44 protein-coding genes and 2 pseudogenes (1 of these 46 running past the window's edge) are annotated in these 57,671 nt (G+C 53.9%); 31 read left to right on the plus strand and 15 right to left on the minus strand.

Translation table 11 applies throughout. The annotated features are described in order from the left end of the window. Positions 1-148, minus strand: a pseudogene (locus tag PSSD_RS26180) (lipoprotein); the annotation flags it as partial. Positions 149-300: 152 nt separating this feature from the next. On the opposite strand from PSSD_RS26180, the gene PSSD_RS02615 reads away from it, so the two are divergent. Together PSSD_RS02615 and PSSD_RS02620 are read left to right on the plus strand one after the other, a co-directional pair. After that, positions 301-621 (plus strand): heavy metal-binding domain-containing protein, encoded by a 321-nt coding sequence (locus tag PSSD_RS02615; RefSeq protein WP_038647859.1) that lies wholly within the window; start codon positions 301-303, stop codon positions 619-621. After that, complete coding sequence (locus tag PSSD_RS02620) at positions 621-1,445, plus strand: N-acetylmuramoyl-L-alanine amidase (RefSeq protein ID WP_058969271.1); 825 nt, start codon at positions 621-623, stop codon at positions 1,443-1,445. The genes PSSD_RS02615 and PSSD_RS02620 overlap by 1 nt, the downstream gene beginning before the upstream one ends. A 13-nt stretch (positions 1,446-1,458) precedes the next feature. Here PSSD_RS02620 and ltaE read toward each other — a convergent pair whose 3' ends face one another. From ltaE to PSSD_RS02635, 3 genes are all read right to left on the minus strand, one after another. Beyond that, positions 1,459-2,460, minus strand: a complete 1,002-nt coding sequence (gene ltaE / locus PSSD_RS02625) for a low-specificity L-threonine aldolase (protein WP_058969273.1) — start codon at positions 2,458-2,460, stop codon at positions 1,459-1,461. Between the two features lie 86 nt (positions 2,461-2,546). Next, positions 2,547-4,268: a ubiquinone-dependent pyruvate dehydrogenase gene (poxB, locus tag PSSD_RS02630; protein ID WP_058969275.1), complete on the minus strand. Its 1,722-nt coding sequence runs from the start codon at positions 4,266-4,268 to the stop codon at positions 2,547-2,549. Between the two features lie 110 nt (positions 4,269-4,378). Beyond that, positions 4,379-5,275, minus strand: coding sequence for a LysO family transporter (locus tag PSSD_RS02635; protein ID WP_058969277.1), 897 nt, complete (start codon positions 5,273-5,275; stop codon positions 4,379-4,381). 135 nt (positions 5,276-5,410) lie between these two features. Here PSSD_RS02635 and PSSD_RS02640 point away from each other — a divergent pair, with 135 nt between their 5' ends. Next, positions 5,411-7,051 (plus strand): ATP-dependent nuclease, encoded by a 1,641-nt coding sequence (locus PSSD_RS02640; RefSeq protein ID WP_058969279.1) that lies wholly within the window; start codon positions 5,411-5,413, stop codon positions 7,049-7,051. Positions 7,052-7,133: 82 nt separating this feature from the next. Here the strand turns inward: PSSD_RS02640 and cspD are convergent, their stop codons facing one another. Continuing rightward, positions 7,134-7,355: a cold shock-like protein CspD gene (gene cspD / locus PSSD_RS02645; protein WP_058969281.1), complete on the minus strand. Its 222-nt coding sequence runs from the start codon at positions 7,353-7,355 to the stop codon at positions 7,134-7,136. A 322-nt stretch (positions 7,356-7,677) separates the two neighbouring features. Here cspD and clpS point away from each other — a divergent pair, with 322 nt between their 5' ends. Beyond that, on the plus strand, positions 7,678-7,998 hold the full coding sequence (gene clpS, locus PSSD_RS02650; protein ID WP_039332380.1) for an ATP-dependent Clp protease adapter ClpS: 321 nt from the start codon (positions 7,678-7,680) through the stop codon (positions 7,996-7,998). A gap of 55 nt (positions 7,999-8,053) precedes the next feature. Continuing rightward, on the plus strand, positions 8,054-10,333 hold the full coding sequence (gene clpA / locus PSSD_RS02655) for an ATP-dependent Clp protease ATP-binding subunit ClpA (protein ID WP_039332382.1): 2,280 nt from the start codon (positions 8,054-8,056) through the stop codon (positions 10,331-10,333). Positions 10,334-10,428: 95 nt separating this feature from the next. Here clpA and infA read toward each other — a convergent pair whose 3' ends face one another. From infA to trxB, 5 genes are all read right to left on the minus strand, one after another. Then, positions 10,429-10,647 carry a translation initiation factor IF-1 gene (gene infA, locus PSSD_RS02660; RefSeq protein ID WP_002211347.1) on the minus strand — a complete coding sequence of 73 codons (219 nt, stop codon included), beginning with the start codon at positions 10,645-10,647 and terminating at the stop codon, positions 10,429-10,431. A 346-nt stretch (positions 10,648-10,993) separates the two neighbouring features. Further along, positions 10,994-11,686: a leucyl/phenylalanyl-tRNA--protein transferase gene (aat, locus tag PSSD_RS02665; RefSeq protein WP_058969283.1), complete on the minus strand. Its 693-nt coding sequence runs from the start codon at positions 11,684-11,686 to the stop codon at positions 10,994-10,996. 33 nt (positions 11,687-11,719) lie between these two features. Then, positions 11,720-13,450, minus strand: coding sequence for a heme ABC transporter ATP-binding protein/permease CydC (cydC, locus tag PSSD_RS02670; RefSeq protein ID WP_058969285.1), 1,731 nt, complete (start codon positions 13,448-13,450; stop codon positions 11,720-11,722). Next, entirely contained in the window at positions 13,450-15,219 is a 1,770-nt protein-coding gene (cydD, locus tag PSSD_RS02675; RefSeq protein WP_058969287.1) for a heme ABC transporter permease/ATP-binding protein CydD, read from the minus strand. Before cydD ends, cydC begins: the two co-directional genes overlap by 1 nt. A gap of 147 nt (positions 15,220-15,366) precedes the next feature. Next, a complete protein-coding gene (gene trxB, locus PSSD_RS02680) occupies positions 15,367-16,332 on the minus strand; it encodes a thioredoxin-disulfide reductase (RefSeq protein WP_039332392.1) in 966 nt (321 codons plus the stop codon). Between the two features lie 521 nt (positions 16,333-16,853). Here trxB and lrp point away from each other — a divergent pair. The 6 genes from lrp to PSSD_RS02710 all read left to right on the plus strand — a co-directional run bounded on the left by lrp (position 16,854) and on the right by PSSD_RS02710 (position 25,858). Beyond that, on the plus strand, positions 16,854-17,348 hold the full coding sequence (lrp, locus tag PSSD_RS02685) for a leucine-responsive transcriptional regulator Lrp (RefSeq protein ID WP_006118610.1): 495 nt from the start codon (positions 16,854-16,856) through the stop codon (positions 17,346-17,348). Positions 17,349-17,467: 119 nt separating this feature from the next. Then, complete coding sequence (locus PSSD_RS02690; protein WP_058969289.1) at positions 17,468-20,866, plus strand: DNA translocase FtsK 4TM domain-containing protein; 3,399 nt, start codon at positions 17,468-17,470, stop codon at positions 20,864-20,866. A 175-nt stretch (positions 20,867-21,041) separates the two neighbouring features. Next, a complete protein-coding gene (lolA, locus tag PSSD_RS02695; protein ID WP_039332399.1) occupies positions 21,042-21,653 on the plus strand; it encodes an outer membrane lipoprotein periplasmic chaperone LolA in 612 nt (203 codons plus the stop codon). Positions 21,654-21,660: 7 nt separating this feature from the next. After that, a complete protein-coding gene (locus PSSD_RS02700; RefSeq protein ID WP_058969295.1) occupies positions 21,661-23,007 on the plus strand; it encodes a replication-associated recombination protein A in 1,347 nt (448 codons plus the stop codon). 96 nt (positions 23,008-23,103) lie between these two features. Beyond that, positions 23,104-24,396 (plus strand): serine--tRNA ligase, encoded by a 1,293-nt coding sequence (gene serS, locus PSSD_RS02705; RefSeq protein WP_058969297.1) that lies wholly within the window; start codon positions 23,104-23,106, stop codon positions 24,394-24,396. Positions 24,397-24,706: 310 nt separating this feature from the next. Further along, the gene (locus PSSD_RS02710) at positions 24,707-25,858 is read left to right on the plus strand and encodes an MFS transporter (RefSeq protein WP_058969399.1); all 1,152 of its coding nucleotides are present in this window, start codon (positions 24,707-24,709) and stop codon (positions 25,856-25,858) included. 39 nt (positions 25,859-25,897) lie between these two features. Here PSSD_RS02710 and pflA read toward each other — a convergent pair whose 3' ends face one another. The 4 genes from pflA to ycaO form a co-directional block, all read right to left on the minus strand. Further along, positions 25,898-26,638, minus strand: coding sequence for a pyruvate formate lyase 1-activating protein (pflA, locus tag PSSD_RS02715; RefSeq protein ID WP_058969299.1), 741 nt, complete (start codon positions 26,636-26,638; stop codon positions 25,898-25,900). A 160-nt stretch (positions 26,639-26,798) separates the two neighbouring features. Beyond that, entirely contained in the window at positions 26,799-29,081 is a 2,283-nt protein-coding gene (gene pflB / locus PSSD_RS02720; protein ID WP_058969301.1) for a formate C-acetyltransferase, read from the minus strand. Between the two features lie 68 nt (positions 29,082-29,149). Continuing rightward, the gene (gene focA, locus PSSD_RS02725; RefSeq protein WP_039332409.1) at positions 29,150-30,010 is read right to left on the minus strand and encodes a formate transporter FocA; all 861 of its coding nucleotides are present in this window, start codon (positions 30,008-30,010) and stop codon (positions 29,150-29,152) included. 335 nt (positions 30,011-30,345) lie between these two features. Beyond that, positions 30,346-32,109 (minus strand): 30S ribosomal protein S12 methylthiotransferase accessory factor YcaO, encoded by a 1,764-nt coding sequence (gene ycaO / locus PSSD_RS02730; protein ID WP_058969302.1) that lies wholly within the window; start codon positions 32,107-32,109, stop codon positions 30,346-30,348. Here ycaO and PSSD_RS02735 point away from each other — a divergent pair. From PSSD_RS02735 to PSSD_RS02795, 13 genes and pseudogenes are all read left to right on the plus strand, one after another. Beyond that, positions 32,108-32,371, plus strand: a complete 264-nt coding sequence (locus PSSD_RS02735; protein ID WP_058969304.1) for a hypothetical protein — start codon at positions 32,108-32,110, stop codon at positions 32,369-32,371. The genes ycaO and PSSD_RS02735 overlap by 2 nt on opposite strands. A gap of 51 nt (positions 32,372-32,422) precedes the next feature. Next, on the plus strand, positions 32,423-33,508 hold the full coding sequence (gene serC / locus PSSD_RS02740; RefSeq protein ID WP_039332415.1) for a 3-phosphoserine/phosphohydroxythreonine transaminase: 1,086 nt from the start codon (positions 32,423-32,425) through the stop codon (positions 33,506-33,508). 81 nt (positions 33,509-33,589) lie between these two features. After that, positions 33,590-34,876, plus strand: a complete 1,287-nt coding sequence (aroA, locus tag PSSD_RS02745) for a 3-phosphoshikimate 1-carboxyvinyltransferase (RefSeq protein ID WP_039332417.1) — start codon at positions 33,590-33,592, stop codon at positions 34,874-34,876. Between the two features lie 197 nt (positions 34,877-35,073). Further along, the gene (gene cmk, locus PSSD_RS02750; protein ID WP_039332421.1) at positions 35,074-35,754 is read left to right on the plus strand and encodes a (d)CMP kinase; all 681 of its coding nucleotides are present in this window, start codon (positions 35,074-35,076) and stop codon (positions 35,752-35,754) included. A 122-nt stretch (positions 35,755-35,876) separates the two neighbouring features. Further along, a complete protein-coding gene (gene rpsA, locus PSSD_RS02755; RefSeq protein WP_039332423.1) occupies positions 35,877-37,550 on the plus strand; it encodes a 30S ribosomal protein S1 in 1,674 nt (557 codons plus the stop codon). An 86-nt stretch (positions 37,551-37,636) separates the two neighbouring features. Next, positions 37,637-37,921 (plus strand): integration host factor subunit beta, encoded by a 285-nt coding sequence (gene ihfB, locus PSSD_RS02760; protein WP_039332425.1) that lies wholly within the window; start codon positions 37,637-37,639, stop codon positions 37,919-37,921. 203 nt (positions 37,922-38,124) lie between these two features. Next, positions 38,125-40,382 (plus strand): annotated as a pseudogene (locus tag PSSD_RS02765) (DNA internalization-related competence protein ComEC/Rec2). Positions 40,383-40,416: 34 nt separating this feature from the next. Next, positions 40,417-42,165, plus strand: a complete 1,749-nt coding sequence (gene msbA / locus PSSD_RS02770) for a lipid A ABC transporter ATP-binding protein/permease MsbA (protein ID WP_058969305.1) — start codon at positions 40,417-40,419, stop codon at positions 42,163-42,165. Beyond that, on the plus strand, positions 42,162-43,166 hold the full coding sequence (gene lpxK / locus PSSD_RS02775) for a tetraacyldisaccharide 4'-kinase (RefSeq protein WP_058969307.1): 1,005 nt from the start codon (positions 42,162-42,164) through the stop codon (positions 43,164-43,166). The genes msbA and lpxK overlap by 4 nt, the downstream gene beginning before the upstream one ends. Before the next feature lie 19 nt (positions 43,167-43,185). Beyond that, a complete protein-coding gene (locus PSSD_RS02780) occupies positions 43,186-44,403 on the plus strand; it encodes a winged helix-turn-helix domain-containing protein (protein ID WP_058969309.1) in 1,218 nt (405 codons plus the stop codon). A 92-nt stretch (positions 44,404-44,495) separates the two neighbouring features. Further along, positions 44,496-44,678 (plus strand): Trm112 family protein, encoded by a 183-nt coding sequence (locus PSSD_RS02785; RefSeq protein WP_039332435.1) that lies wholly within the window; start codon positions 44,496-44,498, stop codon positions 44,676-44,678. Further along, the gene (gene kdsB, locus PSSD_RS02790; RefSeq protein ID WP_058969313.1) at positions 44,675-45,424 is read left to right on the plus strand and encodes a 3-deoxy-manno-octulosonate cytidylyltransferase; all 750 of its coding nucleotides are present in this window, start codon (positions 44,675-44,677) and stop codon (positions 45,422-45,424) included. The genes PSSD_RS02785 and kdsB overlap by 4 nt, the downstream gene beginning before the upstream one ends. A 110-nt stretch (positions 45,425-45,534) precedes the next feature. Continuing rightward, the gene (locus PSSD_RS02795; protein WP_058969315.1) at positions 45,535-46,428 is read left to right on the plus strand and encodes a YcbJ family phosphotransferase; all 894 of its coding nucleotides are present in this window, start codon (positions 45,535-45,537) and stop codon (positions 46,426-46,428) included. On the opposite strand, the gene elyC is transcribed toward PSSD_RS02795, so the two are convergent. Then, the gene (gene elyC, locus PSSD_RS02800; protein WP_058969317.1) at positions 46,408-47,193 is read right to left on the minus strand and encodes an envelope biogenesis factor ElyC; all 786 of its coding nucleotides are present in this window, start codon (positions 47,191-47,193) and stop codon (positions 46,408-46,410) included. The genes PSSD_RS02795 and elyC overlap by 21 nt on opposite strands. A 124-nt stretch (positions 47,194-47,317) precedes the next feature. Here elyC and cmoM point away from each other — a divergent pair, with 124 nt between their 5' ends. The 7 genes from cmoM to PSSD_RS02835 form a co-directional block, all read left to right on the plus strand. Then, positions 47,318-48,091, plus strand: a complete 774-nt coding sequence (gene cmoM / locus PSSD_RS02805) for a tRNA uridine 5-oxyacetic acid(34) methyltransferase CmoM (RefSeq protein ID WP_058969401.1) — start codon at positions 47,318-47,320, stop codon at positions 48,089-48,091. 11 nt (positions 48,092-48,102) lie between these two features. Then, on the plus strand, positions 48,103-49,425 hold the full coding sequence (gene mukF, locus PSSD_RS02810) for a chromosome partition protein MukF (protein ID WP_039332444.1): 1,323 nt from the start codon (positions 48,103-48,105) through the stop codon (positions 49,423-49,425). Next, the gene (gene mukE, locus PSSD_RS02815) at positions 49,406-50,140 is read left to right on the plus strand and encodes a chromosome partition protein MukE (protein ID WP_058969319.1); all 735 of its coding nucleotides are present in this window, start codon (positions 49,406-49,408) and stop codon (positions 50,138-50,140) included. Before mukF ends, mukE begins: the two co-directional genes overlap by 20 nt. Next, complete coding sequence (gene mukB / locus PSSD_RS02820) at positions 50,137-54,603, plus strand: chromosome partition protein MukB (RefSeq protein ID WP_058969320.1); 4,467 nt, start codon at positions 50,137-50,139, stop codon at positions 54,601-54,603. The genes mukE and mukB overlap by 4 nt, the downstream gene beginning before the upstream one ends. A gap of 155 nt (positions 54,604-54,758) precedes the next feature. Then, positions 54,759-56,570, plus strand: a complete 1,812-nt coding sequence (ldtD, locus tag PSSD_RS02825) for a L,D-transpeptidase (RefSeq protein WP_058969322.1) — start codon at positions 54,759-54,761, stop codon at positions 56,568-56,570. Positions 56,571-56,758: 188 nt separating this feature from the next. Then, positions 56,759-57,310, plus strand: a complete 552-nt coding sequence (gene mepK / locus PSSD_RS02830) for a peptidoglycan L,D-endopeptidase MepK (protein ID WP_039328994.1) — start codon at positions 56,759-56,761, stop codon at positions 57,308-57,310. Between the two features lie 36 nt (positions 57,311-57,346). Continuing rightward, positions 57,347-57,671: the 5' portion of an MBL fold metallo-hydrolase gene (locus tag PSSD_RS02835; RefSeq protein WP_058969324.1), read on the plus strand. The gene runs 305 nt beyond the window's last position; the window shows 325 of its 630 coding nt (coding positions 1-325); its start codon is at positions 57,347-57,349; the stop codon falls past the right edge of the window.

The raw sequence follows: 57,671 nt of genomic DNA on the forward strand, positions 1-57,671 counted from the left end.
CGTAAAACTGCTGCGCAACGCTATCCGGACCACCGTCGATACAGCTGGCGGTACGCGGTCCATTATCCTTGGTCACCGGTTCGACGGTGGTACAAGCACTGAGCAGTAACGCAGCGGGAACAAGCAGCGCAAAGGCATTGTTTCTCATCTCGATTTCCTTATAGTTCACTGGCAAAGCGCCATTTTTATCATAGAGTATAGTTTCGCTTTTACGCCGTACGAGCTGTTCCCGTCATACTTCAGGATGCAGATACGTTGGCTAAACGCATTCGCCCGAATCACTCAAACAAGGAGACCGCGATGAAATTTTCCACCACGCCCACGCTGGAAGGGCACAGCATCAGCGAATATTGCGGTGTCGTCACCGGTGAAGCGATTCTGGGGGCCAACATCTTCCGCGACTTCTTTGCCGGCATTCGTGACATCGTCGGCGGCCGTTCTGGTGCCTATGAGAAAGAGCTGCGAAAAGCGCGCCAGATTGCGTTTGAAGAACTCGAAGAGCAGGCCAAAGCGCTGGGTGCGAACGCGGTAGTAGGTATTGATATTGATTACGAAACGGTGGGCAAAGACAGCAGCATGCTGATGGTCAGCGTGACCGGCACTGCCGTGATCATTCGCTGATGCGATTGATTGCTCTGCTGGCAGCGGCGTTGCTGCTCAGTGCCTGCCAGTCCTCGATTGAGCCGCGTCACGGTTACTGGGTGGATACCGCCCATCCGGCGCAGGGTGCGCGCCCGAGAGTGAAAGTGGTGGTGATCCACTACACCGCTGAAGACTTCCCCTCTTCACTGGCCACACTCACCGATCGTGAGGTCAGCGCCCATTATTTGATCCCACAGCAGCCAGAACAGAAACGCGGGCAGGGTGTGATATGGCAACTGGTGCCGGAAAGTGAACTGGCGTGGCACGCCGGGCCGAGTTTCTGGCGAGGAGCCACTCGTATCAATGACACGTCGATTGGCATTGAGATTGTGAATCGTGGCTACACGCGAACCTTAACGGGCGTGGAGTGGCAGCCCTTCACGCCGGCACAAATCAGCGTGCTGGTGGCACTGGTGAAAGACATCACCCAGCGCTATGCCATCACGCCCGAGAATCTGGTGGGCCACAGTGATATCGCGCCGCAGCGTAAACAAGATCCCGGCCCGCTCTTTCCCTGGCAGCAACTGGCTGCGCAGGGTTTAGGGGCGTGGCCCGATCAGGCCACAGTGCAGCGTTATTTACACGGTCAGGCGGTCGATGCACCCGTTGATCAGTCAGAACTGCTGGATGCGTTGCAGCGCTACGGCTATGACGTGGCATCGGCCACGACACCACAGATGCAGCGCAAGCTGATTGCGGCGTTTCAGATGCATTTCCGCTCGCGGGATTATCGTGGGATAGCGGATGCAGAAACGCTGGCGATTGCCCGTGCGCTGCTGGCGAAATACGGTGCGGCGCAGTAACGCGCCGCCACAGTTACTGCTGTTGGAACGCTTGCCAGTGCGCAACCAGGCGTTGCAAATCCTGACGGGTGACATCGATGTGCGTCACGATACGTGTCACCGGGCCTACACTGATCAACACATCGCCTGAATGCATCCAGCTTTTCAGTGCTTCAACCTGCTCCGCGGGCACCTTCACAAACAGCATGTTGGTGTGTTGATTCATCACCTCCACACCAATGGCGCTGAGTTGTTCTCCGAGCCACGCCGCATTGTCGTGATCCTCTTTCAGGCGTGACACGTTGTGTTTGAGGGCATATAAGCCAGCCGCCGCGAGAATTCCGGACTGGCGCATGCCACCGCCGGTCATTTTACGCCAGCGGCGCGCCTGCTCAATGTAGGCTTCGTCACCACACAGCAGCGAACCGACCGGCGTGCCCAGTCCTTTTGACAGGCAAATGGTCAGGGTGTCGCAATAACGTGCGATATCCTTCAGCTCAAGATTTTGTGCCACGACCGCGTTAAAAATGCGTGCGCCATCAATGTGCAGCGCCAGTTTACGCTCACGGGTTAAATTCCAGGCTTGTTCCAGATAGCGCTGAGACAGCACCTTGCCGTGATGGGTGTTTTCCAGGCTCAACAGGCGCGTGCGGGCGAAATGGATATCATCCGGTTTGATGGCGGCAATAATATCCGCCAGCGGCAGCGAACCATCTTCGGCGTGGGAAATCGGTTGAGGTTGAATACTGCCCAGCACTGCAGCACCGCCCGCTTCGTATTTGTAGTTATGTGCCTGCTGACCCACGATATACTCGTCGCCGCGCTGACAGTGACACAACAACGCCACCAGATTGGCTTGGGTGCCGGTAGGGAAGAACAAAGCAGCCGCTTTGCCACTCAAACGCGCGGCTTCTGCTTCCAAGGCATTCACGGTGGGATCATCGCGATAGACATCATCGCCAGTTTCGGCGGCCATCATTGCATCCAACATGGCGGCACTCGGGCGGGTTACGGTATCACTGCGTAAATCGATCACATCGCTCTCCTGGGTAAACAGCGTTGTCGGGGCAGCCTTGAGGCTGCCCGTCTGGCGCACATTGCGCTCAGCTTGTAGAAACGGTTTTACCTCAGCCAGTTAGTTTTCGCCAGTTCTACAATCTCATCACCGCGACCATTAAGAATCGCACGCAACATGTACAAACTGAATCCTTTGGCCTGTTCGGCTTTGATCTGCGGCGGCATCGACAACTCTTCTTTGGCAGTAATCACATCGACCAGCACCGGTCCGTCATGCGCAAAAGCCTGTTCCAGAGCGCCATTAAGGTCTGAGGCTTTCTCGACGCGAATGCCTTTGATGCCACAGGCGGCAGCGATAGCGGCGAAATCAGGGTTTTCCAAATCCGTACCATCAGTGAGATAGCCGCCCGCTTTCATCTCCATCGCCACAAAGCCCAGCACGCTGTTATTGAAGATCACCAGCTTCACCGGCAACTTGAGTTGCGCCACGGAGATGAAATCGCCCATCAGCATGCTGAAACCGCCATCGCCACACAGCGCCACCACCTGACGCTGTTTATCAATGGCCTGCGCGCCCAATGCCTGCGGCATCGCGTTGGCCATCGAACCATGATTGAACGACCCTAACAGACGACGTTTGCCGTTCATTTTCAAATAGCGGGCGGCCCAGACGGTAGGCGTACCGACGTCACAGGTGAAAATGGCATCATCGGCAGCGTACTGGCTGATTTGTTGCGCCAGATATTGTGGGTGAATGGCTTGTTTATCATTGGCGGTGGCCAGCTCGTCCAGCCCTTTACGTGCATCAACGTAGTGCTCCAACGCGCTGTCGAGGTGGTGGCGATCGCTTTTGCGGCTGAGCTGAGGTTGCAGCGCCTGTAAGGTGGCTTTGATGTCGCCGACCAGCGCCATATCAACATGGCTATGCGCGCCGAGGCTGGCCGGGTTGATATCGATCTGGATAATCCTGGCATCGGCGGGATAGAACGGGCGGTAGGGGAATTGGGTACCGAGCAGCACCAGCGTATCGGCGTTCATCATGGCGTGATAGCCGGAAGAGAAGCCAATCAGACCCGTCATGCCAACGTCGTAGGGGTTATCGTACTCGATGTGCTCTTTACCGCGCATCGCGTGCACCACTGGCGCTTTCAGGGTCTCTGCCAGCTTCACCACTTCAGCGTGCGCCCCGGCGCAACCGCTGCCGCACATCAGGGTAATATTTTGCGCACCGTTCAGGGTTTCGGCCAGGCGGGAAATTTCGCTGGATGAGGGGACAACCTGCGGCAGTTGTGGCGGATACCACTCACTGCGTGCGCCTTCTGGCGCGGGTTTTAACGCCACATCGCCGGGCAGCACAATCACCGACACACCGCGATTCAGGATCGCTTTGCGCATCGCAATCCCCAGCACCTGCGGTAACTGCTCAGGGTTGGAAACCAGCTCGCAATAGTGGCTGCATTCACGGAACAGCTCCTGTGGATGCGTTTCCTGAAAATAGCCGCTGCCGATTTCACTGGAAGGGATGTGTGCGGCAATCGCCAGCACCGGAACGTGATTTCGATGGCAATCAAACAAGCCATTAATCAGATGCAGGTTTCCGGGGCCACAGGAACCGGCGCACACTGCCAGTTCACCGCTGATTTGGGCTTCGGCCCCCGCCGCAAAGGCGGCGACCTCTTCATGGCGCGTGGGCATCCATTCGATGGTGCCCATTCGATTCAGGCTGTCGCTCAACCCATTGAGGGAGTCACCCGTGACGCCCCAGATGCGCTTTACGCCCGCGCTCTCCAGGGTTTTGGCCAGCAGCGCTGCCACAGTTTGTTTCATCGTTCGCTCCTTTCTGGTGTTTGCCATCTATCCCGATGGCGGAAACGTGTCAGTCAGAAGCTTAGACGATGGAATCCTCGCGTAGCCGTGAAAAAATGCGCTGTTAGCGATTAAGCGGAAAACAGCGCGATAAGGATCGGAGCCAGTAAACTCATGATAAAGCCGTGTACTATTGCGGCTGGCACAATCTCCATACCGCCCGTGCGTTGCAAGATTGGCAAGGTGAAATCCATCGACGTAGCGCCACTTAGCCCCAGCGTCATGCTACGTTGGCGACCGATCAGCACTGGAATCAACATAATGGTGATCAGCTCGCGTAACAGGTCATTAAAGAAGGCCGCACTACCAATCACCGGGCCAAAAGATTCGGTCATTAGAATGCCTGAGAGGGAATACCAGCCAAAACCGCTGGCTAAGGCCATACCCGTTTTCATCGGCAGATCGAGCCACAACGCCGCTAACATACCGCCGATGAGCGCACTGCCAAGAGACACCGCGGCGACCAGCATGCCACGTCGGTTCAGGGTTATTTGGCGCAACGTCATGCCGCTGCTGCGTAGCTGAATACCCACCAGAAACAGCATCAGCATCAACGCATATTCGCTTACGGTTGAGGCATGGCGCAGCGCGGGCCATTGGGTAAGACCGAGTAAAAACCCCGCCAATACGGAACCACAGAGCTTGAGCGACTCCAGCGCCATATGCAGGCGTGAGGGCAAGGCTTGCTGCTTGTGCGGGTGGTGCCAGGGAACACGCTTCTCCAGTAGCCAGAATGCTAACAGTGAGCAGGCCAGAATGCATAGCATGCTGATAAGGGCGATATGAAAGATCGCCAGTAAATTGCTACTCAGGTTATCAAGAAACGCCAGGCTGGTGCCCATAAAGAACAGAATGATATACACCAGTGCGCTGAGCATGCGGGCAACGCCGCGCAGCAGGGGAGCATGCTGGATGTGCAGCAGGTAACCGAAAACCAGCGGCAGCAGAATAATGATTAAGCCGTACATATTACGCGTCCATCCTTGGGAAAGGGCCGCAACGCTAGCGGAAAATATTTGAAGTGTAAACCTTTTCCCGGTTCGATAACTTGACCAACCTAACGCCGCGGACCATGCTCAGGCAAACAGCGAAGGGAGGAAAAGATGATTCTGGAACACATCGACATTGTGGGTTTTCGTGGCATTAATCGGCTGTCGTTGCCGCTGACTGACACCAATCTGCTGATTGGCGAGAATGCCTGGGGTAAATCGAGCCTACTGGATGCCTTGACCTTGCTGTTAGCACCTGCTGCTGAGCCTTATCAATTTTCCGAGCACGATTTTCATTTCCCTCCCGGTGACCTGGACGCGCGCCTGCGCCAGCTAAGATTGGTGTTCCGTTTTCGCGCCCAGGACGACGATGAAAATGCGGTGTTTCAGCCTTTCTGGCAGCACGATGACATGGGGCGTTATATCAGCTTTAGCACCCGTGCGCGGCGTAACGAACACGGGGTGAAAACCACCTGGCGCTTTATTGATCAGCATGGCGATGTGTTACCGATGGAGGGCACGGAGGCTGCGCTGGCCCATTTACGTGCTTTTTACCCCGTATTACGCCTGCGCGATGCGCGTTTTGGTCGGCGTGGGCGACAGAGTGAAACGGATGCGGATCGGCGGGCATCGACCATGAGCGAGCTGGTGCAGGAAGTCGATAAGTTAACGCGTGATTTAGTGGTGCGTCCGCAAACGCTGAGCGATGATTTACTGCGTCAGGGATTGCACACCATGCAGCAACTGCTGGAGCACTATTTTCTCGTGCAGCAACCTGGCAGCAGTGCTGCGCGTGTGGCCCCCGAAATGCGCGACGGCAGCCAGGGCTGGCGATCGCTGGATAAGCTGAATCATCTGATTGCGAGCACTGAGTCACGTAGCCGTCAGGTGATCCTGTTACGGATGTTTTCGCTGTTAATTCAGGCGCACGGTAACGAAGCGTTACCGCCGGGTGCGCATCCGCTGCTGTTGGTCGAAGACCCGGAAACGCGCTTGCACCCCATTATGCTATCGGTGGCGTGGAATCTGTTGGATCTGATGCCATTGCAGAAAATCACCACTACCAATTCTGGTGAACTGCTCTCGCAGGTGCCGGTGGAAAACATCTGCCGGTTAGTGCGTGAACCCACGCGGGTCGCAGCCTGGCGCGTGGGGCCTGAAGGGCTGAGTGCCGAGGAGAGTCGGCGTATTGGCTTCCACATTCGCGTTAATCGCCCATCAGCCCTGTTTGCGCGATGTTGGTTGTTGGTGGAAGGCGAGACGGAAGTGTGGATTATCAATGAGCTGGCGCGGCAGCGTGGCTATCACTTTGCTGCTGAAGGGGTCAAAGTGATTGAGTTTGCCCAAGCCGGTCTTAAGCCGTTATTGAAGTTTGCCCGCCGCATGGGCATCGCCTGGCATGTGCTGACGGACGGTGATGAAGCGGGCAACAAATATGCTGCCAGTGCGCGCGGCCAACTGCAGGAGCATGAGCAGGAGGCCGACCATCTGACCCAGTTCCCGGCACCTGACATCGAACATTTTCTTTATAAGCATGGGTTTAGTGATGTTTACCACCAGACGGCGCACCTGCCGTTAAACGTGCCAATGAATGCACGGCGTATTATTACCAAAGCGATTCAACATAGTTCGAAGCCAGAGCTGGCGATCGCCGTTGCGCTGTCGGCGGCAGAACGCGGCCCAGAGGCGATTCCGCCGTTGCTCGACCAGTTATTTGCTCGCGTGATGTGGTTAGCCAGAGGTCGGGCGGACTAAGACGCGGGAAAATTCGTAAAAGAAAAATGCCAGCGTATGCGGCTGGCATTTTTTTTCGGGAGTGGTCAGAATGAGTGAAGCGTCACGCGAGTTGCGTGGCTTCACAGGGCACAATCAGACTGGCGTGATTGCCTTTTGGCCCTTCATGGACATCGAACTGAACCTGCTGGCCGGCCTTCAGCGTTCTGTATCCCTCCATCTGAATCGTGGAGTAGTGCGCGAAGATATCGTCGCCGCCGCCAATCGGACAGATAAAGCCGAAGCCTTTGGCGTTGTTGAACCATTTAACAGTACCCGTCTCCATGCTTTTACTTCCCTCGCAAGACATTTTGATAAGTAGGTGAGGTCATTGAAGCTGTGAGTCGAGTTTGTTTAAAACTCAATCAGCTTGTGTAAGTAGAATGTAGAGAAACGGACCTTATCGTCAAGCAAACGGCCCTGGCGCATGGGGAGAAATTCATCAAAATTTGAGGCAGTTAACGCTATTGCAAATTTTGTGATACAGGTCGCGCATGGGCTTTTAGTGCCGTTTTTTAATCGAGGAATGGTGGCTTGACAGACATGTTAAACTTAAGAATGGGCACAGCAATGTGCACAATCGTAACGCAGAATTTCGACGGAACATTATGGCAAACACAAACGACTGGCTTAATTTTGAACATCTGGCCGAAGATAAAGTACGCGAAGGGTTAAAGCCGCCTTCAATGTATAAAGTCATTCTGAATAATGACGATTATACACCTATGGAATTTGTTATTGACGTGGTGCAAAAGTTCTTTTCTTATGATGTTGAACGTGCAACGCAACTGATGTTGAAAGTTCACTACCATGGAAAGGCGATCTGTGGTGTATTCACTGCAGAAGTGGCGGAAACAAAAGTCGCCCAGGTGAACAACTACGCACGAGAGAATGAACATCCGTTGCTGTGTACGCTAGAAAAAGCCTGAGCCCGTCTCCATATAGGGGATAGGTCGTCAGAGCGATAATTGGGGGAGGTGCCAAATGCTCAATCAAGAACTGGAACTCAGTTTAAACATGGCTTTCGCCAGAGCGCGCGAGCACCGTCATGAGTTTATGACCGTCGAGCATCTGTTGCTGGCATTGCTCAGCAACCCGTCGGCCAGAGAGGCATTGGAAGCCTGTACGGTAGATATCGTGGCTCTGCGACAGGAACTCGAAGCCTTCATCGAACAAACCACACCGGTGCTGCCAGCCAGTGAAGAAGAGCGCGATACGCAACCGACGCTCAGCTTCCAGCGCGTGTTGCAGCGTGCGGTATTCCATGTCCAGTCATCCGGTCGCAGCGAAGTGGCTGGGGCAAACGTGCTGGTCGCCATCTTCAGCGAGCAGGAGTCGCAAGCGGCTTATCTGCTGCGCAAACACGAAGTGAGCCGCCTTGATGTGGTGAACTTTATCTCCCATGGTACGCGTAAAGACGAACCCGGCCAGCCGCAGAACAACGCGGAAAATCCGGTTAACGAAGAGCAAGCAGGCGGGGAGGAACGTATGGAAAACTTCACCACCAATCTTAATCAGCTTGCTCGTGTCGGCGGAATCGATCCGCTGATCGGCCGCGATAAAGAGCTGGAGCGTGCCATTCAGGTGCTGTGCCGTCGCCGTAAGAACAACCCGCTGCTGGTGGGTGAGTCTGGCGTGGGTAAAACCGCGATTGCGGAAGGTCTTGCCTGGCGCATTGTGCAGGGCGATGTACCTGAAGTGATGAAAGACTGCACTATTTACTCGCTCGATATCGGTTCGTTGCTGGCAGGCACCAAGTACCGTGGTGACTTTGAGAAACGTTTTAAAGCGCTGCTGAAACAGCTCGAACAGGACACCAGCAGCATTCTGTTTATCGACGAAATCCACACCATTATTGGTGCGGGTGCTGCCTCTGGCGGACAAGTCGATGCGGCTAACCTGATCAAACCGCTGCTTTCCAGCGGGAAAATCCGCGTGATGGGTTCAACCACCTATCAGGAGTTCAGCAATATCTTTGAGAAGGACCGTGCGCTGGCGCGTCGTTTCCAGAAGATCGATATCACCGAACCTTCTGTGGAAGAGACCGTACAGATCCTCAACGGCCTGAAACCGAAATACGAAGCGCATCACGATGTGCGCTATACCGCGAAAGCGGTGCGTGCTGCGGTAGAGCTGGCGGTGAAATACATCAACGATCGTCATTTGCCTGATAAGGCTATCGACGTGATTGATGAAGCCGGTGCGCGTGCGCGTCTGGTGCCGGTCAGCAAGCGCAAGAAAACCGTCAACGTTTCTGACATCGAATCTGTGGTGGCGCGTATTGCGCGTATCCCAGAGCAAAGTGTCTCGGCAACGGACCGCGATACGCTGAAGAACCTTGGCGACCGTCTGAAAATGCTGGTGTTCGGACAGGACAACGCGATTGAAGCGCTGACGGAAGCGATCAAAATGAGCCGTGCAGGCTTAGGCCAGGAGCGTAAACCGGTAGGTTCGTTCTTGTTTGCCGGCCCGACAGGTGTGGGTAAAACCGAAGTCACGGTTCAGTTGGCGAAGGCGCTGGGTATTGAGCTGCTGCGTTTCGATATGTCCGAATACATGGAGCGTCACACGGTTAGCCGTTTGATCGGTGCGCCTCCGGGCTATGTGGGCTTCGACCAGGGTGGTTTGCTCACTGATGCGGTGATCAAACATCCACATGCGGTGGTGCTGCTGGATGAAATCGAGAAGGCTCACCCGGATGTCTTTAACCTGCTGTTGCAGGTGATGGACAACGGCATGCTGACCGATAACAACGGCCGCAAAGCGGACTTCCGCAATGTCGTGCTGGTGATGACCACCAACGCCGGTGTGCGTGAAACTGAGCGTAAATCGATTGGTCTGATTCATCAGGACAACAGCACTGATGCGATGGAGGAGATCAAAAAGATCTTCACACCAGAGTTCCGTAACCGTCTCGACAACATTATCTGGTTCCGTCACCTGGATACGGCGGTGATTCACCAGGTCGTGGATAAATTTATCGTCGAGTTGCAGGCACAGTTGGATGCGAAAGGCGTATCACTGGAAGTCAGTGATGATGCGCGTGACTGGCTGGCTGACAAAGGATACGACAAGGCGATGGGTGCACGTCCGATGGCACGTGCCGTACAGGAAAATCTGAAGAAACCATTGGCGAACGAACTGCTGTTTGGTTCATTGGTCGACGGAGGCTCAGTCTCGGTGGCGCTGGATAAAGAGAAAAACCAGCTGACTTACCACTTCCTGAGTGCGGAAAAACGTAAAACCGAAGGGACTGTGCACTGATGTGCTAATTTCCAGATAAGAAAAGGCCGGATGAGAATCCGGCCTTTTTTTTCGCGCTCAGTTACTTGCCACCAACGCGAGATGTGGGCAACAACTTAGCGACTACGGAAGACAATGCGGCCTTTGCTCAGGTCGTACGGGGTCAACTCGACAGTCACTTTGTCGCCCGTCAGGATGCGGATGTAGTTTTTGCGCATTTTACCGGAGATATGAGCGGTAACCACGTGCCCGTTTTCAAGTTCTACGCGGAACATGGTGTTAGGTAACGTATCCAGTACGGTACCTTGCATTTCAATATTGTCTTCTTTGGCCATCGAATCCTCTGGGTGAACTACCAAACTGTTGAACCGGCAAGATAATGCCGAATTCCATGATTTATGTAAAGAACCGTTGGTGATTTTGCCAACGCTTCGCCGTGCGTCGCGCCATTGCGCGTGCATTACGGAAAAATTCGGGTGTTTTTTGACGTCTGCGGGGGATTAGCGGGCTAAGAATCTGTAGCAATTGGCTGCTGATGCACAACTGATACAGCTTCGGGAAATGTATGAGATTCCCAACCTGGCAATTCCGGCTCGCCACAGCGAAGCGCGGACGACATACCAAACTCGCTTATTGTATCACTTTTGTCGGGAATTGTGTGCAAAACATCTGCGGGGAGGGTCAAAAAAGGGTTTGTGTTTGCCAGCAACCCGCCAAAACAGGCTGCCACGCCAGTGTTTGCACGTACTGTAAATAATCGACACGCGGGATTTCAACGGCGCCCAATGAGGCGGTATGCGGGTTCAGTACCTGGCAATCAATCAAACGCCCCTGGTGAGCCAGAAAATGTTGAGAGAAAACCCATAACGCGGTTTTTGACGCATTCTCCTGACGGCTGAACATCGATTCACCACAAAAAATCTGCCCAAGTGCCAGGCCATACATGCCGCCGACTAAACGATGATCGCTCCAGACTTCAATGGAGTGGGCATGGCCCAGCTCATACAAGCGGAGCCAGGCGCGCTTCACTTCAAACGTAATCCACGTCCCTTCCTGACGACAGCTGGCACAGCCCTCAAGCACCTGCGGAAACGCATGATTCATGGTGACACGAAAAGGAGAGCGACGATGAAAGCGCGCCATGCTCCGGCTGAGATGGAAAGATTCTGGCAACATCACGGCACGTGGATCCGGCGACCACCACAAAATTGGGTCACCGGGGGAGAACCACGGAAAAATACCGCGCTGATAGGCATTCATCAGGCGGGCAGGGGAGAGATCGCCACCCATCGCCAACAGTCCATTTGGCTCGCGCAGCGCCATCTCTGGCGGTGGAAAATTTAACGAATCCCGTGAAAGCTGTACCAGTCTCATTGCGTCATTTACCCTTCGGGCTAGTCGCTTAGACTATAGCGCAAAGCGCTGGTGGAAACGCCAGTAGCGACCCGCTTTTGAGATTAATTCGTCGTGTGAACCCGATTCAATAATCTGTCCTCGATCCATAACGCAAATTCGATCCATCTTCTCAAGGCCGCTTAAACGGTGCGTCACCATGATCAGCGTTTTATCACCCGCTACCTGTTGCAACAGCGCTAAAATTTGCTGTTCGGTGGTGGCATCAAGCCCTTCTGTGGGTTCATCCAACAGCCACAAATCACCGTTATGCAGCAGTGCGCGGGCGATGGCCAAACGGCGCAGTTCACCGCCTGATAGCGGGCGACCGCCTTCCCCCATCCACGCATTAAGTCCTTCATCATGCTCAACTAAATGGCTGAGACCTACCTGGCGCAAAACATCCTGCAACTGTGTGTCGCTGGCCATTGGGTTAGCCAACAGTAAATTGTCACGCAGCGGCTGACTAAACAGATGGACGCGCTGGGTAACAACGCTGATACGCTGGCGCAGGCTGGTTTCATCCCATTCATTAATCGGGATCGCGTTGAGCGCGATTTCACCTTGCTGCGCTTCCCAGCCGCGCGTGATCAACGCCAGCAGGCTGGATTTCCCGCAGCCGGTGGGGCCGAGCAACGCCAGATGTTCACCGGCTTTGAGATGAAGTGAAAAGTGGTTAAGCACCGGCTCTGGCCGCTGTGGGTAACGAAAAACAATATCTTCCAGCGTAAGCGCAATGCCGGGCTGAGAATGTATCGTTGTGTCCGGGAAACGGATTTGCGGCACCTGCTCAATAATCTCCTGCACGCGTTGTGCCGCTCCCGTGACCTGAGCCAAAGGCAGAAATGCACCGGCAACCGGGGCCAGTGCTTCAAATGCCGCCAGACCGCAGAAGACAAACAGCGCGATGAATGCACCGGGCGCTGCGTTATCTCCCACGCCCGCGGCTGAAATCCACAGCAGGAGCACCACCGTTGAACCACTGATCAGCAGCAGCACACTCTGCGCGACGGCCTGCAGACGATGCTGGCGGCGTTGAGCCTGCTGCCAGGCTTTTTCTTCATCATCGAGGTGAGTGCGCCACAGCGTCGCCGCACCATAAATGTGTAATTCAGCCAGCCCGCTCACCCAGCGTGTGAGTTGCAAGCGCCAACTGGCCTGGCGTTGCGAGATTTGCTGGCCAGCAGAAGTTCCGAGCCGCCAGAACAGAGGCGGGAGGATGATTAATGTCAGCAGCATGATGCCACCCAGCAGCAAAGCCAATGGCACATCCAGATAGGCCAAACCGCAGGTGACGATAATAATGACAACGGCGGCACCCAGCAGCGGCGAAATCACCCGCAGGTAAAGATGATCCAGCGTATCAACATCGCTAACAAAGCGGTTCAGCAGATCGCCCTGACGAAAGCGCGCCAGCTGCTCTGGTGCCAGCGCAATCAGCTTGCTGAAGGTGAATACGCGCAAATGCTGCAATACCCGGAATGTTGCATCGTGACTGACCAGACGTTCAAAGTAACGGGATGCCGTGCGGGTAATGGCCGCGCCGCGCACGCCTGCGGCGGGCAGCATGTAGTTAAAGCTATACAGGCCCGCCACACCCGCCAGCGAGGAGGCGGCAAGGAACCAGCCAGACAAGGTAAGCAGGCCGATGCTGGCCAGCAAGGTCGCGATCGCCAGGATGATGCCTAAACCTAAACGCCAGGGGTGACGGCGATAGAGACGCAAGAACGGCAATAAATTTTTCATCAAACAATCTCCTGCTGGCGGTGCTGCGCCATCTCGCGCAGCGGACCCTCTTGATCCTTCAATTGTTGCCAACTGCCCTGCTGTACCAATTGCCCGGATTGCATGACCCACACTTCATCCCAATCGGCGAGCGCATTGAGCTGATGCGTGATCATCAGGGTGGTTTGCTGGGTAGCCGCCTGATGCAGCGCATGCATGACATGTTGCTCGCTTTGGCTATCCAGTCCGGAACCAGGCTCATCCAACAACAGGAGCTGTGCGGGCTTCAACAGCGCCCGCGCCACCGCTACGCGCTGCGCCTGACCAACAGAAAGCCCTAATCCGCCATCGCCCAGTGGCGTGTCCAACCCTTGCGGAAGTTGTGCCAGAAAATCATTCACCCCCGCGCGTTGCAGCACATTCGTGAGCGTGATGTCATCAACCGTTCGGTTCAGTAACAGGTTTTCGCGCAGCGTTGACGCAGGCAAATGGGGATTTTGTCCAACCCAGGCCAGATGCTGGTGCCAGTTGTCGCGGCTGATTTCACGCAGTTCGTGACCGTTGACGCGTAGCGAACCCTGATAAGGCAGAAAGCCGAGTAGCACGTTCATCAACGCCGTTTTACCGGCACCACTTTGACCAATCAACGCGATGCGTTTGCCGGCTGCGAGAGTGAAATTAAGAGGTTGAGACAGCGGCTCACCGCGGGCTGTCATGACAATCAAATCCTGCGCCAGCAGCGTCAATGGTGTATCAAATGCTATTGAGGTAGAAGACTGAGCCGCGTCGATATCAGGGCTTTCTGTCAGGAAGCTGTCCAGTGCATCTGCCCCGCCAACCGCCTGTGCTTTAGCGTGATAAAAAGTGCCGAGATCGCGTAGAGGCTGGAAAAATTCCGGTGCCAGAATCAGGGCCAGGAATCCGGCAAACAGCGTGACGCCGGTTCCGTAATGCCCAAAGTTGAGTTCGCCAAGGTAGGAAAAACCGAAATAAACCGCGACGACGGCAATTGCCAGGGAAGCGAAGAATTCCAGAACGGCCGAAGAGAGGAAGGCCAGGCGCAACACTTCCATGGTGCGCTGACGGAAATCCGTGGTGCTTTCGGCAATCGCATGCTGTTCGGCTTTGGCGCGATGAAACAAGCGTAGGGTTTCGCGCCCGCGCAAGCGATCATAAAAATCGCCACTCAGTCGAGCCAGCGCCTGAAAATTTCGACGGTTAGCTTCTGCCGCACCCATGCCGACCATCGCCATAAACAGCGGAATGAGCGGTGCGGTTGCGAGTAGAATCAGACCGGCGGCCCAATTGACGGGGAAGATAGCAATCAATATGGCAAAGGGAATAAACACGGCCAGCGACATTTGCGGAATATAGCGCGCGTAATACTCCTGCATCTCTTCAATCTGTTCCAGCAGCAGTGTTGCCCAACTGCCCGCGGGTTTGCCCTGAATCCAGGCGGGGCCTAACGCATTCAGTCTATCCAGCACCTGCTGGCGCAAAGCACGGCGAATCGCAACACCCGCCTGGTATCCTGCCATTTCGCGCGCATAATTCAGCCCGGCGCGCAGGACAAAGCAGAGCAACAGCAGCATAAAATCCGCAAGCAGTGAGCCGCGTGGCTGTTGCGCCACAATCAAATTTTGCAACAACGAGGCCAGCAACCAGGCCTGAACAATAATGACCAGCGCCCCGGCTAAACCGAAAAGCGATGCTGCACGTAATCTACGTGCGCCGTGAATGCGTTGCTGACGAAGCCAGCGGAGAAGGTGTTGCTGCCGTGATTTATCCATGCGAAGCCGTTTGATCACTGATGGAGAGAGGCAAATACCGGATCAATTGTCCGGACATAGTAAGCGCATGAACTGTAGCACGCAGGTCATAAAAAAGGCGACCAATATAGGTCGCCTCTCAGCAATTATGATCAGCTTATTAACAACTTACTTATCGTTTTTAACCAAGCCATCAAGATAACGTTCTGCATCGAGTGCTGCCATACAACCGGTGCCCGCAGAGGTAATTGCCTGACGATAGATGTGGTCCATCACGTCGCCCGCAGCGAATACGCCAGGAATGCTGGTTTGTGTCGCGTTACCGTGCAGGCCGGACTGCACTTTGATATAGCCGTTTTCGAGCGCTAACTGACCATCAAAAATAGCCGTGTTAGGGCTGTGGCCGATAGCCACAAACAGACCCGCAACATCCAGGGTCGACGGCGCTTCACCCTTGGTCGAGAGTAATTTCAGGCCGGTTACGCCCATCTGATCGCCAACCACTTCTTCCAGGGTGCGGTCGGTGTGCAGCACGATATTGCCGCTGCTGACTTTCGCCATCAGACGGTCAATCAGGATCTTTTCAGCACGGAAGCTGTCGCGGCGGTGAATCAGATGCACTTTTGACGCGATGTTGGCCAGGTAAAGTGCCTCTTCAACCGCAGTGTTACCGCCACCAATGACAGCGACTTCCTGGTTGCGATAGAAAAAGCCGTCACAGGTCGCGCAAGCGGACACGCCTTTACCTTTAAAGGCTTCTTCAGAAGGCAGACCGAGGTAACGTGCTGACGCCCCCGTTGCGATGATCAGTGCATCAGCGGTGTATTCGCCACTGTCGCCCGTCAGGCGGAAGGGACGGTTCTGCAAATCCACAGTATGGATGTGGTCGAACAAAATTTCGGTGTTGAACTTCTCGGCATGCTCATGCATGCGCTCCATCAGCGACGGACCAGTCAGATCGTGCGGGTCGCCAGGCCAGTTCTCCACTTCAGTAGTGGTGGTGAGCTGGCCACCTTTTTCCAGTCCGGTAATCAATACCGGATTCAGGTTGGCGCGCGCTGCATACACTGCAGCGGTATAACCGGCAGGGCCGGAGCCCAAAATGAGCAGCTTACTGTGTTTGGCCGTACTCATGCGTTCCTCAGTTTTTTTCTGACAACATAGTTTTTGATTGTAGGGAAATTAGCGACGCAAAAAAAGGTTTCAGCGATTTTGTTAACAATCGCTGCAAGCGGCGTAGTCGATGAGGCGCAATTTTGCACGTCTGTTGCGCCAAAAGGGGGCAATGCTCGGCAATTTCTGGTGCAGCAGTATAAAAATTCTCATTAAAAAACAGCATCCCAGCACTCTGTCTGGCATCTTGTACTGAATTTGGATGTTTTACTTTGACAATCGCCTGCTGTTTTGCGAAAACATTACCAGAAGCAGAGAATATTTAGCGGCGCAAAACAGAATTTCATTTCTGTTTTGCGTGTTTTTGCCAGATAAACTCAGTCTGACATTGGTAATGACGCATGGTGTGGACAGACAACATGCGTCATACGGATGGCCGCATTACTGCACAGACTTATAGGCTTCGCTTAAGTAAGGCCCTGAACAATGAGCGTTTTCAGGGTGTGGCAGGTAAAGGGAAGGAATTAAGAGAGACAATAATAATGGTAGACAATAAGAAACGCCCCGGAAAAGACCTGGATCGTATCGACAGAAACATTCTGAATGAATTGCAGAAAGACGGTCGTATTTCCAATGTTGAGCTTTCGAAACGTGTTGGGTTATCACCTACACCGTGTCTTGAGCGTGTGCGTCGCCTGGAGCGTCAGGGCTTCATTCTGGGTTATACCGCACAGCTGAACCCGCATTATCTGGACGCTTCACTGCTGGTGTTTGTTGAGATTACTCTGAATCGTGGTGCGCCCGATGTGTTTGAGCAATTTAACGCCGCAGTGCAAAAACTTGAGGAAACTCAAGAGTGTCACCTCGTTTCCGGTGACTTTGACTACTTGCTGAAAACCCGTGTACCGGACATGTCCGCCTATCGTAAGCTCCTGGGTGAAACCTTGCTGCGCCTACCGGGCGTGAATGACACCCGTACTTACGTGGTAATGGAAGAGGTCAAACAGAGCAATCGTCTGGTGATCAAAACCCGGTAGTGCAGGGCAGGTGCAAAGCTTGCAGGAATTCGGTACACTCCTGTGAATTCATACAGGATCAGCGTCGGGCTTGCCCGACGCTGTTTCCTTCTTAATTTACAGGCACCTGGAGAGTTCTCTTGAGCCAGGAATATACAGAAGATAAAGACGTTTCGTTACAACCGCTGAGCAGTGGACGCAGGCTGCTGGAAGCGTTACTCATCCTTGTGGCCCTGTTCGCCATCTATTTGATGGTGTCGCTGGTTAGCTTCAACCCTTCAGATCCAAGCTGGTCGCAGACCGCCTGGCATGAGCCGATTCATAATTTAGGCGGCAGTGTTGGCGCATGGCTGGCGGATACCTTGCTGTTCATTTTTGGCGTGATGGCCTATGCCATTCCTCCCGTCATTATTGGGCTGTGCTGGATTACGTTCCGTCAGCGCGATCGTCAGGATTACATCGATTACTTTGCCGTTGGTTTACGTTTGATCGGCGTGTTGGCTTTGGTGGTCACCACCTGCGGCCTGGCCGCGCTCAACGTGGATGACATCTGGTACTTTGCTTCCGGCGGCGTGATTGGCAGCCTGGTCAGCAATGCGATGGCACCGTGGTTCAGTTCCGCGGGCGGCACCTTAACGCTGCTGTGCGTCTGGGCTGCGGGTATTACGCTGTATACCGGCTGGTCCTGGCTTACCATTGCCGAAAGGATTGGCGGTGTGGTGATGGGCGTGCTGACTTTTGCCAGCAATCGCTCGCGCCATGACGAACCCTGGCAAGAAGATGACGAGTACGAAGACGAGGAGCAGGCAGAAGATGCCGCGCCTCCGTTACGTGCTACGCAAGCCCATCATGACGCTGATGACGTTCTGCTGGCTAAACCACGTAAAATCGCCGAGCCCATTGCGGAAGAACTGGCGGATGATCCGCTGTTGGCGAAAGCCAGTGCAGCAACAGCCGCGGCTATTGCGGTTACCACAAAAGCCGCACAAAAGGCTCCGACTGCTGTGCAACCTGCGGTCAGTTCGCCAACTGAATCCTCTGTTGTGACGCCTCCGGTGAACGCTTTGCCAACCGAACCTGTGCCAGTAGCACCTGTTGCGGCTGCTCCCGAGCCAGTGATTCAGCCTGCGCCACCGTTGTATCGTTTTGAAGTGCCGAATGAACCTGCGCCAACGCCCGCTCCGTTCTCACTGGCTGATGAGGATGATGGCCCGCGCATGGGCAACTGGCAGGATGCGGCATCCTCGTCTGCTTCTCTCAATACTGCTGCAGTGGCAGCAGCAGCGGGCATGGCGGCGGTGAAGAGCGCGTCAGCTTACACACCGGCTTTTGATATTGTCCCTGAGCGAGATTACAACCCGCAGGTGAAGCAGGGTATTGGTCCTGAATTACCGCGTCCGAATAAAGTCAAACTGCCAACCCGTCGTGAACGGGCTTCTTATGGCATTAAACTGCCATCTCAGCGTATGGCGGAAGAAAAGGCACGAGAAGAGGCGGAGCAGACGTTGCCAGAAATGACGGCAACCTACCATGAACCGCAACATGATCATGATGATGATGCCGCACTGCAGCAGGCACAGTTGCGTCAGGCCTATGAATCTCAACAGCAGCAGCGTTATGGCGACAGCTGGCAGCAGCAACCGGAAGAGGATGATGAAGAGGCGTTGCATCAGGCGCAGCTCGCGAATCAGTTTGCGGCACAGCAGCAACAGCGCTATCAGCCATCAGATGCCAGTGATGGCCCGGTATTTAGTCTTGATACCTCGTCAGCCTTTGATTTTTCGCCGATGAAAGATTTGGTTGATGACGGTCCAAGCGAGCCGCTGTTTACTATTGCCGCGACGCCAGAACCGGAAGCGCCATCGCAATGGCAGCAGCCTGCAGCGCCGCAACCGGAAACCCTGCCATCGTTGACTGAGCAGAACAGCCCATGGTCTTCGGCTGAGCCGGAAAGTTATGCTGCACCCAGCGAAACGCCAAAACCGGCTACGCCAGCGCAGGACAGCCTGTTCCATCCGTTCCTGGTGCGTCATGAGCGGCCACTGGAAAAACCGTCTACTCCATTGCCAACGCTCGATTTACTGACTTCGCCGCCTTCGGAAGAAGAGCCGGTGGATATGTTTGCCCTTGAGCAAACTGCGCGTCTGGTTGAAGCGCGTCTGGCTGACTATCGTGTGAAAGCGGAAGTGGTGGGCATTTCGCCAGGCCCGGTGATCACCCGTTTTGAACTCGACCTTGCGCCGGGTGTGAAAGCCGCTCGTATCTCTAACCTGTCACGCGATTTAGCGCGCTCACTCTCTGCGGTTGCAGTGCGTGTGGTGGAAGTGATTCCGGGCAAGCCTTATGTCGGGCTGGAGTTACCGAACAAGCACCGCCAAACCGTGTATCTGCGTGAAGTACTGGATTGCGATAAATTCCGTGATAATCCTTCACCGCTCTCTGTGGTGTTAGGTAAAGATATTTCGGGTCAGCCGGTTGTTGCGGATCTGGCGAAAATGCCTCACTTACTGGTTGCGGGTACCACCGGTTCCGGTAAGTCAGTGGGCGTTAACACCATGATCATCAGCATGTTGTATAAAGCCACGCCGGAAGAAGTGCGCTTTATCATGATCGACCCGAAAATGCTGGAGCTGTCGGTTTATGAAGGTATTCCTCATTTACTGACTGAAGTTGTTACCGACATGAAAGATGCCGCCAACGCGCTGCGCTGGAGTGTGGGTGAGATGGAACGCCGCTACAAGCTGATGTCAGCACTCGGCGTGCGTAATCTGGCGGGTTATAACGAGAAGATTGAGCAGGCAGCGGCGATGGGCCGTCCGATTCCTGATCCGTTCTGGAAGCCGGGCGACAGCATGGACACGACGCCGCCGGTACTGGAGAAACTGCCTTATATCGTGGTGTTGGTGGATGAATTCGCCGACCTGATGATGGCGGTAGGTAAGAAAGTGGAAGAGTTGATTGCTCGCCTCGCCCAGAAAGCGCGTGCAGCGGGTATTCACCTGGTGCTGGCAACGCAACGCCCGTCAGTGGATGTGATCACCGGCTTGATTAAAGCCAACATTCCAACCCGTATTGCTTTTACCGTTTCCAGTAAGATTGACTCGCGTACTATCCTGGATCAGGGGGGCGCAGAATCGCTGTTGGGGATGGGTGACATGCTTTATATGCCGCCAAACTCCTCGATGCCAGTCCGTGTTCACGGCGCCTTCGTGCGTGACCAGGAAGTGCATGCAGTGGTGCAAGACTGGAAAGCACGCGGACGTCCGCAATACATCGACAGCATCACGGCGGGTGAAGAGAGCGAAACTGCTGCAGGTGGGCTGGACGGCGATGAAGAACTGGATCCGCTGTTCGACCAGGCCGTCTCGTTCGTGGTGGAGAAACGTCGCGCCTCTATTTCGGGTGTCCAGCGTCAATTCCGTATTGGTTACAACCGTGCTGCACGTATTATTGAACAGATGGAGGCGCAGGGAATTGTGTCTGAACCGGGTCATAACGGTAACCGTGAAGTCCTCTCCCCGCCGCCGCATGAGATGTAATCTTGTGTCAGCAGTGAGCTATATTCGGGCCAGTTAACACTGGCCCGTTGTTTATCTGCGAAACGATCCCCATATCTTCGGGAGCTTTCGGCTTTTTCTCCTGTCGAACTGACAGGGCGGCAACTACGTTTAATGCGGTAAGTGTCGGGAAACCATGAATAAGGAATCGAATCAGATGAAATTACGCGTTATTGCCTGCGGCCTGTTGGCCAGTTTTGTCTCTGCATCGGTATTGGCGGATGCGTCCAGCGATTTGCAACAACGTCTGAACAAGGTGAACAGTTTCCATGCCAGCTTTAGCCAGAAGGTCACCGACGGTAGCGGTGCCAATGTGCAGGATGGGGAAGGGGAACTGTGGGTTAAGCGCCCAAGCCTGTTTAACTGGCACATGACCGCACCAGACGAAAGCGTCATCATCTCTGACGGTAAGAATCTGTGGTTCTATAACCCCTTTGTTGAGCAGGCGAGCGTCAGCCTGTTGCAGAATGCCACCAGCAACACCCCGTTTATGTTGATTGCGCGTAACCAGCCAAGCGACTGGCAGCAGTACAACATCAAGCAGCAGGGCGACAACTTTGAACTGACGCCGAAAAGCAGCGACGGCAATCTGAAACAGTTCACCATCAATGTTTCTGCATCCGGCACCATTAATAAATTCAGCGCGATTGAACAAGATGGCCAGCACAGTGACTACCAGCTGAAAAGTCAGAAAAATGGCGCGATTAGCCCGGATAAATTTACCTTTACGCCGCCTAAAGGGGTAACGGTCGACGATCAACGTCAGTGAGGTCAGCGTGAGTAACCTGTCCCTTGATTTCGCCTCTTCGAATGAGTTTCAACCCCTGGCCGCGCGTATGCGGCCAGCAACGTTGCAGCAGTATATCGGGCAACAGCATCTGCTGGCGCCGGGCAAACCGCTGCCGCGTGCTATTGAAGCCGGGCATCTGCATTCGATGATCCTCTGGGGGCCGCCAGGAACAGGGAAAACCACGCTAGCTGAGATCATCGCGCATTATGGTCAAGCAGACGTTGAGCGCATCTCTGCGGTGACGTCTGGCGTGAAAGAGATCCGAGAGGCAATTGAGCGTGCGCGTCAGAATCGTCAGCTCGGGCGTCGCACCATTTTGTTTGTCGATGAGGTGCATCGCTTCAATAAAAGTCAGCAGGATGCCTTCTTGCCGCATATTGAAGATGGCACCATCACCTTTATTGGCGCCACCACAGAAAATCCCTCATTCGAACTCAACTCGGCATTGTTGTCGCGTGCGCGTGTTTATCTGTTGAAATCCCTCACCACCGAAGACATTGAACGGGTGTTAACACAAGCCATGCAAGACAGCGACCGTGGTTATGGCAACAGCGATATTCTGTTGCCGGATAACACGCGTCGGATGATTGCTGAACTGGTCAATGGTGATGCGCGGCGGGCGCTCAATACGCTGGAAATGATGGCCGATATGGCAGAGAGCAATGCTCAAGGCCTGCGCGAGCTGACGCCGCAACTGCTTAATGAAGTCTCCGGTGAAAGGGCGGCGCGTTTTGATAATAAAGGTGACCGCTTTTACGATCTGATCTCTGCACTGCATAAATCTGTGCGTGGATCGGCGCCAGATGCCGCGCTCTACTGGTACGCACGCATTATCACCGCAGGGGGCGATCCGCTTTACGTGGCGCGTCGTTTACTGGCCATCGCTTCAGAGGATGTCGGTAATGCCGATCCCCGTGGCATGCAGGTGGCGATTTCTGCCTGGGATTGCTTTACCCGCGTTGGCCCCGCAGAGGGCGAACGCGCGATTGCGCAAGCGATAGTTTATCTGGCTTGTGCACCGAAAAGTAATGCCGTTTATACCGCTTTCAAGGCGGCGATGCGTGATGCGCGCGAATCGCCGGATTACGATGTGCCAGAGCATCTGCGCAATGCCCCGACCAAATTAATGAAAGAGATGGGGTTGGGTAAAGAGTACCGCTATGCGCATGACGAGCCCAATGCCTACGCTGCCGGTGAGGTGTTCTTCCCGCCTGAAATGGCGCAAACGCGCTACTATCAGCCAACCAATCGGGGGCTTGAAGGGAAAATTGGCGAAAAACTCGCCTGGCTGGCTGAACAGGATCAAAATAGCCCGATAAAACGCTACCGCTGATAAAGACCTTACGGTAAGGTGAGCAAGTATTTCAATGCATTCCAGTGGGATGCATCCCTTCATTCGTTCAATCAACCTTAATTACACAGGATAAGCATGCTCGATCCCAATCTGCTGCGTAATGAGCCAGACGCAGTCGCAGAAAAACTGGCACGCCGAGGATTTAAACTGGATGTGGAAACGCTTCGCTCCCTCGAAGAGCGTCGTAAAGTCCTGCAAGTAGAAACTGAAAACCTGCAGGCAGAGCGTAACTCCCGATCCAAATCCATCGGTCAGGCCAAAGCGCGTGGGGAAGACATCGAGCCACTGCGTCAGGAAGTGAACGCGCTGGGCGAACGCCTGGATGCGGCCAAAGCGGAACTGGATACGCTGCAGAATGAAATCCGTGATTTTGCGCTCTCTCTGCCTAACTTGCCGGTCGATGAAGTGCCGCTGGGTAAAGATGACAGCGAGAATCAGGAAGTCAGCCGCTGGGGCCAGCCGCGCCAGTTTGATTTCCCGGTAAAAGACCACGTTGAGCTGGGTGAAGCGGTAAAAGGCCTGGATTTTGCGGCCGCAGTGAAACTGACGGGGTCGCGCTTTATTGTGATGCAGGGCCAGATTGCACGTCTGCACCGCGCTCTGAGCCAGTTCATGATTGACCTGCACACCGAGCAGCACGGCTATCTCGAGACCTACGTGCCTTATCTGGTTAACCGTGAAACCCTGTTTGGTACGGGCCAACTGCCGAAATTTGGTGAAGACCTGTTCCACACTAAGCCACTGGGTGAAGAAGCCGGTAGCAGCAACTATGCGCTGATCCCGACCGCAGAAGTGCCGCTGACCAATCTGGTGCGTGACGAGATCGTCGAAGAAGAAGATCTGCCGATCAAGCTGACGGCGCATACACCTTGCTTCCGTTCAGAAGCGGGTTCATACGGACGCGACACCCGTGGTCTGATCCGCATGCACCAGTTCGACAAAGTGGAGATGGTGCACATTGTTGCGCCAGAAACTTCGATGGATGCGCTGGAAGAGTTGGTCGGACATGCTGAGAAAGTCTTGCAGCTGCTGAATCTGCCTTATCGTAAAGTATTGCTGTGCACCGGTGATATGGGCTTCGGCTCAGCCAAAACCTACGATCTGGAAGTGTGGCTGCCAGCGCAAGATACCTATCGTGAAATCTCCTCTTGCTCAAACATGTGGGATTTCCAGGCGCGTCGCATGCAAGCGCGTTGCCGCAGCAAAGCAGACAAAAAACCACGCCTGGTTCACACCTTGAATGGTTCTGGCCTGGCTGTAGGCCGTACTTTGGTTGCAGTACTGGAAAACTACCAGCAAGCAGATGGCCGCATTGAAGTGCCAGCAGTGTTGCGTCCTTATATGGGCGGTCTGGAAATGATTGGTTAATTGAGACTTTCTCAGCAAAAACCCGGCTATGCCGGGTTTTTTATTGTCCGCAGCTCAGGGATTATTTTTTAGTAAGAATTAATCAGAAATAAACGTTATCGTCAGTGGATGGCCTTAAAAGACTAAAATCCATTAATTCATACAGATAGCTATCGTCCCATCGTGTGAGATATATCCTCTAACCTGCTGAAGATAAAAAAATAAATTGTTCAGCAGCAAATTGTGCGGCGACTATTTTTTGCACATTGACTTTAAAATAGCGAATGGCAAACTGCGCGCAATTATCTACATTTCTTTGGTTTTAATCCCTATGTCAACCTGGTCGCGCCCCGTCGTGTTGCTGCTCTGCGGCTTAATGCTCATGACGGTGTCTATTGCTGTGCTTAATACGCTGGTACCGCTTTGGCTTACACATGATCAACTGCCGACCTGGCAGGTGGGGATGGCCAGCTCAGCCTATTACACCGGCAACCTGCTCGGGACCTTGCTGGCTGGCTGGCTTATCAATCGCTACGGATTTAATCGCTGTTTTTATCTGGCGAGCGTTCTGTTTGCTTTGGCGACCATGGGTATGGCGCTATTAGACGGTTTCTATAACTGGACGTCTCTGCGTTTCATGGCTGGCTTAGGTTGCGCACTGATCTGGGTTGTGGTGGAGAGTGCATTGCTGTGTAGCGGCACGGTACGCAATCGCGGCCAATTATTAGCGGCCTATATGATTGTTTACTACCTGGGCACGGTTGCGGGTCAGCTTTTGGTTAGCCGTGTTTCGACTGAGTTACTGCACGTTATCCCGTGGGTCACCGCACTGATTGTATGTGCCGTGTTGCCGGTGGTATTCCTGCGTGTGAATGCCGGAGCCGCAACTGAAGAGGCATCGACCGGACGTATCTGGACTATGTTGCGTCGTCGCAGCTCTCGTCTGGGTATTAACGGCTGTGTGATTTCAGGCATTGTGCTGGGATCGCTGTATGGACTGATGCCACTCTATTTGTCCCATCAAGGAATGAGCGATGCCACCGTCGGATACTGGATGGCATTACTGGTGAGCGCAGGCATCGTAGGGCAGTGGCCGGTCGGACGCCTGGCTGACCGCTTTGGCCGCTTAATGGTTTTACGCGTGCAGGTGTTTGTCGTCATTCTGGGCGCGATTGCCATGCTGGGTGATACCGCCATGGCACCCGCGCTGTTTGTGTTGGGTCTGGCAGGTTTTACCCTCTACCCGGTTGCGATGTCGTGGGCATGCGAGACCGTGGCTCACCACGAGCTGGTCGCGATGAATCAGGCTCTGCTGTTTAGCTATACCGTTGGCAGTTTAGTTGGGCCTGGCATGACGTCGATGCTGATGCAGAACTACTCAGATCGCCTGCTGTTTGTGATGATTGCGGTGGTGGCACTGGTGTATTTGGTGATGCTGCTGCGCAAGGCCGATCAGCATGCCACACCTGTGGCGCATGCTTAACGGCAAAAATAAGGGGAGCGATTGCTCCCCTTATGCCATTTAGTACATCACCTCGTGACCATAGCTGGTGAGAATATTTTTGACCCGTTCCATGGTCTCTTTACTCGGTGGCTTCACGCCATCAAGCTTGTACTCTTCCCCCATCGCTATCCATTTGTGTTTGCCTAATTCGTGGTAGGGCAACAACTCAATCTTCTCGATGTTGTCCATATCCTTGGTGAACTCACCTAAGCGATGTACTGAGTCGTCATCATCGGAATAGCCTGGCACCACGACAAATCTAATCCAGGTGCGTTTGCCTTTCTTTTGCAGATAGCGGGCGAAGTCCAACGTGCGGTGATTGGACACCCCGACCAGAATCTGGTGAACATCGTCATTGATTTGCTTCAGGTCGAGCATCACTAAATCGGTGGCATCCAGCAACTCATCAATCACCGGATCGTAGCGACGGACAAAACCGTTGGTGTCGAGACAGGTATGAATCCCTTGTGCTTTACAGGCGCGGAACCAGTCACGTACAAACTCAGCTTGCAGTATCGCTTCTCCGCCCGACGCGGTAACACCGCCGCCAGAGGCATTCATAAAGTGGCGATACGACAAGACATCTTTCATCAGGTCTTCAACGGTGACCTCTTTGCCGCCATGCGTGTCCCACGTATCGCGGTTATGGCAATAGAGGCAGCGCATCAGGCAGCCCTGGAAGAAAGTGATAAAACGGATGCCGGGACCGTCAACGGTGCCGCAAGATTCAAATGAGTGGATACGACCAATGGTGGACATTGCGATGAGTTCTCCGGTTTAGCCTCAACATCAGGCGGCACAATCTGTGTTGTGCTCTGGGATTAAAGTCGATTTTGCCAGGTTGCCATCACCAGCAAACTGGCAAAACAGACTTGTGGAGAAAAGGCTCCCGCAGGAGCCTTTTAGATCTCTGGAAGAATTACAGAGACTGCGTGAAGGTACGGGTAATAACGTCTTGCTGCTGCTCTTTCGTCAGCGAGTTAAAGCGCACAGCATAACCGGAAACACGAATGGTCAGCTGAGGATATTTTTCAGGGTGTTCCATCGCATCCAGCAGCATTTCACGGTTCATAACGTTGACGTTAAGGTGCTGACCGCCTTCAATGTTCGCTTCGTGGTGGAAGTAACCGTCCATCAGACCCGCGAGGTTGGTTTTACGCACGTTATCATCTTTACCCAACGCGTTTGGCACAATGGAGAAGGTATAAGAGATACCATCTTTAGCGTACGCAAACGGCAGTTTGGCAACCGAGGTCAGTGAGGCAACGGCACCTTTCTGATCGCGACCGTGCATTGGGTTAGCACCCGGTCCAAATGGCGCACCGGCACGACGACCATCTGGGGTATTACCGGTTTTCTTACCATAAACCACGTTTGAGGTAATGGTCAGCACTGACTGAGTAGGTACCGCATTACGGTAGGTTTGCAGTTTCTGAATTTTTTTCATGAAACGTTCAACCAGGTCACAGGCCATGTCATCAACACGTGAATCGTTGTTGCCGAACTGCGGGTATTCGCCTTCGATTTCGAAATCCACGGCCAGGCCATCAGCATCACGCACGGTTTTCACTTTCGCATATTTGATAGCTGACAGGGAGTCGGCAGCCACTGACAGGCCCGCGATACCACAGGCCATGGTGCGATAAACGTCACGGTCATGCAGCGCCATCAGTGAAGCTTCATAACTGTACTTATCGTGCATGTAGTGGATGATGTTCAGCGAGGTGACGTACTGTTTCGCCAGCCAATCCATGAAGTGATCCAGACGCGCCATAACGGTATCGAAATCCAGGATTTCGTCAGTGATTGGCGCTTCTTTTGGACCCACCTGCATTTTCAGTTTTTCGTCCACACCACCGTTGATTGCATACAACAATGTTTTTGCCAGGTTGGCGCGGGCACCAAAGAACTGCATTTGTTTGCCGACAATCATCGGGCTGACACAGCAGGCGATGGCATAGTCATCGTTATCAAAATCAGGACGCATCAGGTCATCATTCTCGTACTGCAATGAGGATGTGTCGATAGAGACTTTGGCCGCGTATTTTTTGAAGTTAACGGGCAGTTTTTCCGACCACAAAATGGTCATGTTAGGCTCAGGCGATGGGCCCATGGTGTACAGCGTATTCAGGAAGCGGAAGGTGCTTTTGGTGACCAATGTACGGCCATCTACACCCATACCTGCAAGGGATTCGGTTGCCCAGATAGGGTCACCAGAGAACAGTTCATCGTACTCTGGGGTACGCAGGAAACGCACCATACGCAGTTTCATCACCAGGTGGTCAATCAGCTCTTGCGCGCCTTCTTCACTCAATTTACCGGCTTTGATGTCGCGATCGATATAAACATCAAGGAAGGTGGATACGCGACCAAATGACATGGCTGCGCCGTTTTGAGATTTCACAGCGGCAAGGTAACCGAAGTAGGTCCACTGTACCGCTTCTTGCGCCGTCACGGCTGGCAGAGAGATATCGCAACCATACTTAGCGGCCATCTCTTTGATTTGGCCTAATGCACGGTGTTGTTCTGAGATCTCTTCACGCAAGCGGATGGTGGCTTCCAGATCGACACCGTTCTCCATATCACTTTGCAGTGAATTGAATTGTGCCACTTTATCTTTCATCAGATAGTCGATGCCGTACAGCGCCACGCGACGGTAGTCACCAATAATACGACCACGACCATAAGCATCTGGCAGACCGGTCAACACACCGGATTTACGGCAGCGCAGGATATCTGGGGTGTAGACATCGAACACACCCTGGTTATGGGTTTTACGATAATCGGTGAAGACTTTTTTCAGCGCAGGATCGAGTTCACGTCCGTAGACTTTGCAAGACCCCTCAACCATTTTGATGCCGCCAAATGGGATAATGGCACGTTTCAGCGGTGCTTCAGTCTGCAGACCAACGATGGTCTCCAGAGATTTATTGATGTAACCCGCGTCATGAGAGGTGATAGTTGAAGCCAGGTCGGTATCAAAATCGACCGGAGCGTGGGTACGGTTCTCAATTTTGATGCCTTCCAGCACGCTGTCCCACAATTTTGTGGTGGCTGGTGTTGCGCCCGCCAGGAAAGATTCGTCACCTTCATACGGGGTGTAGTTTTTCTGGATGAAGTCACGGACGTTGACACTGTTCTGCCATTCGCCGGCGCTAAATCCTTCCCAGGCTGACGCCATTTTTTCGTTAAGTTCGGACATGATATACCTGCCTTATTTAGGGAGACTCTGACGTATGACTTGCGCTTCCGCACGTCCGTATCAATTCATTAATGCACGGGCTCATCGCCGCGCAGATAGATAACCCAATAGGTCAAACCGACTAACAATCCGCCACCAATGATGTTGCCGATGGTCACTGGAATCAGGTTGTTAACTATAAAGTCACCAACGCTGAGAGACGGGAACTGTGCGGCGCTGGAACCGGCCATCTGCCAGAATTCAGGACTGGCGAAATCACGAATAACAATGGCCATTGGAATCAGGAACATGTTGGCAATACTGTGCTCGAAGCCGCTGGCAACAAACATGCCGACGGGCAAGATCATCGCGAACATTTTGTCGAACAAACTGCGGCCGGAATAACTCATCCACACTGCAAGGCAAACCATCAAGTTAGCGAGCGTGCCCAGGCTTACGGCCTCAATAAAGGTGTGATGCATTTTATGGTCTGCGGTCTGAAGCACGTTTAGACCCCATGCACCGTTCGCGACCATGTGTTCACCCGCTAACCAAATCAATGCCACGAAGAACAGGGCACCAAACAGGTTACCGATATAAACATTCAGCCAGTGGCGACCGAGTTGCAGCCAGGTGATGCGCCCGCTGGCTTTCGCCACCACAATCAGTACGGTGGAGGTAAAGAGGTCAGCACCACATACCACCACTAACATCAAGCCAAGTGAGAAGCAGATGCCGCCAATCAGCTTGGCTATGCCGTAAGGCATCGCGCCACTGCCAGTTGTGGCAGTGATATAGAAGACGAAAGCGATAGAGATAAATACGCCAGCGGTGATGGCAAGGAAGAAGGTGGTTAAAGGGTGTTTAGTGGCTTTATAAACACCGGCATCTTCTGCAACTTTAGCCATTGCCGCCGGTAGTAATGCATTAAAAGGGTTGTCAGCTTTCACACTAACGCTCTCCAAAATTTGTCTGTAATGATACTAACAAAGGAGTATAGGTCAGGAATTGATGTGGATCATAAATGCCAGGGCTGGCGGGGATAAGCGAGGCGAGTAACGATGCTTTTTGTATTTAATTATATGATTTTTATGAAATAAATATTTTTTAAAATATACACTAATATTTTAATGACGTAGCCTGGTCGCGAGTAAACAGTTAATTACGTTTAGCGATTGAAGACGAATTGTTAAATATAAAGGTTAAGTGTGACAGCTGTATTTTAGTCATAAAAAAGGCACTGAAATGATTCAGTGCCAATTAATACTTCACTGCAAAACTGGCGTTATTTTTTTGACCAGTATTGGCGCTTGGCCGCCTGCAATTTTTCGTAAGCCGCTAACAGAGCCTGGTGAGCAGGGAAGGCTTTGAGGTCGAGATCGACCGCTTGCAGACCATAGAATGGCGCTTCACCGCTGATAGCAGCGGATGCGGCATCAACTGCCGTTTGGCCATACATGCGCACGAATGCACGATGATACTGCACTGGATCGCGCTCTTCTTCCATCGCCAGCAGTAACAGCGTCTGCAGGCAGCGATAATAGTTGGCGCGCTCTTCACTGAAGATCGACTGGTTAAACTCCATGGTCCATTCAGTCCAGATCAGTGCCTGATCTAAATCACCACCTGCCAGCGCCAGCATCGCTTTCAATTCACCGATACGCAGGGTATACCAGCCGTTATCTTTGCCCGATGCCAGACCCAGCAGTTCACGCACGCGCGTGAAGTCGTCATGGCCTTCTTCGTCCAGTTGCTCGATGAGGTTCAGATAGGCTTCGGGTTCCCATTCGCTGGCTGGCAGCGCCAACAAGGTTTCACGCAGTGGCGCGCCCATGCTGTTATTGGCCAACAGCAGATCTTCCTCCGGATAGATATCGGACATGCCCGGCACGATAATGCGGCAAGCGTAAACACCCAGATGCTCGTAGTCAGCAATATACACTTCTTGATCTTCAGCACGGAAGATCGCCATCAAGGTGTCGAACTCTTCGTGCGTGCTGCCAGAGAAGCTCCAGTCAACAAACGGGTAATCTGCATCGTCTTTGAACATATCCCAGGAGATCAGGCCGCTGGAATCGATGAAGTGCGTTTCGAGGTTAGCATGTTCAGCCACTTCTTCGTCATCAAAGGTCGGCGGGGTGAACACATCCAGATCTTTCAGGCCACGGCCCTGAAGCAGTTCAGTGACGGTACGCTCCAGCGCCACGCCAAAGTCAGGGTGTGCACCGAAGGAAGCGAAGCACGTGCCGTTTGCCGGGTTGAACAGTACTACGCAGATGACCGGATATTTCCCACCAAGGGAAGCATCGTAAGAGAAGATAGGGAAGCCTTCTGCTTCCAGACGGTCAATCGCCTCGATCACACCGGGATAGCGCTGCATCACTTCAGCCGGGATTTCCGGCAGGCTGATGGACTCGGCGATAATACGATTTTTAATATGGCGCTCAAAGACTTCAGAAAGTCCCTGTACACGCGCTTCATTGGCGGTGTTGCCGGCGGACATACCGTTAGAAACATACAGGTTACCGATGATGTTCATCGGAATGTAGACCGTTTGCTGATCGGACTGACGGGTAAACGGCAGGCCGCAGATACCGCGGTCAGCATTGCCCGACTGCAAATCAATCAGGTCTGAGGCGCTCAGGCTATCTTCTGGATCGTAAAATTTTTGCAGGCGCGCATCCAGAATACCAGCCGGGAGGCTGTCATCTTCAGTCAGTGGGAACCACTTCTCGTTGGGATAGTGAACAAATTCACCTTTCGCGATGGATTCACCCAGCCAGAAGTCAGCGAAGAAATAGTTGGTTGAGAGACGCTCAAAGTATTCGCCTAACGCAGATGCCAGCGCGGCTTTCTTACTGGCACCTTTACCGTTGGTAAAGCACAGTGGGCAGTCACGATCGCGGATGTGCACAGACCAAACATGTGGAACCGGGTTAAGCCAGGAGGCTTCTTCAATATTGAAGCCTAAATCTTGCAGCTTCTGCTGGAAGCGGGCAATGGAGTCTTCCAGTGCGGCGTCTTTTCCTGGAATAAACGTTTGCGTCATGTTGGCGCTCTCTCAAGTCGATGGGGTGGGCGTAAAGCGCGCAATGATACGGGTTTTGCGCCTGCTTCGCTATTCAGTGTTCCAAATTTATCGCGGTATTGTTGCGGCTTTTTATTCACCTGGCTGCATTCTGATTTTACTTCATGAAACCACCTCACAAAATTCCGTGGCTGATTGCATTTATGACATAAGCTGCGGCGATGCCTGCTCTGTAAATGTGATCTCCGCCGGATTAATGATTGCAGCCATTCGGAGGCAATGATAAAACCGATACGGTATTCATAACCGTTCGATATGACAGTGGTGAGGGGAAATGACGCAGGTTTATAATTTTAGCTCCGGCCCAGCGATGCTGCCGGTAGAAGTGCTCCGTCGTGCAGAACAAGAACTGACAAACTGGCACGGATTAGGCACCTCGGTGATGGAGATCAGTCACCGTAGTAAAGAGTTCATTGCGGTTGCTGAAGCAGCAGAACAGGATTTTCGCGATCTGCTGAAGATCCCATCCAACTACAAAGTTTTGTTCTGTCATGGTGGCGCGCGTGCACAGTTCGCGGCCATCCCGGGCAACTTGCTGGGTGAAGCCAAAACCGCCGACTACATTGATGGCGGCTACTGGGCTCACAGCGCCATCAAAGAAGCGGAAAAATATTGTTCCCCAAACACCATTGATGTCAAAACCACGTTGGAAGGTAAACGTGCTTTGTTACCGATGCGTGAATGGCAGTTGAACGATGATGCTGCTTATGTGCATTTCTGCCCGAATGAAACCATCGACGGTATTGCTATTGATGAAGAACCGGATTTTGGTGACAAAGTTGTTGTTGCCGACCTCTCTTCAACCATCATGTCTCGTCCTATTGATGTCAGCCGTTATGGTGTGATCTACGCGGGCGCGCAGAAAAATATCGGACCGGCAGGCTTAACGCTGGTGGTGGTGCGTGAAGACCTGCTGGGTAAAGCGCAACGTTATGTGCCTTCTATTCTTGATTACAAGGTGCTGGCAGAAAACGAATCCATGTTCAACACCCCGCCAACCTTCGCTTGGTATCTTTCTGGTTTGGTCTTTAAATGGCTGAAAGAGAAGGGCGGTGTGGCTGAAATGGATAAGGTTAATCAGGCGAAAGCTGACCTTCTCTATGGCGTGATCGACAGCAGCAGCTTCTATCGTAACGATGTTGCTTCCGGTAACCGTTCACGCATGAACGTACCATTCCAGTTGGCCGACGCCGCTCTGGACAAAGTATTCCTCGAGGAGTCACTGCAGGCAGGTTTGCATGCCTTGAAGGGCCACCGTGTGGTTGGCGGCATGCGTGCATCGATCTACAATGCGATGCCGCTGGAAGGGGTTAAAGCCCTGACTGAGTTCATGATCGACTTCGAACGTCGCCACGGTTAATTACTTACTTTATGCCAGCCTGGCTGGCATCTGGCCCCGTGATTGGACGGGGTCTCGTCTTTTCTGGAGATTTGGTTTCACATGCAGGACTCCCTGACTCTACAACCGATTGCCCGCGTTGACGGCACGGTAAATTTACCGGGTTCAAAAAGCGTCTCTAACCGCGCATTGCTGTTGGCTGCGTTGGCAAACGGCACAACTCGCCTGACGAACTTGCTGGATAGCGATGACGTCAAACACATGCTGAATGCGCTCAAAGCGCTGGGCGTCAGTTATACGCTCTCTGCCGATCGCACCGTGTGTGAAGTGGTGGGTAATGCAGGGCCACTGCACGCTGACCAGCCACTGGAGCTGTTCCTGGGGAATGCGGGTACGGCAATGCGTCCGCTGGCGGCGGCACTGTGCTTAGGCCAACAGTCGATCGTACTGACTGGTGAACCGCGCATGAAAGAGCGCCCAATTGGTCATCTGGTTGATGCGTTGCGTCAGGGCGGCGCGAACATTGATTATCTGGAGCAGACGGATTATCCCCCGTTACGCCTGAACGGCGGCTTCGTGGGTGGTGAAGTCAGCGTGGATGGCAGTGTTTCCAGCCAGTTCCTGACCGCATTGCTGATGACCGCGCCTTTGGCTGCGAAAGATACTGTTATCACCATCAAAGGTGATTTGGTTTCCAAGCCTTATATCGATATCACTCTGCACCTGATGCGTTGCTTTGGTGTGGACGTTGATAACCAAAATTATCAACGCTTTGTGGTGAAGGGCCAGCAACAATATCAGTCACCGGGTGATTATCTGGTGGAAGGTGATGCGTCTTCGGCTTCTTACTTCCTTGCTGCTGCAGCAATTAAAGGCGGAACCGTGCGTGTAACGGGTATCGGCCGCAATAGCGTGCAAGGCGATATTCGTTTTGCCGATGTGCTGGAAAAAATGGGTGCGGTGATCGAGTGGGGTGATGATTACATTGCCTGTACGCGTGGCACGCTGACCGCCATCGATATGGACATGAACCATATTCCTGATGCGGCGATGACCATTGCCACCACGGCGTTGTTTGCCAAAGGCACAACCTTAATGCGCAACATCTATAACTGGCGCGTTAAAGAAACCGATCGTCTGGCCGCGATGGCGACAGAATTGCGCAAAGTCGGTGCTGAAGTGGAAGAGGGCCACGATTTTATCCGTGTCACGCCTCCTGCCCAGTTGCAACATGCGGATATCGGTACCTACAACGATCACCGTATGGCCATGTGCTTTGCGCTGGTTGCGCTGTCCGACACGCCAGTAACCATCCTTGATCCTGGTTGCACGGCGAAAACCTTCCCGGACTACTTCCAACAGTTAGCGAAAATCAGCCACGCCTCATAATCTTCCTACCCGGTACGCTTGTGCCGGGTTTCTTCGCTCTCTTCTGGTCTTGATGAGCGGAAATTCTTCCGAATCTGACTAAAATTCTAGCGCTGTGTTCGCGAAAGGGTACTAACCTGACGCGGGCAGCGTATAATGCCGCGCAATCCAGACAGCCAAGAAGGCTGATAATAAGCACGCAGCAACAGGAGAGAACAATGACGGCAATCGCCCCGATCATTACCATTGATGGGCCAAGTGGCGCAGGTAAAGGGACTTTGTGTAAAGCGATGGCGGAGTCATTGCAGTGGCACTTGCTGGACTCTGGTGCCATTTATCGCGTATTGGCTTTGGCTGCACTTCATCATCAGGTAGATATTGAATCAGAAGAAGCGTTAGTTCCGATGGCGGCTCACCTGGATGTGCGTTTCCTTTCTGTGGAAGGTGAAATGCAGGTCATTCTTGAAGGTGAAGACGTGACGGGTGAAATTCGCACGCAAGAAGTCAGCAACACGGCTTCACGCGTGGCAGCTTTTCCTCGTGTGCGTGAAGCACTGTTACGTCGCCAGCGTGCATTCCGTGAAGAACCAGGCCTGATTGCGGATGGTCGAGATATGGGCACCGTGGTTTTCCCCGATGCACCGGTAAAAATCTTCCTGGATGCCAGTTCGGAAGAGCGTGCGCATCGTCGTATGCTACAGTTGCAGGAGAAGGGCTTTAATGTTAACTTTGATCGCCTTTTATCCGAGATAAAGGAACGCGACGACCGCGATCGTAATCGCGCTATCGCACCTTTAGTGCCTGCCGCTGATGCTCTGGTGCTGGACTCAACCAGTATGTCCATTGAGCAAGTGATTGAAAAGGCACTTGATTATGCCCGCAGTAAGCTGGGCATGTAATCGCTAAGGCAACCGAATTGCTGTAACCCTGTACCAAGGACCCGGTGCTGGGCATGTGAAACAACCCCATCCGACAATGACGTCAGGTGGACGTTAAATTGAAGAATCCTAAGATTATCAATATGACTGAATCTTTTGCTCAACTATTTGAAGAATCACTGAAAGAAATCGAAACCCGTCCGGGTTCCATCGTTCGTGGCGTTGTTGTCTCTATCGACAAAGACGTAGTCCTGGTTGATGCGGGTCTGAAATCTGAATCTGCAATTCCTGCAGAGCAGTTCAAGAACGCAGCCGGCGAACTGGAAATCCAGGTAGGCGACGAAGTTGACGTTGCGCTGGACGCAGTAGAAGACGGCTTCGGTGAAACCCTGCTGTCCCGTGAGAAAGCTAAACGTCACGAAGCTTGGATCACGCTGGAAAAAGCTTACGAAGAAGCTGAAACTGTTACCGGTGTTATCAACGGCAAAGTTAAAGGTGGCTTCACAGTTGAGCTGAACGGTATTCGTGCGTTCCTGCCAGGTTCACTGGTTGACGTTCGTCCGGTTCGCGATACTCTGCACCTGGAAGGCAAAGAGCTTGAATTCAAAGTGATCAAGCTTGATCAGAAACGTAACAACGTGGTTGTTTCTCGCCGCGCAGTTATCGAATCTGAAAACAGCGCTGAACGTGATCAGCTGCTGGAAAACCTGCAGGAAGGCATGGAAGTTAAAGGTATCGTTAAGAACCTCACTGACTACGGCGCATTCGTGGATCTGGGTGGCGTTGACGGCCTGCTGCACATCACCGATATGGCTTGGAAACGCGTTAAGCATCCGAGCGAAATCGTCAACGTGGGCGACGAAATCACTGTTAAAGTGCTGAAGTTCGACCGCGAGCGTACTCGTGTATCTCTGGGCCTGAAACAGCTGGGCGAAGATCCATGGGTTGCTATCGCTAAGCGTTACCCAGAAGGCACCCGCCTGACTGGTCGTGTAACCAACCTGACTGATTACGGCTGCTTCGTAGAAATCGAAGAAGGCGTTGAAGGTCTGGTACACGTTTCTGAAATGGACTGGACCAACAAGAACATTCACCCATCTAAAGTTGTTAACGTGGGCGATGTTGTTGAAGTTATGGTTCTGGACATCGACGAAGAACGTCGTCGTATCTCCCTGGGTCTGAAGCAGTGCAAAAACAACCCATGGCAGCAGTTCGCTGAGACCCACAACAAAGGCGATCGCGTTGAAGGTAAAATCAAGTCAATCACTGACTTCGGTATCTTCATCGGCCTGGACGGTGGCATCGACGGTCTGGTTCACCTGTCAGACATCTCCTGGAACGCGACTGGCGAAGAAGCCGTTCGTGAGTACAAAAAAGGCGACGAAATCGCTGCTGTTGTACTGCAGGTTGATGCAGAGCGCGAGCGCATCTCTCTGGGCGTGAAGCAGTTGGCTGAAGATCCATTCAACAACTACATCACCCTGAACAAGAAAGGCGCTATCGTTAACGGTAAAGTGACTGCAGTAGACGCTAAAGGTGCTACAGTAGAATTGGCTGATGGCGTTGAAGGTTACCTGCGCGCTTCAGAAGCTTCACTGGACCGTATCGAAGACGCAACTCTGGTTCTGAGTGTTGGTGACGACGTTGAAGCTAAATTCACCGGCGTTGACCGTAAGAACCGCGTTGTAAGCCTGTCTGTTCGTGCTAAAGACCAGGCTGATGAGAAAGAAGCAATCAACACTGTTAACACCAAACAGGAAGAAAGCAACTTCTCTAGCGCTATGGCTGAAGCGTTCAAAGCGGCTAAAGGCGAGTAATCGACCCGAGGCACCGGACGATGCAAATCGTCCGGTTTCGGTAAAAGCTGTCATACCTTTCCCATTAAGGATTAACCGGAGGTTACATGACCAAGTCAGAACTGATTGAAAGACTTGCTGGCCAGCACTCTCATATCCCGGCGAAAGTCGTTGAGGATGCAGTCAAAGAGATGCTCGAGCACATGGCCACAACGTTGGCACAGGGCGAGCGCATTGAAATCCGGGGATTCGGCAGCTTTTCTTTGCACTACCGCGCACCGCGCACTGGTCGTAACCCGAAAACGGGTGACAAAGTGGATCTGGAAGGTAAATACGTTCCCCACTTCAAGCCGGGCAAAGAATTGCGTGACCGTGCAAACATATACGGCTAAGCCGTGACCGAACGACAAAAACGACACCTCAGGGTGTCGTTTTTTTTGGCTACAGCCGGACACTGTGCACTTGATTCCAACATCAAGTTGGCCTGCTGCAAACCCTATCGATTCCGTTGAATCCCTGCCTAAAACGCAAAATAATCACCACGCTATTCTCTCTAACCGCGCGCAAACTTATCGCTCTTTAAGGGAGATAGTGCATGCGTATGACAGGGATACTGCTGGCCCGGGCCATGATTCTGGCCACCTTAGCGTTGGTGTTTTTGCCGCAAATTCCGACAAGCGCAGCGATCGCCTCCCTGGCTGCGGCAGGCGTCGTTGCTGGATTGATGCCACTTACAGCGTTGCGTGTAACCGGCATGGGCTTACTACTGTTGTCATGGGCGCTGCTGGAAGCCCGGCAGATAATCGATTCGATAGAGGATTTGACGCCAGCCCCCGTCGATGTGACGCTGCGCATTACCGAAGTACGTGAAACAAAGCAGCAACTCAGTGCGCAGATTATCCGCGTTGGCGAAAAATATCAGTTTCCCCCGCTGTTTGTCACCCTCAGTACAGCGTCCAACGAATCACCATTTTGTGCCGGACAACGCTGGCAAATGAAACTGCGTCTGCGTGCGGTACATGGTCGATTAAATGAAGGCGGGTTTGATGCCCAACGCTTTGCACTCGCCAATCACACGCCACTGCAGGGACGTATTATCGAACAGCAGGCACAATCACTGAACTGCAGTTGGCGAGCACAGTTGGTCAACTTTCACTTACCGCGAATAGAAACGCTGCAGCAACCGGCGATATTACAAGCGTTAGCCTTTGGCGATCGCGACAACATGACGCCTACACAACGTCAGTTATTGCGGGAAACGGGAACCGCACATCTGATGGCAATATCGGGGATGCATATCGCACTAGCCGCCAGCGTGGGCTGGGCAATCGCTCGGGCACTGCAATTTTTCCTTCCAGCTCGATTCATTGGATATGTATTGCCCCTGGTGGGCAGCCTGGTGACGGCTGCTGTTTACTGCTGGATCTCTGGCAGCCACGCTCCAGCGCAGCGCGCGATGGTTGCCCTGACGATCTGGATACTGATTCGGCTTGCAGGCTGGCAACTCAGTGGCTGGCAGGTTTGGACGCTGTGCATCGGCAGCCTGCTCTGGCTGGATCCACTCACCATCTTGTCAGAGAGTTTCTGGCTCTCTTCACTCGCTGTGGCGATGTTGATAGCCTGGTTTCAGTGGTATCCGCTGCCTGCGAGATTCAGCAAGGGCTGGCGATGGTTGCCGCTGCGCCTGTTGCACTTGCAGCTGGGCATGATGATCTTAATGGCACCGCTGCAAATCTATCTGTTCCAGGGCATCAGCCTCAGTGCTTTGGTTGCCAACCTTATTGCTGTGCCCGTGGTGTCATTAATTACCGTGCCATTGATTTTACTGGCACTGTTGCTACCGGTGCCGCCTGTTTCTGCCGTTTTGTGGTGGCTGGCCGACGGGTCTGTCAGTCTGGTGATGAAGGGATTGGCGCTACTCCCGGCAGGATGGTGGCCGCTGAATGAAGCAATACCCGCCGTCGCGGTGCTGTGGGTAGGGTTGATATTGTGGCGTAGCGGCTTACTGTATCGTGCGCTGACGCCATGCTGTGGTTTGGCGTTAGCTATCGTCATTTGGCGCAGCCAGACGGAGCAAGATGACTGGCAGGTGGACATGATAGATGTCGGACATGGCCTCGCCATCGCCATTACTCAGGGCAAAGACGTTGTGATGTATGACGCGGGACCACGCTGGCAACAGGATGATGCTGGCGCCCGCGTTATTTTGCCTTGGCTACACTATCAGGGGCGCAAACTACAAGCGGTGATCATTAGCCATAAACACCTGGACCATCGGGGTGGATTGCACTCATTGCGCGACGCCAATCCAGACCTTGTTATCCGTAGCGCGTTAGCAGAAGCAGGGCATTTGCCTTGTCAGCGCGGGGAACAGTGGCTGTGGGGGAAACTGACCTTCACCGCACTCTGGCCTCCGGCAGGTAATACTCAGGGGCAAAATAATGATTCCTGTGTGGTGCGGGTAGATGACGGCAAAGTCAGTCTGCTGCTCACGGGGGATATTGAGCTGGAAGCAGAAAAAAATTAGTGGCACTGGAGAAAGAACGGCTGGCCAGCACCTTGATACAGGTTCCTCACCACGGCAGCCGGACTTCTTCTGGACCATTACTGTTACGTAGTGTTGCAGGAAAAGCGGCAATCGCCTCTGTCGCTCGCTATAACGCGTGGCGCATGCCGGCACAATCTGTGGTCTCTCGCTATCGCGAACAGGGCTACATCTGGCATGACACCGCGCAATCGGGACAGATCCACATCGGTATTCGGCAAGGAGACTGGCAGATTAAGGGGTTAAGAGAGCAAATAATGCCCCGCTGGTATCATCAGTGGTTTGGCGTCAAACGTGAATCCAGGTAGAATGAGCGGCTATTTCAAACAGCGTGAATAAATAATGCATCAAGACAAAGATCTCTCAACGTGGCAGACATTCCGCCGACTCTGGCCGATGATTGCACCGCACAAAGCTGGACTGTTCGTCTCTGCGGTGGCGCTGATTCTCAATGCGGCTGGCGATACCTTAATGTTGTCGCTGTTGAAACCTTTACTGGATGATGGCTTCGGGAAAGCCGATAAGTCCGTGATGCTGTGGATGCCGCTTGCGGTGATTGGTCTGATGCTGATTCGTGGCGTCACCAGTTATATCTCCAGCTATTGTATTTCCTGGGTATCCGGCAACGTGGTAATGAACATGCGTCGCCGTTTGTTTGGTCACATGATGGGCATGCCAGTGGCATTCTTTGACCAGCAATCTACCGGTACGCTGTTATCGCGCATTACCTATGATTCGGAACAGGTAGCGTCATCTTCTTCCAGTGCCTTGGTGACAGTGGTACGCGAAGGGGCCTCGATCATTGGCCTGTTTATCATGATGTTCTATTACAGCTGGCAGCTGTCATTGATCCTGATTGTGTTGGCACCGATTGTCTCCTTTGCCATTCGCACCGTGTCCAAACGCTTCCGCAACATCAGTAAGAACATGCAGAACACCATGGGCCAGGTCACCACCAGCGCCGAACAGATGCTGAAAGGGCACAAAGAAGTGCTGATCTTTGGTGGTCAGGATGTCGAGGCAGAACGTTTTTCTCAGGTCAGTAATAAAATGCGTCAGCAGGGTATGAAGCTGGTATCGGCTTCTTCCATCTCCGATCCGGTGATTCAGCTGATTGCTTCTCTGGCCCTGGCCTTCGTGCTGTATGCCGCCAGCTTCCCGAGCGTAATGGAAACCCTGACTGCCGGTACCATTACCGTGGTGTTCTCATCAATGATTGCGCTGATGCGTCCATTGAAATCACTCACCAACGTTAACGCCCAGTTCCAGCGTGGCATGGCGGCTTGCCAGACGCTGTTCTCGATTCTGGATAGTGAGCAGGAAATTGATAACGGCAAGCGTGAAATTGTCCGTGCAAAAGGCGATGTTGAATTCCGCAACGTCACCTTCACCTACCCAGGCCGTGAAGTGCCTGCACTGCGTGATATCAACCTGTCGCTGCCAGAAGGTAAAACCGTGGCACTGGTGGGGCGTTCAGGTTCGGGTAAATCGACTATGGCTAGCCTGTTGACGCGTTTTTACGACATCGATTCAGGTGAAATTCTGCTGGATGGTCACGATCTACGTGAATATACGCTGCGTTCGCTGCGTAATCAGGTGGCGCTGGTTTCCCAGAATGTCCACTTGTTCAACGACACCATTGCCAACAATATTGCCTATGCACGCAACGGTGAATACACGCGTGAGCAGATTGAGCAGGCTGCCACCATGGCGCATGCCATGGACTTCATCAAGAAAATGGATAACGGCCTCGATACCGTCATTGGTGAGAACGGGGTGCTGCTGTCTGGCGGCCAGCGTCAGCGTATCGCCATCGCGCGCGCCTTGCTGCGTGATTGCCCGATTCTGATTCTCGACGAAGCCACCTCCGCGCTGGATACCGAATCTGAGCGCGCCATACAGGCCGCGCTGGATGAACTACAGAAAAACCGCACTTCGCTGGTGATTGCCCACCGCTTGTCGACCATCGAAAAGGCCGACGAAATTGTGGTGGTGGAAGATGGTCGGATTGTTGAACGTGGTACCCATGAAGTCTTGCTGGCTGAGAAGGGCGCTTATGCGCAACTTCACAAACTGCAGTTTGGCCAATGATTGAACGCATCTGGAGCGGGCGCTCGCCGTTGTGGCTACTGTTGTGGCCACTCAGCTTGCTGTATGGGGCCATCAGTGTACTGATTCGCCTTAGCTATCAGCGCGGCTGGCGTAAAAGCTGGCGTGCGCCTTGCCCGGTGATTGTAGTCGGCAACCTCACGGCTGGCGGCAATGGCAAAACGCCCGTGGTGATCTGGTTGGTACAGGCGCTGCAGCAGCGTGGTCTGCGTGCGGGTGTTGTGTCGCGCGGTTACGGTGGGAAAGCAGATCGTTACCCACTGCGGGTCACGGCGGATACCCCTACAGCGTTAGCGGGTGATGAGCCGGTGCTGATTGCGCAGCGTACAAAGGCGCCAGTGGCGGTTGCCCCTGAACGCCGTCTGGCTGTGGAAGCGCTGCTGGCCGATCACGCACTGGATGTGATTATTACTGACGATGGGCTGCAGCATTACGCCTTGCAGCGCGATCGTGAAATTGTGGTCGTGGATGGTGCACGACGTTTTGGCAATGGCTGGTGGTTACCTGCGGGTCCTATGCGTGAACGTGCTTCACGCCTGCAGGATGTGAATGCGGTTATCGTCAATGGCGGTGAGGCGCAAGCGGGAGAAATCTCGATGACGCTGCAGCCGGGCTTAGCGGTGAATCTGCTCACTGGTGATACTGCCAGTCTGGATCAGTTACCGGCGATCGTGGCGATGGCCGGTATCGGTCACCCCCCGCGCTTCTTTAATACCCTGAAGCAGCAGGGCGTCAGTCCGGTTGCTGAGGTCGCTTTTGCTGACCATCATGCCTACAGCGAAGATGAACTGGCCCGCTTAACGCAGGCCGGGCAATGTTTGCTGATGACGGAAAAAGATGCCGTGAAGTGCCGTGGCTTTGCTCAAAAGCATTGGTGGTATCTGCCGGTTGATGCGCATCTGTCGGGCGCAACACTTGATGCGCTACTCGATGATGTAACGCAACTCTGCACTACTGCGCGCGAAACCCGCTCGCGCGCATAACCGTCACAGGGAACCGAGTATGACTACCGTTAATTCCCTCTCGCTGCAAACCGCTCGTCATCTCCATCTGGCTGCCCAGGGACTGTTACGTCCGCTGGGCCGCCGCGCGCGCTTTGCGGATATTCACGCCAGCGTGCGCCAAATGTCTTTGCTGCAAATTGACACCATCAACGTGGTGGCGCGCAGCCCTTATCTGGTGTTATTTAGCCGTCTTGGCGCTTACCCAACAAACTGGCTGGAAGAGACGTTAGCTGCCGGGGAACTGTTTGAGTACTGGGCACATGAAGCCTGTTTTATCCCGTTTGAGGATTATCCGCTGCTGCGCCATCGTATGCTGGAGCCACAACGGCTTGGCTGGAAATACAGTGAGCAGTGGGTGGAAGCGCATCAGCAGGAGATTACCGACTTACTGGCTCATATCAGTGAAAACGGCCCAGTTCGCGCCGCGGATTTCGCTAACGATAAGCAGACGAAACCCGGCTGGTGGGCATGGAAGCCCCATAAGCGTCATCTGGAGAATCTCTTCAGCGCCGGTGAATTGATGGTGGTAGAGCGGCGCAACTTCCAACGTGTTTACGATCTGCGCAGCCGCGTGATGCCGGAATGGAATGATGAACAGCATGCGCTTAGCGAAGCGGAAGCGGTGCTGGCGATGTTGAATCATAGCGCACGCAGCTTGGGTATTTTCCGCACGAACTGGCTGGCGGACTATTACCGGCTGAAACGCGCCCCTATCAAAACCTGGCTGGAAAAGGCAGAGGCACGGGGTGACATTGTCCGGGTCGAAGTGGAGCAACTGGGTGAAATGTGGTTGCACACAGGTCTGTTGCCGCTGTTGGAAAAAATGCCGACAGCTACGCACACTGCGTTGCTCTCTCCCTTTGATCCCGTGGTGTGGGACCGACGCCGTGCGCTTGAACTGTTTAATTTCGACTATCGTATCGAGTGTTACACCCCGGCCGAGAAACGCAAATATGGCTATTTTGTCCTGCCTGTCTTGCATCGTGGCGCTTTAAAAGCGCGTATTGATGCCAAAATGGATCGCCAGTCCCAGCAACTGGTAATTCGTGCCTTCTGGCTCGAACCCGGTGCGCGGGTGAGCAACGCGTTTCTTGAGGATGTGCAAAAAACGATTAATCGTTTTGCACAATGGCAGGGTGCGAGCCAGGTGATACTGGAAAATGCGCCCCCCGCGTTGCTGGCTGCCTGGTCCCATCAGTGGGATATCAACCGCTGACAACACACGAATATTGCCGCGCCCAGCGCACTGTGGCCGGGTGCGCTATGGTATGCTTAGTGCCTGACGAATCGGTGCTAAAGGAGAAAATGATGGATCACCGTTTACTTGAGATTGTTGCTTGTCCGGTTTGTAACGGAAAACTGTATTTCAACAAAGAGCAGCAGGAGCTGATCTGCAAACCTGACGGACTGGCCTTCCCGGTGCGTGACGGCATTCCCGTGTTACTGGAAGTGGAAGCCCGTACCCTGTCAGTTGAAGAGATCCATCCATGAGTTTCGTCGCGATCATCCCAGCGCGTTACGCATCGACGCGCCTGCCAGGCAAACCGCTGGTGGATATTCACGGCAAACCGATGGTGGTGCACGTGATGGAGCGTGCGCGCGAATCGGGAGCGGATCGGGTAATTGTCGCCACTGACCACCCAGAAGTGGCTGCAGCGGTGACGGCAGCGGGTGGTGAAGTCTGTATGACGCGCCCCGATCACCAATCTGGCACCGAACGTCTGGCCGAAGTGATCGAAAAATACCAGTTTGCCGATGACACTATCATCGTCAACGTGCAGGGTGATGAGCCGATGATCCCGGCTGAAATCGTCCGTCAGGTCGCAAATAATCTGGCGCAAGCCGATGCAGGAATGGCGACTCTGGCGGTGCCGATCACCGATGCTGAGGAAGCGTTCAATCCCAATGCCGTTAAAGTGGTGATGGATGCCAAAGGCTACGCGCTCTATTTTTCACGCGCTACCATTCCCTGGGATCGTGAGCGTTACGCGAAATCGCGTGAGCAAATTGGTGACACATTACTACGACACATCGGTATCTATGCCTATCGTGCCGGATTTGTCCGTCGCTATATCGCCTGGGAGCCGTGTCCGCTGGAACACATTGAGCTGCTCGAGCAGTTGCGCGTATTGTGGTACGGCGAGAAGATTCACGTCGCGGTGGCGCAAACCGTGCCAAGCGTTGGCGTGGATACACCGGAAGACCTGGCGCGCGTACGTGCGGCCATGCAAGGTTAATCTCCTATCGGCCAGCCATGTGTGCTGGCCACAAAGTTTGATCTGGCGCTAAGTATTACGCCACCATGGCCTCCAGGATAGTAAAGTCTTTTGACCGCGGAGGATAACGCATGGAACAGCTCCGTTCAGAACTGGCGCTGGTACTGGGTGAAGGTATCAGCCGCCTCGAAACCATCAGCGAACAGGCGCAATCGCGTCTGTATGCACTCTATGACAACAGCGGTAAGCCTATGCCGCTGGTGGCGAAGTATTTCCGTCATCAGGGACGCGCCGCGCTAGAAGCCAAAAAACTTACAATGCTGGGCCATGATGGCCTGGTGCCAGTGCCTGCGGTCTTTGGTTTAGTGCTGAGTCAGCAGCAACCGGTGCATGAAATGCTGCTGATGGCACGTTTCAATGGCGTATCGGCGGAGGCGCCGGCCCGTACCTCACTCCGTTGGGAGCAACTGTGCGAACAGATCGTTGAAGGTGTGCTGGGCTGGCATCGAATCGACAGCCACGGTTTAGTGGGCCGTGTCGATAGTGTGCAGGAGAACAGCTGGCCTGCGTGGTATCGCCAGCGTGTTGAAGTGCTGTGGTCGACGCTCGGCTACCTCTCACCGCCCTCATTTACGTTAGAAGATCGGCAGATTTTGTTCCGTAGTCGCCAGCAGTTAGCTCAATTGTTTGCCGATTTCGATGACCCCTGCGTGCTGATGCATGGCAATCTGCGCCTGGCCAGTATGTTGAAGGATGCGCACAGCGACCAACTGGTGGCGATGATGCAACCCGGCAATATTCTGTGGGCTCCACGCGAATATGAGCTGATGCGGCTGGCTGATAGCGGTGCCGAAGCCTCATTGCTGCAACACTATCTGCAGCGTGCGCCGGTGGCCGAAGGCTTTGTCTGGCGGCGCTGGCTATACCAGCTGTGGGATTGTGTGGATACCTTAGTCAGCAGCGGACAGTTTGACCGTCCGCGCTTCGACAATGCCCGTGAACAGTTACTGCCCTGGCTCGGCTGAGTTAAGGTCATCACCGCGCAGCCGCTGCCAGATTTGCCCTAATGTTTCATAAATGGCGCGCTCACTGTGACTCAACCACAGCGGCGAAGGCAGAATACGATCCCACGCACTGATAGGTGAGGTAATCGCGAGCTGGTTCGCGGGGGCGGCAATCGGATTCATGCCTGCGCTCTGGAAAAAGTGCATCGCACGGGGCAGATGGTTAGCAGAAGAGACCAACAGGAAAGGGTGTTGTCCAATGGTTTGCTTCACTGCCTGCGCTTCTTCACCGGTGTCGTGAGGTTGATCCATTGTAATGATCGCCTCAGGCGGCACGCCCAGACTTTCCGCCACTTCCGCCGCCACGCTGGCGTTGCTGCGACGGTTAAACCCCGCTGCTGCGCCGGTGAAGATCATTTTGGCCTGCGGATAGCGCCGCCATTGGCGAACCCCTTCCGCGACACGCGGCAGGCTGTTGTTAATCAAATTAGAGCTGGGAGCCCAATTCGGATTGAAGGTATAGCCACCGCCGAGCACCACGATATAATCCACCGGTTCCGTGCCGTTCCAGGTCGCATAGTGACGTTCCAACGGCAGCAGCAAGCGGTCGGCGATGGGTTGCAGGCTCAGCAGCAAGAGCATTAGCCAACTGGCGGAGATAAGGATTTTGCCGCTTTTTTGCCAACGGCTAAACCAGAGCAGCAAAAGTCCCGCCGCCATCAGTGACAGCAGCAGTGGCAAAGGCAATAACATCGCGCCAATCCATTTTTTTAATGCAAAAAACATTGAAAATTGCTCCTTTTGTCCGAAAAAACAGCAGCCAGACAGTTACGGTGGCGTGAAAGGTTCATTCTTGTCGAGCCTGTGACAAAATAGCATAAGTTGAATGCAGCAGATCGGAGCCATCATCATGCAGGATCGTAACTTTGACGATCTGGCGGACAAATTCTCGCAGAACATTTATGGCACGCGCAAAGGGCAGGTGCGCCAGGCGATCCTGTGGGACGAGCTTGATGCCTTGTTACCCACTTTGCCAGATGGCACGCTTGCTGTGCTGGATGCCGGCGGCGGCGTAGGACAAATTTCAAGTGGTCTGGCGGCGCGTGGCCATAAGGTACTGCTGTGCGATCTCTCTGCTGAGATGCTGAAACTGGCGGAAGCCCATGCCCACACCGAGGGTGTGAGCCACAACATGCAATTCAAACAAATTAGCGCCCAGCAGGTTGGCGAACATTTGGATAAGCCAGTTGATCTGGTATTGTTTCACGCTGTGTTGGAGTGGGTAGCTGAACCGGAAGCGGTGCTACGCGCGCTGTGGCAAACATTGAAGCCCGGCGGAGTGCTGTCTTTGATGTTTTACAACGCGCACAGCCTGACGTTCCGCACGCTGCAACTCGGTAATTTCGGCTACCTGCGTGCCAATATGACCAAACGTAAAAAGCGGACGCTATCGCCGGATTTCCCGCGCGATCCTGAGGACGTCAATCGCTGGTTGGTCGAGGCGGGTTTTGAGATTGAGCAACGAGCCGGGATTCGCGTGTTTTGTGATTACATGAAACCCCCACCGCCGGGCGTTGTGAAGAGCATAGAAGACATTATTGAAATGGAACGGCGCTACTGTCGTCAGGAGCCCTTTTTAAGCTTAGGGCGCTATATCCACGTGACCGCGCGCAAACCCAAGTAGAAGGATCAACTATGAGCGAATTTTCCCAGACGGTCCCCGAATTGGTGGCATGGGCGCGCAAGAATGACTTTTCACTTGCGTTGCCGGTAGAACGTCTGGCCTTTTTGCTGGCCATTGCCACCTTAAACGGTGAGCGCATGGACGGTGAAATGAGTGAAGGTGAACTGATCGACGCGTTTCGTCACGTCAGTAAAGCGTTCGAACAAACCAACGAAACTGTGCAAGTGCGTGCTAATAACGCCATCAATGACATGGTGCGTCAACGCTTGCTGAACCGCTTTACCAGCGAACTGACGGAAGGGCATGCCATCTATCGCCTGACGCCGCTCGCCATCGGCATTACCGACTACTACATCCGTCAGCGTGAGTTTTCTACGCTGCGTCTGTCGATGCAGTTGTCTATCGTAGCACAGGAACTGAAGCGCGCCGCCGATGCCGCTGAAGAGGATGGCGACGAATTCCACTGGCATCGTAACGTCTTCGCGCCGCTGAAATACTCCGTGGCGGAGATCTTCGACAGCATCGATATGACACAACGTTTGATGGATGAGCAGCAGCAAGCGGTGAAAACGGACATCGCCGATCTGCTCAATCAAGACTGGCGTGCGGCGATTTCCAGCTGTGAGCTGTTGCTGTCAGAAACCTCCGGCACGCTGCGTGAATTGCAGGATACGCTGGAAGCTGCGGGCGATAAGTTGCAGGCTAACCTGTTACGCATTCAGGACGCCACGCTGAGCAGCCCGGATCTCGGCTTTGTCGACAAACTGGTGTATGACCTGCAAAGCAAGCTGGACCGCATCATCAGTTGGGGCCAGCAGGCCATCGATTTGTGGATTGGCTACGACCGCCACGTGCATAAGTTTATTCGTACCGCCATCGACATGGATAAGAACCGCGTGTTCGCACAGCGTTTACGCCTGTCGGTGCAGAACTACTTCGATCAACCCTGGGCGCTGACCTACGCCAATGCCGATCGCCTCTACGATATGCGTGATGAAGAGATGACGCTGCGTAATGACGAGGTGATGGGTGAACTGCCGCCTGAGATGGAATACGAAGAGTTTAACGAGATTCGCGAGCAGCTGGCCGCGATGATCGAAGAAGCCTTACAGATTTATAAGCAAGAGCAAAAGCCGCTCAACCTCGCCACCGTGATGCGTGACTATCTGTCGCAGTATCCGCGTGCGCGCCACTTTGATTTGGCGCGCATCGTCATCGATCAAGCGGTGCGACTGGGTGTGGCAGAAGCTGATTTAGCCGGTCTGCCCGCGCAGTGGCAGACCATTAATGATTACGGAGCCAAGGTGCAGGCACATGTCATCGACAAATATTGAACAAGTGATGCCAGTTAAGCTGGCGTTGGCACTGGCAAACCCGATTTTCCCTGCGCTTGACAGTCAGTTGCGTGCGGGACGCCACATCGGCATCGAAGAGCTGGATAATCACGCTTTTTTGATGGATTACCAGGAGTACCTGGAAGAGTTTTATGCGCGCTACAACGTTGAATTGATGCGCGCACCCGAAGGTTTCTTTTATTTGCGTCCGCGCTCAACCACGCTGATTCCGCGCTCGGTACTCTCAGAGCTGGACATGATGGTGGGCAAAATCCTGTGCTACCTCTACCTCAGCCCGGAACGTCTGGCGAATGAAGGAATTTTCACCCAGCAGGAGCTGTATGACGAGCTGCTGTCGCTGGCTGATGAGAGCAAGTTGCTGAAGCTGGTGAATCAGCGTTCAACCGGCTCAGACCTGGACCGCGCCAAACTGCAGGAAAAAATGCGTGCTTCATTGAGCCGCCTGCGCCGTTTGGGCATGGTGTGGTTTATGGGCAACGACAGCAGTAAATTCCGCATTATGGAGTCCGTATTCCGCTTTGGTGCGGATGTGCGCAGCGGTGATGATGCGCGCGAAGCGCAACTGCGCCTGATCCGTGATGGTGAAGCCATGACGCTGGAGACGAAACCCGCAGCCAATGAGAGTGATGACGCAGAAAATGAACAGGACGCTGAAAGCGATGCGAATGATCACGCGGAGGATGAACAGGAATGATTGAACGCGGTAAATTTCGTTCGCTAACGCTGGTCAACTGGAACGGTTTCTTTGCCCGTACTTTTGATCTCGATGCGTTGGTGACCACGCTTTCCGGCGGTAACGGTGCCGGTAAATCCACCACCATGGCCGCTTTTGTCACGGCGCTGATCCCCGATTTAACGCTGCTGCATTTCCGTAACACCACCGAAGCGGGTGCCACCTCTGGCTCACGTGACAAAGGTCTGCACGGTAAACTGCGTGCGGGCGTCTGCTATTCGGTGCTGGATGTCGTCAATTCACGCCATCAGCGTGTGGTGGTGGGCGTACGACTGCAGCAAGTGGCCGGTCGCGATAAAAAAGTCGATATCAAGCCTTTCAGTATCCACGGCTTGCCAACGGATTCTCAGCCGACGGATATGCTGACCGAAATTCTTAACAGCCGTCAGGCGCGCGTGTTACCGCTGGCGGAAGTGAAAGAACGAGTCGAAGCGCAGGAAGGCGTACAGTTCCGCCAATACAACTCCGTTACCGATTACCACGCGGTGCTGTTTGAGCTGGGCGTGGTGCCGCGTCGTCTGCGCACCGCTGGTGACCGTAGCAAATTCTATCGTTTGATTGAGGCATCGCTGTATGGCGGTATCTCCAGCGCGATCACCCGATCGCTGCGCGATTATCTGCTGCCAGAAAATGGCGGCGTGCGCAAAGCGTTCCAGGATATGGAAGCGGCGCTGCGTGAGAACCGCATGACGCTGGAAGCAATTCGCGTCACGCAATCCGATCGCGACCTGTTTAAGCATCTGATTTCTGAATCGACCAGCTACGTTTCTGCGGATTATATGCGTCATGCCAATGAGCGACGCATTCATCTCGACGGTGCGCTGCAACTGCGTAATGAGCTGTTTACCAGCCGCAATCAACTGGCATCGGAGCAGTATCGCCATATCGAGATGGCACGTGAGTTGTCTGAGCACAACGGTGCAGAAAGCGATCTGGAAACCGATTATCAGGGTGCCAGCGATCACCTGAATCTGGTGCAGACCGCCATGCGCCAGCAGGAGAAGATTGAGCGTTATGATGCCGATCTCGAAGAGCTGACTTACCGCCTTGAAGAGCAGAATGAGGTGGTGGCGGAAGCGCGTGAAGTGCAGGAAGAGAACGAAGCGCGCGCCGAAGCAGCAGAAATCGAAGTGGATGAACTGAAAAGCCAGTTGGCCGACTTCCAGCAGGCGCTTGATGTGCAGCAAACCCGCGCGATTCAATATCAGCAAGCTTTACAGGCACTGGAAAAAGCGCGTATGCAGTGTCAGTTGCCGGATCTGACCATCGATAACGCGGCTGAATGGCAGGAAACATTCCAGGCACGTGAAGAAGAAGCTACTGAGCAACTGCTGCGTCTGGAGCAGAAACTTAGCGTGGCCGAAGCGGCCCACAGCCAGTTTGAGCAGGCACTGGCGCTGGTCACCAGCATTGCTGGTGAGGTTAGCCGTCAGGATGCATGGCAAATCGGGCGCGAGTTACTGCGCGATGCGGCCAATCAGCGCCATCACGCGGATCAACTCTCTTCACTACGTTTGCGCCTCAACGAACTGGAAACGCGTCTGCGTGAACAGCATGACGCCGAGCGTTTGCTGGCTGACTTCTGCAAACGCCAGGGGCAGCAGTACGATGCGGATGCGCTGGAAGGGCTGCAACGTGAATTAGAAGCACAGATTGAGCAGTTGAATGAAAGCGTCGCGGATGCGGGTGAACGCCGCATGCTGATGCGTCAGGAGCTGGAACAACTGCGCGAACGTATCACGGCATTGACCGCCCGTGCGCCGCACTGGTTGGCCGCGCAGGAAATCCTGACTCAGCTCAGTGAGCAGACCGGACAAGCGCTGACCAATAGCCAGCAAATCACCGAATTTATGCAGCAGTTGCTGGAGCGCGAGCGTGAAACCACCGTCGAGCGTGACGACGTGGCGGCCCGCAAGCGTGAGGTAGAGCAGCAAATCGAGCGCCTCAGCCAGCCTGGCGGTGCCGAAGATGCCCGCCTGACCCAGCTGGCGGAGCGTTTTGGCGGTGTGCTGCTGTCGGAAATCTATGATGACGTCACGCTCGACGACGCGCCCTATTTCTCGGCGCTGTATGGTCCTTCTCGCCACGCCATCGTGGTGCCGGATCTGTCGCTGGTGCGTGAGTTGCTGGATGGCCTCGACGATTGTCCGGAAGATCTCTATTTAATCGAAGGGGATCCGCAGTCCTTTGATGACAGCGTATTCAGCGTCGATGAGCTGGAAAAAGCGGTAGTGGTGAAGGTGGCAGAGCGCCAGTGGCGTTACTCTCGCTTCCCGAAAGTGCCGTTGTTTGGTCGCGCTGCGCGTGAAAATCAGCTGGAACTGCTGAACAACGAACGCGAGCAGCTGGCGGAGCGCTTTGCCACGTTATCGTTCGATGTGCAGAAAACCCAGCGTTTGCATCAATCATTCAGTCGTTTTATCGGCAGTCATCTGGCGGTAGCCTTTGATGAGGATCCTGAAGCGCAAATCCGCCAACTCAATAGCCGTCGTGGCGAGCTGGAACGCGCTTTGGCGCAGCATGAGAATGACAACCAGCAACAGCGTGCGCAGTTCGAGCAGGCCAAAGAAGGTGTCAGCCAGCTGAACCGCCTGTTACCGCGCGTAAACCTGCTGTTGGACGATTCGCTAGGCGATCGCTGCGAAGAGATCCGCGAGCGCGTTGAAGAGGCACAGGAAGCAGCGCGTTTCTTACATCAGCACAGCACTAAACTCAGCAAGCTGGAGCCACTGGTCTCCGTGTTGCAAAGCGATCCTCAGCAGCATGACCAACTGGAACGTGACTATCAGCAGGCGCAACAGCAGCAGCGCGATGCGCGTCAGCAGGCCTTTGCCCTGACGGAAGTGGTGCAGCGCCGCGCGCACTTCAGCTACCAAGATTCAGCGGGCATGCTGAATGGCAACACCGATCTTAACGAGAAACTGCGCCGTCGTCTTGAACAAGCAGAAGCCGAGCGCAGCAGCGCGCGTGAACGCCTGCGTGGCCATCAGGCCCAGCTCACGCAGTATTCGCAAGTATTGGCGTCACTGAAAAGTTCCTACGATGCCAAGCGCGACATGCTGAAAGAGATGCAGCAAGAGATGCAGGACATTGGGGTTCATGCCGATGCCAGCGCCGAAGAGCGTGCACGTATTCGCCGTGATGAGCTGTACACGGCGCTGAGCCATAACCGTGCGCGTCGCAATCAGCTGGAAAAACAGCTGACCTTCTGCGAAGCCGAAATGGACAGCCTGCAGAAAAAACTGCGTAAGCTGGAGCGCGATTACCATGTGATTCGCGAGCAGGTGGTCAGTGCCAAAGCGGGTTGGTGCACGGTACTGCGATTGGTGAAAGAGAATGGCGTTGAGCGTCGTCTGCATCGTCGTGAACTCGCTTATCTGAGCGGTGACGAGCTACGTTCGATGTCCGATAAGGCCTTGGGTGCGCTGCGTCTGGCGGTGGCAGATAACGAGCATTTACGCGATGTATTGCGTATGTCAGAAGATCCCAAACGCCCTGAACGCAAGGTGCAGTTCTTTATCGCGGTGTACCAGCATCTGCGCGAGCGTATCCGCCAGGATATCATTCGCACCGACGATCCGGTTGAAGCCATCGAACAGATGGAAATCGAGCTGAATCGACTGACGGAAGAGTTGACCGCGCGCGAGCAAACATTGGCTATCAGCTCCCGCAGTGCGGCCAACATCATTCGCAAGACCATTCAGCGCGAGCAGAACCGTATTCGTCAGTTGAACCAAGGCCTGCAGGCGGTGAGTTTTGGCCAGGTGCGCAGCGTGCGTCTCAACGTCAACGTCCGCGAAGCGCACTCAACGTTGCTGGATACCTTGTCAGAGCAGCATGAAGCGCATCAGGATCTGTTTACCAGTAATCGTCTGACCTTCTCGGAAGCACTGGCAAAATTGTATCAGCGCCTCAACCCACAAATCGATATGGGTCAGCGCACGCCGCAAACCATCGGTGAAGAGCTGCTCGACTACCGCAACTATCTGGAGATGGAAGTGGAGGTTAACCGTGGCTCGGATGGCTGGCTGCGCGCCGAGAGTGGTGCGTTGTCGACCGGTGAAGCGATCGGTACCGGTATGTCGATTCTGGTGATGGTGGTGCAGAGCTGGGAAGAGGAGTCCCGTCGCCTGCGCGGTAAGGATATTTCGCCGTGCCGTCTGCTGTTCCTTGATGAAGCCGCGCGTCTTGATGCCCGTTCGATTGCGACGCTTTTTGAACTCTGTGAACGTCTGGAGATGCAGCTGGTGATTGCTGCGCCAGAGAACATCAGTCCGGAAAAAGGGACCACTTACAAGCTGGTTCGTAAGGTGTTCAACAACACGGAACACGTTCATGTGGTCGGTCTGCGTGGTTTCTCAGCGGACCCGGCACCGGTGAAGCGTGAGAACAGCGATATCGATTTGGAAACAGAAAATACCTAGCGCTGAATCTGGTTAAAAAACAGCGCACCGTTTAATCTGTAAACGGCATTTGCACACTGAGGCAGATGCCGTTTTTATTTGTATACTCAACAATAAGAGTAAGGTTGTACATAGCGATAACAGGGCGCTGTGTCTTAGGTGAGAAGGGGGCAGGGATGTTGCTGAACAAAAGAAGCAGAATTAAACGTGCTGCATTAGCACTCAGTCTTTCACTGGTTTTATCGCCGCTGGCCACCAGCCATGCAGCGATCATTGCCGCACTGCCGGGAACGTCTCATAGCACCCTGAGCGTGGCGGCAAGCCAGCATCAAATTCAGCAGGCGTTCAGCCCGAGTGAACAACCGTTTTATCTCCCCGGTCTGGCAGGCATCTATGCGTCACGCAATATGGCGCCGCTGTGGCAAGACCGAGACGCGGTGCAGGCGTTTCAACAACAGCTGGCAGAAGTGGCGCTTTCAGGCGTCCAGCCGCAGTTCACACGCTGGGTTGAGCGGCTCACTAATCCAAACATTACGGGGCTGGCGCGCGATATCGTCCTGAGCGATGCCATGCTGGGCTATCTGCAGTTTGTGGCTAACGTGCCGACGCAGGGTGAAACCTGGCTATACAGCAATGTGCCTTACAAACTCGCTATGCCCGGCATCGCGGCCATCAATCAATGGCAGAATGCGGTAAACGGCGGCGGCAGCCGTGCATTTGTGGTGTCTTTAGCGCCACAGCATCCACAATATGCGCCGATGCACAGTGCGCTAAAGGCCCTGCTCACCGATAACCGCCCATGGCCGCAACTGCGCGACAGCGGTACCCTGAAGCCAGGCCAAATCAGCAACGATATCCCGGCACTGCGTGAGATTCTCCAGCGCACCGGCATGTTAACAGCCGCGCACAGCAGCACGCCTACGCCAGCCGACGATGCGGTGCCCACGGCATCGGTGCCGGTAAGTCAGAGCAATCAACCTGTGGCGGTGAGCCCATCAGCGGCCAACGTCAGTGATCTCCCCTCGCAGAGCCCGCAGACCGCCGGTAATGTGGCGGCAAATCCGACCCCAGCAGGCGATAATGTTTACGATGCTGCGCTGGTGGAGGGTGTGAAGCGCTTCCAGCACTGGCAAGGTTTAGCGGATGATGGCGCAATCGGACCCCGCACCCGCGAGTGGCTGAATGTCTCGCCTCAAATGCGCGCCTCTTTGCTGGCACTCAATATTCAGCGTCTGCGCCTGCTGCCGGATGATATGCATAACGGCATCATGGTGAATATTCCCAACTATTCGCTGACCTATTACAACAACGGTGCCACCATCCTTTCATCGCGTGTGATTGTGGGGCGTCCGGATCGCAAAACCCCGCTGATGCGCAGCGCGCTAAATAATGTGGTGCTGAACCCGCCATGGAATGTGCCGACTACGCTGGTGCGCCAGGATATTGTGCCGAAGGTCAAACAAGATCCCGGCTACCTCTACAAGCATGGTTACACCTTGTTATCCGGCTGGAGTGCTGATGCTGAAGTGATCGATCCTTCGATGATTGACTGGCACATGGTTTCCGCCGCGAGCTTCCCGTATCGCATTCGTCAGGCTCCAGGTGCGATGAACTCACTGGGTCGCTATAAATTCAATATGCCAAGTTCGGATGCCATCTACCTGCACGATACGCCGAATCATGGCTTGTTCCAGCGTGATATCCGCGCGTTAAGTTCAGGGTGTGTCCGCGTGAATAAAGCTTCGGAACTGGCGGATCTGTTGTTGCAGGATGTGGGATGGAATGACAGCCGGATCTCCGACACGCTGAAGCAGGGCGATACCCGTTACGTGCCGATTCGTCATCGTATCCCGGTGAATCTCTACTATCTGACGGCATGGGTCGCCGCAGATGGCCAACCGCAATATCGTACAGATATTTACAATTATGATAACACCGCGCGTTCCGGTAGCCAGGTTCTGGCAAAAGCGGGCAAACTGCTGCTCTAGTGGTTGATTTATCTGTTATCACCTGCCGATAAAAACCCCAAGACCCGTCTGAGAAATACCTTCTCAGGCGGGTTTTGATCATTCTGTGACGCATTCCGGGTTGACTGACTGTTGGGCTGAGGTTACTGTTCGGCCTTGTGTACTTTTTACACATATTTTTATCGTTTTAGATTAGGTAACCCCGCAACATGGCTAATTTTGATTCTCAACGTCGTCGATTACTCCTGATTGGAGGCGCAGCGGCAGGTTTGTCACTGCTTCCAGGTTCAGCTCTGGCTTCGCTTTCCACCGCTCGCCCACGAGTATTGACGCTTAATAACCTTCACACCGGTGAAACCCTTAAAACGGAGTTTTTTAACGGCAAGAGTTATGACAAGGATGAGTTAGCCCGTTTAAACCACTTCTTCCGTGATTACCGCGCCAATCAGGTAAAACACATCGATCCGCATCTGTTTGACCAGCTGTACCGTTTGCAGATGGTGCTAAATACGCGCAAGCCTGTGCAGCTGATCTCGGGTTACCGTACGCTCGCCACCAATAATATGCTGCGTGAATCGGGCCCTGGCGTGGCAAAACACAGTTATCACACCAAAGGGCAGGCGATGGATTTCCATATCGAGGGAATTTCATTGAGCAATGTTCGCAAAGCGGCGTTATCTATGCGCGCTGGTGGTGTAGGATATTACCCGCGCAGCAACTTCGTACACATTGATACCGGGCCTGCAAGGCACTGGTCCTGATACCGACAGCGCTGCGTGTGTCGGTCATGGAGCGCTATGAATTACCATATTATTCCGGTTACGGCCTTTTCTCAGAACTGCTCGGTCATTTGGGATGAAGAGACCCAGCAGGCAGCGTTAGTCGATCCCGGCGGTGATGCAAAAACCATTATTGCCGTGCTGGCTGAGCGGGGCTTAACACCCGCACAAATCCTGTTGACGCATGGTCATCTCGACCACGTTGGTGCCGCAGCCGAGCTCGCCGCGCATTATCAGGTGCCAATTGTCGGTCCACACAAACTGGACGCCTTCTGGCTGGATAATCTGCCGACCCAAAGCCGTATGTTTGGTTTGCCCGAGTGCGCGCCGCTGGCGCCGAATC

The sequence above is a fragment of the Type-D symbiont of Plautia stali genome, assembly GCF_001485335.1.
In the GTDB taxonomy this organism is placed as follows: Bacteria; Pseudomonadota; Gammaproteobacteria; order Enterobacterales; family Enterobacteriaceae; genus Pantoea; species Pantoea vagans_C.

What these genes read in the sequence shown, in the direction of transcription:
- PSSD_RS02615 (WP_038647859.1), top strand. Translation starts at nt 301, where the DNA reads ATGAAATTTTCCACCACGCCCACGCTGGAAGGGCACAGCATCAGCGAA.
- PSSD_RS02620 (WP_058969271.1), top strand. Translation starts at nt 621, where the DNA reads ATGCGATTGATTGCTCTGCTGGCAGCGGCGTTGCTGCTCAGTGCCTGC.
- poxB (WP_058969275.1), bottom strand. Translation starts at nt 4,268, where the DNA reads ATGAAACAAACTGTGGCAGCGCTGCTGGCCAAAACCCTGGAGAGCGCG.
- PSSD_RS02635 (WP_058969277.1), bottom strand. Translation starts at nt 5,275, where the DNA reads ATGTACGGCTTAATCATTATTCTGCTGCCGCTGGTTTTCGGTTACCTG.
- PSSD_RS02640 (WP_058969279.1), top strand. Translation starts at nt 5,411, where the DNA reads ATGATTCTGGAACACATCGACATTGTGGGTTTTCGTGGCATTAATCGG.
- cspD (WP_058969281.1), bottom strand. Translation starts at nt 7,355, where the DNA reads ATGGAGACGGGTACTGTTAAATGGTTCAACAACGCCAAAGGCTTCGGC.
- clpS (WP_039332380.1), top strand. Translation starts at nt 7,678, where the DNA reads ATGGCAAACACAAACGACTGGCTTAATTTTGAACATCTGGCCGAAGAT.
- clpA (WP_039332382.1), top strand. Translation starts at nt 8,054, where the DNA reads ATGCTCAATCAAGAACTGGAACTCAGTTTAAACATGGCTTTCGCCAGA.
- infA (WP_002211347.1), bottom strand. Translation starts at nt 10,647, where the DNA reads ATGGCCAAAGAAGACAATATTGAAATGCAAGGTACCGTACTGGATACG.
- aat (WP_058969283.1), bottom strand. Translation starts at nt 11,686, where the DNA reads ATGAGACTGGTACAGCTTTCACGGGATTCGTTAAATTTTCCACCGCCA.
- cydC (WP_058969285.1), bottom strand. Translation starts at nt 13,450, where the DNA reads ATGAAAAATTTATTGCCGTTCTTGCGTCTCTATCGCCGTCACCCCTGG.
- cydD (WP_058969287.1), bottom strand. Translation starts at nt 15,219, where the DNA reads ATGGATAAATCACGGCAGCAACACCTTCTCCGCTGGCTTCGTCAGCAA.
- trxB (WP_039332392.1), bottom strand. Translation starts at nt 16,332, where the DNA reads ATGAGTACGGCCAAACACAGTAAGCTGCTCATTTTGGGCTCCGGCCCT.
- lrp (WP_006118610.1), top strand. Translation starts at nt 16,854, where the DNA reads ATGGTAGACAATAAGAAACGCCCCGGAAAAGACCTGGATCGTATCGAC.
- lolA (WP_039332399.1), top strand. Translation starts at nt 21,042, where the DNA reads ATGAAATTACGCGTTATTGCCTGCGGCCTGTTGGCCAGTTTTGTCTCT.
- serS (WP_058969297.1), top strand. Translation starts at nt 23,104, where the DNA reads ATGCTCGATCCCAATCTGCTGCGTAATGAGCCAGACGCAGTCGCAGAA.
- PSSD_RS02710 (WP_058969399.1), top strand. Translation starts at nt 24,707, where the DNA reads ATGTCAACCTGGTCGCGCCCCGTCGTGTTGCTGCTCTGCGGCTTAATG.
- pflA (WP_058969299.1), bottom strand. Translation starts at nt 26,638, where the DNA reads ATGTCCACCATTGGTCGTATCCACTCATTTGAATCTTGCGGCACCGTT.
- pflB (WP_058969301.1), bottom strand. Translation starts at nt 29,081, where the DNA reads ATGTCCGAACTTAACGAAAAAATGGCGTCAGCCTGGGAAGGATTTAGC.
- PSSD_RS02735 (WP_058969304.1), top strand. Translation starts at nt 32,108, where the DNA reads ATGTTGGCGCTCTCTCAAGTCGATGGGGTGGGCGTAAAGCGCGCAATG.
- ycaO (WP_058969302.1), bottom strand. Translation starts at nt 32,109, where the DNA reads ATGACGCAAACGTTTATTCCAGGAAAAGACGCCGCACTGGAAGACTCC.
- serC (WP_039332415.1), top strand. Translation starts at nt 32,423, where the DNA reads ATGACGCAGGTTTATAATTTTAGCTCCGGCCCAGCGATGCTGCCGGTA.
- aroA (WP_039332417.1), top strand. Translation starts at nt 33,590, where the DNA reads ATGCAGGACTCCCTGACTCTACAACCGATTGCCCGCGTTGACGGCACG.
- cmk (WP_039332421.1), top strand. Translation starts at nt 35,074, where the DNA reads ATGACGGCAATCGCCCCGATCATTACCATTGATGGGCCAAGTGGCGCA.
- rpsA (WP_039332423.1), top strand. Translation starts at nt 35,877, where the DNA reads ATGACTGAATCTTTTGCTCAACTATTTGAAGAATCACTGAAAGAAATC.
- ihfB (WP_039332425.1), top strand. Translation starts at nt 37,637, where the DNA reads ATGACCAAGTCAGAACTGATTGAAAGACTTGCTGGCCAGCACTCTCAT.
- msbA (WP_058969305.1), top strand. Translation starts at nt 40,417, where the DNA reads ATGCATCAAGACAAAGATCTCTCAACGTGGCAGACATTCCGCCGACTC.
- lpxK (WP_058969307.1), top strand. Translation starts at nt 42,162, where the DNA reads ATGATTGAACGCATCTGGAGCGGGCGCTCGCCGTTGTGGCTACTGTTG.
- PSSD_RS02780 (WP_058969309.1), top strand. Translation starts at nt 43,186, where the DNA reads ATGACTACCGTTAATTCCCTCTCGCTGCAAACCGCTCGTCATCTCCAT.
- PSSD_RS02785 (WP_039332435.1), top strand. Translation starts at nt 44,496, where the DNA reads ATGGATCACCGTTTACTTGAGATTGTTGCTTGTCCGGTTTGTAACGGA.
- kdsB (WP_058969313.1), top strand. Translation starts at nt 44,675, where the DNA reads ATGAGTTTCGTCGCGATCATCCCAGCGCGTTACGCATCGACGCGCCTG.
- PSSD_RS02795 (WP_058969315.1), top strand. Translation starts at nt 45,535, where the DNA reads ATGGAACAGCTCCGTTCAGAACTGGCGCTGGTACTGGGTGAAGGTATC.
- elyC (WP_058969317.1), bottom strand. Translation starts at nt 47,193, where the DNA reads ATGTTTTTTGCATTAAAAAAATGGATTGGCGCGATGTTATTGCCTTTG.
- cmoM (WP_058969401.1), top strand. Translation starts at nt 47,318, where the DNA reads ATGCAGGATCGTAACTTTGACGATCTGGCGGACAAATTCTCGCAGAAC.
- mukF (WP_039332444.1), top strand. Translation starts at nt 48,103, where the DNA reads ATGAGCGAATTTTCCCAGACGGTCCCCGAATTGGTGGCATGGGCGCGC.
- mukE (WP_058969319.1), top strand. Translation starts at nt 49,406, where the DNA reads ATGTCATCGACAAATATTGAACAAGTGATGCCAGTTAAGCTGGCGTTG.
- mukB (WP_058969320.1), top strand. Translation starts at nt 50,137, where the DNA reads ATGATTGAACGCGGTAAATTTCGTTCGCTAACGCTGGTCAACTGGAAC.
- ldtD (WP_058969322.1), top strand. Translation starts at nt 54,759, where the DNA reads ATGTTGCTGAACAAAAGAAGCAGAATTAAACGTGCTGCATTAGCACTC.
- mepK (WP_039328994.1), top strand. Translation starts at nt 56,759, where the DNA reads ATGGCTAATTTTGATTCTCAACGTCGTCGATTACTCCTGATTGGAGGC.